Below are 51,306 nucleotides of genomic sequence, written 5' to 3'. Positions count from 1 at the left end.
AAAATCCAACATCATAATAACAATAATCTAATGAAATAATTAAAAAAAGTTAATTACAGAATTATGGGGAATTCCCTAAAAATAGTTTAATTAATTAATGTCTATATTGTAAGATTTCTCTTACAATACCAACCTTAGACATTAATATCTCATCAATTCATTGAGGTTATCCTCGGCGAGGTTAACACTCTTGTGTAATAATTATCGATGATGTTGTATATAAATGTAATTATATTGGAGGTAATCGGTTAGTGTTCTTCTAGGCAAAAAGCCTCGGCGAAAACATTGGTTGGTGTTTTCTAAAAGTCCATCATTGAAATTGATTTTTTCCGATTGCCTCTAATTTTGGAGGTGAATTCTGAGAGATTATGCTCTTAATGTGGCAATCAATAAGATTTCCAATATGGTTTTCACATTAAAAAAATATGTTACCATCAGGAGCATTATCATCTCCAAGGACTTCACCTCCGTTGAATTGATGAGAACGGAGTCATCAAAACATTCATAATGAATGGCAATGATTGGTATGTAATGATTGCTTAAAACAAGTTTAATACATATCACCTCCGTTTGAGGCTTAATTAGAACTTATTTTGTTTAATATACTATTTAAAGCTTGTTGAAGTCATTTAACAAAATTGCAGTCATTTAATCATGATTAATAAATGTTTCGACATATTAATCTTTAATAATTATCTATTTTTTCTAAAAATACCCTTAAATTAACACAGTTAATCATAATAATTAAATAGTATACAACTCAAAAATAATAAATGTCTAGTAAATAATAATTTACTAATTCGAGGTATTAAAATGAAAACTACTGTTAGTGTAATTAAAGCTGATATTGGAAGTGTGTCCGGACACTGTGTCGCACACCCAGAATTAATGGATATCTGTGATGAAGTTTTAAACGAAGCTTTAGAAACCGGTATCTTAAAAGATTACTATATCTCCCGTTGCGGAGACGATATTGACTTAATTATGACCCACGACAAAGGGGAAGAAAACGAAGAAGTACACAAAACCGCATATGATGCATTCATGAAAGCTACTGAAAGAGCACGTGAATTAAAATTATACGGTGCAGGTCAAGACTTATTATCTGATACTTTCTCCGGAAACATCAAAGGTATGGGTCCTGGTGTAGCAGAAATGGAATTCGAAGAAAGACCATCTGATCCTGTTTTAGTATTCTGCTGTGACAAAACTGAACCTGGTGCATTCAACTTACCAGTATTTAGAATGTTTGCAGACCCATTTAACACTGCAGGTCTTGTAATCGACCCATCTTTACACGATGGATTCAAATTTGAAGTATTTGATGTAATCGAACACAAAAAAGTTATCTTAAACTGTCCTGAAGAAATGTACGACTTACTCGCATTAATCGGTTCCACTGGAAGATACGTAATCAAAAGAGTATGGAAGAAAAACGGTGAAATCGCAGCTGCAATAAGTACCGAAAGATTAAACTTAATGGCTGGAGAATACGTCGGTAAAGACGACCCAGCATGTATCGTAAGAGCACAATCCGGTTTCCCTGCAAACGGTGAATGTGTAGATCCATTTGCATTCCCACACATGGTAAGTGGATGGATGAGAGGATCCCACAACGGTCCAATGATGCCTGTTTCAGAAGCAGAAGCAAACCCAATCAGATTCGACGGACCACCTAGAGTAATCGGTTTAGGATTCCAAGTAGCAAACGGTGAATTAATCGGACCAGTCGATTTATTCGATGACCCTGCATTCGACCCAACCCGTGAACAAGCTGCTAAAATCGCAACTTACATCAGAAGACACGGTCCATTCGAACCTCACAGATTACCTGCTGAAGAAATGGAATACACTTCACTTCCTGGTGTAATGAGCAAATTAGAATCCAGATTTGAAGATATGGATTAAGTTTAAGAGATTTTTTATCTCTTCTTTTTTTACTTTTTTTGTAAAATGTTTTAAACAATAATGTTTTTTTTTCCATGATTATTCGATGTGCCGAACAATCATATATAAATAATTATTTTTTGTGTGCAGTAATTATTGTAAAACTGCTTGAATTGACAGTAATTCTGCAATCATCGACTTCTATATAGTAATTTTTTCCCTCTTTTGTAACTCTTGCATTTTCCTGTTTCAATTTGGAAATGCAGTAGCTTACAGGTTCTTCACTAATTTCCAAATTTCTCTGTATTCTTCCGACACCCATTTCAGTTGTATGGATTTTGTCAATATTTTCAATTAAAGTTTCCTTGTGCATTTCAACACCTGATTTTTGCATCTTAATTAATAGTGTAATTAGTTATTTATATATTACTTACCTATTTAGTAATATGTCATTTTTAAAATTCATTGTTAAAAATCCATTCAGGAGAAAGACAAGTGCAATTCTTTCAATTGTCGGAATTGCAATTGGAATAATAGTTATAGTTGCTCTTGGTGGAATCACAGACGGTTTGGTCAACACGTTTGAAGATACGATTCATGCGGGCGGTGCTGATTTTCAGGTTTCAGGAAAGGAAACCGGGGATTCTGCATATGGGACAAATACCATAAACGCTTCATGGACGGACAAGATAGCAAATGTTTCCGGAGTGGAGGAGGCATATCCGATTTATGTTGTTCTGACATCGGTCGGTGATGACTATATGAATACTTTAATCGGAATAGATCCTAACGGAACAACTCTTGCAGATATTTCAATGAAGGAAGGTAGAATTTTTGAGGATAACTCATCAGAAGTTATTTTGGGAGAAATCTATGCCGATGAAAATAATTATTCTGTTGGTGACAATATTGAAATCGACCGAGAAGACTTTGAAGTTGTCGGTATCTATGAAACCGGTGACCAGAATATGGCTGGGGGAGTGTTTACTTCAATTTCCAAAGTCGGAGAGCTGATGGATGATGAGGATTCAATTTCAAACATTTATGTCAAGGTTGAAAAAGGTGCAGACCCTCAGACTGTTGCTGACCGTATTGATGAGAAATACGGAGACAACATTACAACAATAACATCAGTAATGGAAATGTCCCAGATGGCAGACATGCTTAATATGCTTCAGGCTTCAACATGGGCGATTTCACTTCTGGCAATTGTTGTCGGAGGTTTAGGCATTATCAATACAATGCTCATGTCAGTCTTTGAGAGAACTCGTGAAATTGGTGTTCTGAAAGCTGTCGGATGGTCAAACAGAAAAATACTGACAATGATTGTCGGTGAATCTCTGGTAATTACAATAGTCTCAGCAATAATTGGATCACTAATAGGATTTTTGGCATGCACACTTTTGGGTCCGCAGATGGGAATTGAACCTTTATTCACTCCAAAAATCTTCATCCAGGCATTTGCAATAGCTATTGTGGTTGGAATAATCGGCGGAATATATCCTGCAATCAAGGCGATGAAACTGCCTCCGACAGAGGCATTGAGGTATGAGTGAGGTGATAATATGAATGTAGTTGAGATGAAAAACGTTTACAAAAGCTATGAAAATGGAAACATCAAGGCACTGAATGGTATTGACCTCACAATAAAAGACGGTGAATTTGTATCTATCATCGGTCCGTCAGGATCAGGCAAATCAACATTATTGAATATGCTTGGAGCATTGGATGTGCCTGATTCCGGAAGCATTAACGTTGCAGGTCATGATTTAAGCAGTTCCAAAAAACTCAACGAGTTCAGGGCTCAAAAAATAGGATTCATTTTCCAGCTGCACAATTTAATTCCAAACATTTCTGTAGTTGAAAACATTGAAATTCCGATGTTTACTCAAAAAATGTCTTCAAAAGAGATGAGGGCCAATGCATTGAAACTGCTTGATGATGTTGGTTTGAAAGACAAGGCTGACATAATGCCTAACAAGCTGTCCGGTGGTGAACGTCAAAGGGTAGCTATTGCCCGTGCACTTGCAAACAATCCTTCAATAATATTGGCAGATGAACCAACAGGATCACTGGATTCAAAGACAAGTAGCAAAATTCTTAAGCAACTAATCGATTTGCATAAAGATAAGAATGTAACATTGATTATTGTTACTCATGATATGGATGTGGCCAAACTTGCAGACCGAGTTATCGAAGTTTTGGATGGTGAGATAATATCTGCAGGTGATGATTCTTTAATAAACAGTAAAATTGATGTTTGATTTCAATTTTACTTACTCTTTTTTTTTTGTAATGGGATATTTTTGGTGTTATTTGTAAATTAATTTACGAATCACCTGTTTCCCATATGGAAATAACTGTATTTTATTTAACATTAAGTTGTTCGAAAATTTCGAACATCTGTGTTAATTGATTATTTCAGATAAATTGAACTGTCAAATAAATTTTGACAGCTGAATTATGTTCAATTTATTTAAATTTACAAAAGTAGAAAATCAGTTAGATAATTCCGTGAATCATCCTTAATGCATCTAAAAGCCCGTGACTGTATTCAATGCAACCGAATGCAGTCCTCATATCTTCCTTTTCAAGGTAATATTTTGAATCGTTCCAATAATCAATGGCTCGGTCATAAACTTCTTTTTCCTTTCCAACAAACTCAATGTGAGCTACCTGATTCAGGTTTCTTTCCAGTTTTGTAATATCCTTTGCTATTTTTTCGGGACTTTCCAGTTCAGTCATTTTAACTGCCTCCAAACGTGTACTACTCTTTGAGCTACTGTAAAGTATGATAAGATTATTAATATGTAAATAATGTATGTAAAGTAGATATCTCCTGCGAAATATCCTATTATTGCTCCAACCATCAAAATAATCATACGAACTGCTCGCTCTGCAATTCCAATATTGCAGTCAACTCCCTGTGATTCTGCTCTTGACCTTACATAACTAACTGTTATTGCTGAGTGAATTGCAAGAACACCTACAAACCAGTCACAGTAGCCTCCAAATATGATTCCAATGTAGATTATTGCATCAGCAAACCTGTCCATTGTAGAGTCTAGAAATGCGCCGAATTTAGATGACCTTCCATGGTATCTTGCAACAGCACCGTCTACAACATCCAAAAATCCGGATGCCAATATTGCAAGCATTCCTAACAGTAACATCTTATTTGCAAAACCATAAGCTGCAATAAGAGCAACAAATGGGGAAATCACTGTTACAATATTCGGATTGATGTTCAAGTTCTTCGCTAGCGGATTCAAAATTCTTGTTAATAATGGTCTTAAAGATTGAAGCATAATTATATATAAATTTTTATCTAATATAATTGTTAGGTAAGAAAAATGAAAATATTGAAAACTAGCATTGATAAAATTGATGAAGATATCATTAATGAAGCTATAAATGTATTGGCAGATGGTGGGGTGGTATTGTATCCTACTGACACTGTTTATGGTTTGGGAGCCAATATATTTGACAATAAAGCGGTCAGAAGGGTTTTTGATATTAAGGAGAGAAGTTTACTTAAACCGCTTTCAATTCTAGTTTCAGACATCAATGCCATTGACTTGGTTGCTAAAGTTTCTTTAAGCCAGAAAAATACGATTAGGCAGTATCTGCCGGGTCCTTACACATTTATTTTGGATAGAAAAAATATAGTTCCCAGAGCAGTTACAAGCGGATCAAGCTATGTTGGCGTTAGAGTTCCAAAATGTGAAATCGCCTGCAGATTGGCCAGTATATTTCCAATAACAACAACCAGTGCAAATCTTTCAGATGATGAAGTCCTGTCAACTCCTCAGGAGATTCTGGAACAGTTGAATCGAGAGGTTGATTTGGTTATAGATGTGGGAAAGCTGGATTCTAATCATGCTTCAAGAATTGTTGATTTGACTAGAATAAAGCCAAAAATAATAAGAAAATAGAGATTAAAAATTAATCTCTTAAAAATTATCTTTTACGCATTACCACAGCGACAATTGCAATAACTACAATAACTACTACCAAAATGAATATTGGATTTCCCGCTGCTTTCATTATTGTGTCCTGAACGGTAGCATTTTGCGGTGTTTCATTTGTTTTATTGATTATTTTGGTATTGTTCTGGTTAATGATGGTGGTGTTTGTCTCATTAACGATTACTGTTTTTGTTTTGTTGATTATTGTTTTGTTTTTTTCATTGACTGTAGTTTCGCCATTGTTTTCATCGTCTGCAGTTTTAACGTCTTTGGTTTCATTGTTTTGAGTAGGAGTTGTTTCTTCCTCGGAATTATTTTGACTTTGTGGTGTGGTGTCTTTGGAAGTGTCGCCGCTTTCGTTTACGCCTTCACTGTCTGTACTATTTTCGCCTGCAGCAAGGGTGTCCTCAGGTATTATGGTCTGTAATGAAACTTTATAAGCTATGCAATCGGAGCCGTCGTTTGATGATTTTAAAAGCTCAAAATTAAAATTGCCTTCTGTAGTGTTGTTGATTTCAACCAGTGCATTGTCGCCGATAGTTTCACCGGAACTTAAAACCTTCTGGACAATTGAATCGCTTGTATCTTTGGCAACAACTTTTGAAATGATGATTCCCATTTCATTTACTTTGTTTTGTTTGTAACATTCAATAATTGCTAGTTTGACTGCATTCTCATTACTTGTTGTACTTCTGGATGTGAATTTGCTGTCTGCACCTATTTTGGCAGAATCAAGGCAAAATCCAATAAATCCATCGCTAAATTCTATTTTATCTCCATTAATTGAACTGACGGTTATGTAATTTGTCAAATCTTCAATTTCCTCAGTCACTGTAGTGTTGTTGTCTGCTGAAACAAAACTCAGGCAACTGACAGAAATAATTAAAAGTATCAATAAAGGGATTATTTTCCTAGTCATGTTAATCTCTCCTTAAGTTATTTCTTAATATAATTATTCATAGTTATAATAATTTTGTTAAATATATATCATATAAAAATCAAAAGTTAGTATATGAAAGTATTGGCTAACTTTGAAGATAATCAAAAAATTCCATCTAACTCTTCTCTGGATGCTCTTTTAAAGGGAGGATTTGAAAAGGGAGTTATAACTCAAATATTCGGACCGCCTAGTTCAGGTAAAAGCAATATAACATTAACATTGGCGGTAAATGTAGCCAAAACTGGCAAGAAAGTTATTTATATGGATACTGAAGGTGGAATCTCAATTGACAGAATCAAACAGATTTCAGGTTCAGATTTTCAAAATGTGGCCAATAACATAATTGTTTTTGAACCAACCAATTTCCTTGAACAGAATGATAACCTTAAAGCTATTGAAATATGGCTCAGGAAAAATCATGACGATGTTGATTTGATAGTTCTGGACTCAGCAGTCGCACTTTATCGTGTAGATGACATGAAATCCTCTAAACTCAATAAGGAGTTAGGTAAGCAGATGGGAATACTGTCCAAGATTGCAAGGAAATATGATGTGGCCGTTGTGCTTACAAATCAGATTTACAATGCTTTTGATGATGAAGGAAACAATGACATCCGCGCTGTTGGAGGAACTATCCTGCAATACTGGAGCAAGGTAATAATCCAACTGGAACGGGGCGATGAGGTAAATAAGAGAATTGCAACTTTGATTCGTCACAGAAGCCTCCCTGAAGGAAATCAGGCCGTTTTTTCAATTACTTCCAGGGGAATTGTATAAGATAATTTTATTACTTATAAAAAATATATAATTATTTTGGAATTGTTGTGTGATATTATGAGAGATAGTGATTTTGATATTAAACACCCTAAAAAGAAGTTTCAAAAAACTGAAAGGGTGCCTCCAGAAGGATATGACAGTGCAAATGACTTTTTTGAAGATATGTATATGGACGAAGATATGATTTGGATGGGTCAAAATACAAATCATTTACATGACGATACAATCTCCGATGCCATGATTGAAGCGATAAAGGAAAAGACATTCTGTAAATATCCTGCTCCTGAAGGATTCAGTGAACTTAAACAGTTAATTTTAGATGATTTAGGTTTCGAAGATTTGGAAGTGTTATTGACCTCAGGTGCAACAGAATCTTTATATCTGGTTATGCAGGCATTACTTGAGCCTGAAGACAATGTGATTTTATCAGATCCGGGTTACTTTATTATTGGAGACTTTGCAAACAGGTTTGCTAATGAAATAAGATACGTTCCAATTTATTATGAAGAAAACAACTACAAATTGACTCCGGATTTACTTAGAAAAAATATGGATGAAAACACAAGAATGGTTATTCTAATTGATCCTTTAAACCCGTTAGGTTCATCATACACTGAAGACGAACTTAAGGAATTTGCAGAAATTGCAAAGGAAAATGATATTTATCTATTACATGATGTGACTTACAAGGATTTCGCAAGAGAGCATTTCCATGCACAGAATTATGCTCCTGAACAGACATTGACAATCTACAGCTTTTCAAAAATATTCGGAATGGCAGGTTTAAGAATCGGAGGAGTCATATCCACAAAACCGATAATCGACGCCATCAAAAATGCGGTTGTTAATGATTTAGGTGTAAACATCATCTCCCAGTACGGTGCAATTGCAGGTTTAAAATCAAAACCTCAATGGTATGATTCCATGAGAGAAACCTGCTTTGAAAACCAAAGGTTAATCAATGAAATGATTGAACCTATTGAAGGAGTTTTCCTGCCGGTTTATCCGTCAGACGCAAATATGATGGTAATTGACTTGTCAGGTGCAGGAATAGATCCGAAAGTTATGTCAAATTATCTGGTTGAGAAAAAATTGTTCACACGTGAAGGGGAATATACCTCCGAAGACTTTGGAGATAAATACCTTCGTATAAGTTTCTCAATTCCAACAGAAGAAATTAAAATATTCTGTGAAGAGTTCCCTAAAGCCGTTGAGGCTTTAAGAACAAAATAGGTTGCATATGAGATTCAGATATCATCAACCTATTCCTAATTTTTATAAAATTGAAAACCCTCACCATCCCCAAACCACTATATCTGCTGATTTTTTAAATGAATTCAACGAATTAGTCATTGACTATCAATTTGAAGGTTTAAGCTATTCCAAATTAAATGAAGAGTTTAAAAAGGAGTGGGATATTGACTGGGACAATATTATCATTTTAAAATACAGAATGTCTGATGAAATCCTTAAAATGGAACCCTCAAAGGAAAAATGCAAATTAATGGATGAGGAATTTCAGCAAGTGGGTAAAAAGACATTCGAACTTGCGGACATTTTAAGAAAAAACGGTTTTCAGGCCGATTTAATCAATCCATTAGATGACCGTGTAAGCTTACGGGCAATTGCACTTCAGTCAAATGATGCGGTAATTACAAGAAGCAACATGTGCATGTTTAAGGAAGGTTTGAATTTAGGATTTTTCATGATTAAAACATCAATAGAAAATTTGCCGTTCAAAAGTGAAAATGACATGCTGTGGGTTGAGGATTACTGCTCAACATGCGGTGTTTGCATTGACAGGTGCCCTGAAAATGCATTTGATGAGGATGGGAAATTTTTAAGAAAATTATGCACAGCACACCGTGAAGGATGCAGCAGGTGCATTGATTTATGTCCGTTTTATAAAAGAGGTTATGAAAAAGTTAAAAAACGATATTTGAGGATGAAAAAATGAAAGAAAAAATAGCTTTAGTGTCTTGCAGCGGATTAAGTCCATTAGGTTTGGTAGTTCGTGCAGCTACTGTTGAACTTGCTCTTGAAAATGAAAACATTGTTGCGGCATGTATAACCGAATACTCTGCTCAACCGAATAACTGCTCACCTATTCTTGATGATGCAAAAATAGTTACAATAACAGGTTGCAGTGACGACTGTGCGTCAGTAATTTTAAATGATAAAGATGTAAATTCAATAAAAAACATATCTGCAGATGCTGTTGTTAAAACTTATGATTTAAATCCGTTGGATGCGGTTCGTTTGGACAGTGATGGTGAAAAAGCAGTTGATGTGTTAAAAAAATATATTTTAAAAGAATTAGAAAATATCTAATTGTCTAATTCTTTTTTTTGTCATTATTTCATATTTAATCGGATAGGTAATAATATTCTCCTTTTTCTTTTTGTTCACGGTCTTTGTAACTGTCAAGTTTGTTTACTCTTGGCCTTTTTGTTTCCTTATCTCTTCTGAATGTAATGTTCAAGTTTCCTAAAAATTCGTTCATTGCATTTCTAAGATCAGTAGGTTTTGATGCATGACCGTTTAAACCGGGAGTTCCGTTAAATACCATTGCCCTGTCTGAAATGTAGTCGATAAATACGATATCGTGGTCTACAATCAATGATGCTGCATTTCTGCTTTCAACCATCTTGCGTATAACTCTTGCTGCGATAAGTCTTTGTTCAACATCCAGGAATGCAGTAGGTTCGTCGAAAAGATAAATTTCAGCATCTTTTGAAAGTGTTGCTGCAATAGCCAGTCTTTGAAGTTCTCCTCCACTTAAACCTTTAACCGGTTTGTCCAGCATTTCGTTCAAGGATAGGGGATTCATTATTTCGCTTTCAAAGATTTTACTTCCGAAACTTGGTGCATTCATATATAAAAAGTCGCTCACGCTTCCTTCGAAGTTTGTAACGATATATTGTGGTTTGTAAGCTATTGTAACTTCATCGTCAACTTCTCCGTTTGTTGGTTCTTCAACTCCTGCAAGCATTTTTGCAAAGGTGGTTTTACCGATACCGTTTGAACCGAATGCAGTTACAATTTCATCATAAAAGATTTCTCCTTCATCTGCAGTTAGTTTGAATCCGTCGTAGTCTTTGCTTAAGTTTGTATAACTTGCAAGCGCATCTCCTTCATCTTCTGGAGTTGGTGGTCTGATTGCAAATTCGATTGGATTTCTTCTGATTCTAACGTTTTCTTCTGCTAAGAATCCTTTGATGTATGCATTTATTCCTAAACGAACTCCTTTTCTACCTGAAACTACACCATATCCTCCAGGCTGACCATATAATATGTGAATGTTGTCGGATAATGCGTCCAAAGTTGCAAGGTCGTGCTCAATAACAAGTACGCTTTTGCCCTCTTCTGCAAGTGAACGGATTACTTTGACGGCATTTAATCTTTGGGACACATCAAGCCATGATGTAGGTTCGTCGAAGTAGTAGAAATCACCTTCCCTCAATACAGTTGCGGCTATTGCAACTCTTTGAAGTTCTCCACCACTCAGGTTTTCCATTTTCCTGTCCAATACATTTTCAAGTTGCAGTTCTTTTGTAACGTAATCAAGTTTGTCTCTTTCATTCACGGTTGTAAGCAAGTCTTTAACTTTGCCTTTTACAACTTTCGGAAGTTTGTCTACCATTTGGGGCTTTAAGATAGTCTTGATGTTGCCTTCGGACAAATCTTTGAAATATTTTTGAAGTGCTGATCCTTTATAGTATTCTATAACTTCATCCCAGTTTTCAGGCTTGTTTTCATAGTCTCCGAAGTTAGGTATCAGGTTTCCGGATAATATGTTCATTATTGTTGATTTACCGATACCGTTTTGACCTAAAAGACCTAAAACAGTTCCCTCTTCCAGACTTGGAAGTCCAAACAATTCAAACTGGTTTTGTCCAAATCTGTGAATAGGTTCGCCTGCTGCCTCAGGCAAGTTAATAATTGTAATAGCATCAAATGGACATCGGTTAGTACATATACCGCATCCTTCACATAATTCTTCAGATATCAACGGTTTTTTAGTGCTTTCATCGATCACGATTGTATCCTCATCCATTCTGACTCCTGGACAATAGTGTATACAAAGATAATCGCATTTTTTAGGTTGACATCTGTCTTTGTCTAAAATTGAAATACGAGTCATTATAATCTCCTTAAAAAATATAATCATTAATAATTTTGTTATTACTATTTAATTAAATTAACTTATCAAAAACTTTTTAATCATTAATTTTAATATTTAATAATTGATAAAATGAAACAGGTAATGATTGTAAGAACAGATTTAAAAATGAAAAAAGGAAAAATCGCTGCACAGTGTTGCCATGGTGCTATTGGAGCATATAAAAAATCTCCTCAGGATAAAATCAGGAAATGGGAAAATGAAGCTTATGCCAAGGTTGTTTTAAAAGTCAAGACTTTGGAGGAGTTAACTGAGCTTAAAAAATTGGCTGATAAAAAAGGAATTGCTAATTATTTGGTAGTTGATGCTGGAAGGACTCAGATACCTACATCAAGCGTTACAGTTTTGGCACTTGGTCCTGATGAAGATGAAATCCTTGATGAAGTGACTGGTGATTTGAAACTTTTATAGTTTAATTATTATTTAATGAACTCTACTTTTAATTAAATTAGGTCGTGATTATTATCGTGAAACAGGTTGTGAAAATAGGGGGAAGTCTATTTCCAAATTATGCAATTGAACTTGCAAGACAACTGAAAAATACAGATTCAGTTATTATTCTTGGAGGGGGAGAGTTTGCGAATCTGATTAGGAAATATGATGATGAGCAGAGCTTTTCTGAAGAGGTGAATCACTGGACTGCCATTGACTGCATGGATATAATAGCAAAACTTGTTAATGATAAGGTTGACTCTACAAAACTTGCATATTCTATTGATGAGATTAATGAAATTGCTGATGAAGGTTTCACTCCAATATTTGTAGTTTCCGAATTTTTAAAAAAAGAAGATCCGTTTGAATGTTCATGGGATGTGACTTCAGATTCAATTGCAGCTTATGTTTCACACCTTCTAAATGCAAACCTTTTAATAGTAACAAATGTAAATGGTATATATACCCAAGAACCGAAAGAGCCAGGTTCAACATTCATAAGTAAAATTGATGCAAAAACTTTACTAACTTTTCAAGAGTCATCGATTGATGTAATGTTACCGTCTCTTTTATTAGAGTTTGGGACTAATTGTTATGTTGTGAATGGGAAGTGCCCTGAAAGGGTTTTATCTTTAATAGATGATAATATAAATGATTATAACTTCGATTACACACAAATAATAGGTGATTTAAAATGAAAACTGTAGAATGTATTTCATGTAAACAAGAAATTCCATTAACTGGGCCTTTTGTTGAATTTGAATGTCCAGAATGTGGAGCAAAAATATCAAGATGTGAAAAATGCCGTACCTTTGGTCATGCTTACAAATGCGAATGCGGATTTGAAGGACCATAGATTTTAAAATGGAGGAATTAGAATGGGTGAAGTATTAACAACTATGAAAATTATGCCAGATAGTCCTGATGTAGATTTAGAAGCTATTAAAGCAACCATTAAAGATTCAATGCCTGAAGGAGCAAAACTTCATGATATGAAAGAAGAACCAATCGCTTTTGGTTTAGTTGCAATTGTCATAAGCTTCATCACCGATGACGGTGAAGGCGGATCTGAACCTGTTGAAGAAATGGTTTCAGCTATTGAAGGCGTAGCTAGTATTGAAATTACTGGCGTTGGAAGATTAATGGATTAAATTTAATCCTTTCTTTTTTTTAATTTTAGAGTTATTTCGTAACTCTCTTTCTCTATTTTTTATATATTTTTTTCAATTAATTTAGGCATTCCTAAAAATTTAGAAACATTTAAATACTATGAAAACAAACTTTTATACAAGTGACATAAATTTAGGTTCACCTAAATTTCCACTTTAAAACATATTATTAGTTATATAGTATGTCTCCAAAATGAATATTTGTATTAAATTAGTTTTCACAATTTTCTAATTTAATATTTTGCGAAAATTTTCACTGCCAAAAAATTTTCCAAAGCGAATATGATGTTTACAGCCCCCTTAAAATTAAGCATCATTATTTCATTATACTCTCTTTTTGAAAATAGTGGATGTAAATTCACTATTTTTTTTCTCCATATATTTTCCATAAATTCATCAAATTTAGGTATGCCTAAAAAAATAGAAACATTTATATATCTCTTCCAACTACATTAGTAGTAGTGATAAAAATTAGGTCTACCTAAAAATCTAATTTTAATTACTGTCGTATTTTTGGTTTAAAAACCATACTAATACACTCCGATTATACTAAATTAGTTTAAACTCTCTTTTCTAATTTAGTAAAAAAGCATATAACTACTCTCACGAAATTAAATATGTCTATCATATTTAATTTCACCTATCTTTTCACTATTTTTAAGAAATTCTTCATTTTTCCTTAATTCTTTTCATATTTGATAATGTTTAAGTATTATTAATTTTAAAAAATAATATTAACATATTTAATGTGGGTAATATTATGGATAGGACAAGAAAAATTATTGTTGCTATATTGATTATCGTTCTTATTGGTCTTGTAGCAATAATTGCCGGAGCACTGTTCATTGGCCATGACACTGAACTTTCAGAAGGAACTAAAAATATATTGGTGTGCGCTATTGATGAAAGTGAAAACAGGCCTGGAATGGGTGCATGTGACATGTGTTTTATTGTTACATTGAAAAATGGAACTTTAATGAATTATACTGCAGTTTATCCAGGAGGTTTAACTCACCCAACTGCCGCTGAACCCGCTGAAGCACAATCTCAGGGAGCCGGATCAAAATTGTTGCTGCACGATTCATTCTGGGAAGCAGATAATGCAAAATGTATGCAACTTGCAAAAGAGATAGTTGAATACAACACTAAAGTCTCTATTGATTCTGTTGTAGCGGTTAATAGTCAGGCACTTGATGCTGTACTTGCAGCTGCAGGTCCGTTAGACATCAACGGAACAAACACTACTGCCAGCGGTATTGATATAATCCGTGAGGAAGATTGGGGCCAAGGTGTTTCCAGAGGTGAAGCAGTACTTGATGTAGTGAAAGCAGCAGCTAAAGCAGCAAAAGATCCTGAAATAAAATCTGCTATGGTAAATGCAGCTATTGACCAATACTCTAAAGGAAATATTGTAATGGATCAGCAAGGTGCATTCGTAGGTTTACTTGCTTCAAAAGGAATTGAAACCTTCTTCGGTTAATTCCTTTCTTTTTTTTTTTAAATTTTTGGCTCTAATTTTTTCATGAAAACTCCCATAAACATCACAATCATTGGAAATATTGCACCATATAATAACATTAACAAATTTGTTGAAATCAAATCTCCCATAACTGTGGAACTTGCCATCAGCATTATTAAACTGATAACAGGGGCTAAAATTGCAATGAAAGTATAGATTAATATAAACGAATTTAATTTTTGGGAATACTCCTTTAACTTTATCTGCATGTCAAAGGATATGTCCTGTGCGATTATGTCCAAACTGTTTGCAAGATTTCCCCCAACCCGTAATGTACCTATAAGCTGCTGGACTGCTCTTGTAAGACCTTCGGATTTTACTCTTTTTGACATTTCCAAAAGCGAGTCCTCTGTTGACTTTCCATATTTGACCTCTTCCAGAACCCTATTTAATTCATGGGAGAATGTTCCATAATCCGCATCCTTGATTGTCACTAACGTGTCATGAAGTCCTTTCCCTGATTTCAATTCGATTCCCATATGTCTTAAAGCATAGGGTAATTCCTGATTCAAATCAGAGTAGTTTCGCTGATTTTTAATTTGGGGATAATATAAGGTGAATATGTAAACCATAGCAATGACGGTTAGAAATATTCCTGCAATTTCTAACGGTGATGTGATTATCAAAATTGAGGTTAAGGACAGTAACAGAATAACTGTTTGTTTTTTAAACAGTATTTTCAGCAATCTTTCCCTTAGTCTGTCCAATAGTGAATTTTCTTTTTTGGAGGTCTTGTTTTCAGCCTCCAGGTTAATCCGTGAAAATATTTTATTGGTTGTTTGCATGTTCTGATTTTTATTTTTGTCATCGGTTTTTTTTAAGGAAAGACTTCTAATGAAACTGATTGGAGATAATGCCATTTCACCGATAAAAATGAAAAATTTGTCTAACATCAAATCACCTGTTGGAAATAATTCTTTTCAGCACTCCATCACTGTCGTGAGAATACAAATCCAATACCTGCTTGACATCATTGACGGAATGTATATTCTGTTTAATCATATGTTTGAGTACTAATTCCCTTTTCTCGATTTCTTTGTGAAGTTCATTGATTGATTGTCCGCTTAATTTGGCAATTTGTGATAATGTTTTGCTTGAAATGCTTACATTTTCGATTTGGTCAGTTTCAGGATTCCATTGAAATATTTTATTGAGCTGGACAACTCCCTCTTCAATTCCGACAATCTCAACCACTTCACTGATTCTCCTGTAGGACACTCCTGAAGGGGTATAAATTCTGTTTTGCATAATGATAAAATCTATAGCTTGAATCATTATTTCCGGAACACACATTGGTTTATTTGTAAGCCGAGTTATTGTTTCACGGGCATCATTTGCATGAAGTGTTCCGAATCCTGAATGGCCTGTGTTCAATGCGGTAAAAAGAGTTATTGCTTCATCTGACCTCACTTCACCCACGATGATTCTGTCGGGGCGTTGCCTTAAGGAATTTTTAACAAGGTCATTCATTGTCAGTTCCCCTTTATTTTCAACATTTGCAGGTCTTGTTTCCATTCTAATAACGTGTTCATGTGGAAGCTGGAGTTCTAATGTGTCTTCAATTGTTATTATTCTTTCTTTTGGGTTGATGAATGATGATAATGCATTCAATGTTGTTGTTTTTCCGGAACTTGTTCCTCCGGAGATGATTGCATTTGCGGATTTCACTCCAAGCCCGTCGATGCACAGCCATAAAAAAGCGGCAAGCTCAATGGATATTGTTTTTGAATTTATCAAATCGATTATGGTTAATGGGTCTTTTTTGAACTTTCTGATTGTTAATGATGGGCCATCGGGTGATACGGGAGGTATTGTCGCATTGATTCTGGACCCATCAATCAGTCTGCCGTCTAGAATCGGTGATTCCTGATCTATTCTTCTGTTGATTTGTCTTGCAATGGAATCGATTAAATCAGTTAATTTCTTTTCATCATCAAATTCAATGTTTGTTTTCATCATTCCATGTTGTCTGTGATAAACGAATACTGGTTTGTCAATTCCGTTAATCATTATCTCTTCTAGGTTGTCATCCTGGATTAGGGGGTCGATTTCACCGTATCCGATTATGTCTCTGAGTAGCTTGTTTGCAAGATTGTCCAAATATTCATTTGAGATGTGATTATTTTCATTATTTTTATTTAACCTTAAAAATAAGAAACTCTTTATGTCATTTAACATTTTGTTTTCGTTTGGCTGGAAATTTTCACCGGAGGATATGGCTAAATCCACTAAATTTTCACGAAGTTCCCCTAAAAGAATTTTTTCCTCAGCACTGTAATTTTGTCTAACTGTATTATATTGTGGTATTATATCATTATTGCTCATATTTTCACCTTTAAAGAATTATAATGGCATTATAAGATTTGTAATGCTCATTTATAAAGTTTTTATTTGAATCGAAAGCATTATATCTAATTAAAATCAATTCAATATTATAAAAGTAATTTTGAGGTGTTTTGTTATGGATGTGGATGAAAAAATTAAATCACTGAATGAATGTGAAAAATGCAGTGATGTTCAAATTAAAAAGTTTTCTCCGCTAAGGGAGTTAATCAACTTTGAAGATTATGATGGGGAATACATGAGATGTGAATGTGGAAAAAGGCCACTGGATATTGTAATGAGCCATATCTTAAAAATCATGATAGAATCAGAAATAGTTCCTCAAAAAGCAACACTTAGGCGCAATTCACCAGTTCCTTTGTCTGATTTTTATTACAGTAATTTAAATCCTCAATTCATTCAGAAAAATACTTTAATATTATTGCATAATGATTTTACACCTGAAGTTGCTTCAAGATTAATTTCAGAAGTTCCTGAAGTCAAATGCGTATTGAAAGGAAGCCCTCAAAATCTCGCCGGTCAAAAGGATAAGGATTCAACTATTAATCATTTTGAGATACTTGAAGGGGATGACACTCAGATAAATGTGATGAGAACCCTGCTTGGGGATAAGGTAATTTTAGCAAAAAACCAATCAAAACACCATATTGAAGTTGCAATGACTACCGAAGAAAAACTGCTGAGATTGCATAATTATTTAAAGAATAATGGCATTAAAAAAGGCGTAGCTATAGATGCAATGTGCGGTCTTGGGGCTTTGGGTATTTATTTATTGAAATACGGATTTGAAAAAGTTATTTTCAATGATGTCAATCCGGAGATGATAGATGCATTGAAACACAATTTGGAATTGAATGATGTCGTTGATAATTTTGAAATATTCAACGAGGCATTTGAAAATCTGGATGTTGGGCATGTTGATTTGTGTGTTATAGATGCATTTCCTGGTGTAGATATCTCTGAAATTACTAAAAAAGCTGAAAAAATAGCTGATAATGTGGTAATTATCTAGCTATTCTTATTTTTCAATATTTTGATGGCACCAAACATTTTAAATAAACATTTGCATGTAAATAACGATGGCTGGAATAATCAGGATTCCCATCAGATGTGACTTGCCGACGCCCAGATAGTGGGGCAGCATTCCCATGGCAGTTGAGGTAATTAAAGCCAATGTCATGTATCCTATTGGTGCATTGTAATAAAAAATAAAAATGTACAATATCAGAATCTGAAGCAAAATCACTCCAATTGAGAGTTTTTTGTAATCAACACGGCTCATTAATTTTGAAAAGGAATCTCCTAATTTTAAAGATAACACTAATGAAACAGAAACTGCAATCAATGATGCAAAAATGAATATTGCCAAATGGTTCATGTTCATTTGAGAGATTAAATATGACATATAAACGGCTATTCCGCTTCGGGGGTTTCCAATGATGTAGATTGCTATCAGGGAAAACAGGCAATCCGAAACATTCAATCCTGAAGTGGCCAGCAGAAAGTTTACAGTATCGTCATCATTATTGTCACTTGCACCGCTTGCAGCCTGAGCTATGACTGTTCCCTGGGCAGGACCAAAACCTGGAAGAAATCCCAAAATGGCTCCTGTAATGCCTCCTGCAAAAATGCTTTTATATTTATTCCAGTCCAGATTCAGTTCGTAAAAAGGATTCTGATGAGGTATTGTTGAAGATTCATTTAGGCTAAATAATATTGTACTTATTCCGAAAAGGCCTGAAAATGTGCACATTAATGATACTCCTGATGAAATTGGCGTTTGAAAAATTATCCAGCCTAAAATTCCGGATAATATGAAAAGAAGTAATGACCATAGGAAATCTCTTCTGGAATTTGTTAGGCTATATGTCAAATAAATTGATGCAAAAAGCAGAATCATCCATGTAAAAGGTTTTGAAAAATCATGCAGTGCCGGAAGAATGACTGCAAAAACAGGAAGCATTAGAACAGTTACGATGATGCCTCCGAAACCCCCTACTGAAACGATTCTTATCACTTCTTTTGATCTTCCCTGCAATACCATTCTGTGTCCTGGAAGAATTGATGTTGCTGTTCCCTCTTCTGGGACTCCTAAAAGCATTGAAGGTACAAATTCTATTAAAGCATGTGCAATTGACATTGAAACCATTAAAACGCATAAAAACTCCGGAGATAAGAACGTCAGAAGAAATGTTGAGGAAGCAAATAGAATTGCTCCGGCAGTGTTGACATGTATTCCCGGTATCATTCCTGTAGTGGTTCCGATTAATATACCTATAAAACAAGCAATAACTAATTCAATCATACCTATTCATTGATTAAACATCAATATAAATCTTGTTTAAGCTATTCGGCAATATTATTCTTTTTTAGTAAAATTTAATTAATCTGGTAAAATTGTAGTTGGAGGTGGATAGGTGGTTTGAGTGGTGTGATTAAAATTGATTTCTGTTAAATTCCAATGACTTTAGAGATATCTTTGATAATAATTTAAGCAGGTCTTCACGGCTTATGTCCAATTCTTCACAAACCATATGGTCCCATTCTTTTTCTTTTTCTATTAGAAATTCGGAGGTTTCAATTCCTTTTTGTGTGAGAGTGATGTTGTATGATCTTTTGTTGTTTTCATTGATTTCTCTTGTAATCAGTCCTTTTTCTTCAAAATCCTTAAATGCTCTTGAAACACCACTTCTATCCATTAAACAAGCTTTTGCAATATCTGATTGGTTTGTTCCCATTTCATAATATAAAAAAAGTAGCATGTAATATTGGCTAGGTAAAATATCAGTTCCATTTTTAATGTGCTTGTTTATGTAAAAATCATGTGTCTTGCTTAAAGAAATCAAATGATTCACTAAAAATGGGGAATTCTTAATTATGTCATCATATTTAATCATAAATCAACCTCTATAATAATATATTGGGATATATATTTAAATATTATTTGTAACAAATTATTCACAGTGATTATTATGAATCGAAAAATCATCATCATTTTGGCAATTGTTGGATTATGCTTTGTTTTACTCACTCCAACTTTTGCAAAGGAAAAGGTTAATGTAAAAATTTCTACGGATAAATGGTTGAATGGTAAAGGAGTAATTATAATAAAACTTGTTGATAGCCATGGAAGGGATATAAAAAGCAGTGGAAAACTTCACTATACTATAACCGATTCAAATGGGAATTATAAGTGGGCTTATGCACCCTACACTAAGCTTCTGCGTTTGAAATATGATCCTGGACATTATAATGTTAAAGTGAAATTTGATGGGGATAAAAAATACAAATCCGCTTCAAAAACTAAGGATGTTACTGTTAAAACTGCAAGTTCCGGTTTCGATGCTTATACTTATTATGACAATCATCATTGGGGTTTAAACCAGCAGATCGATGATTACATTGAGTATAACTACTGGGATGAAGAAATCTATGATGATGCCGCAACCTACGATGGTGAAGGGCCTTAAAAATAATTTTTTTTTTAAAAAGAGATAATATTGGTGTTTATGTGTTTTGGAGAGTTATAAACACCAATGGTTGATTTTTGGGAAATTTGGCAGATTAAATTTTCCCTGTATTAAATTAGAAAATTGTGGAAAGCTAATTTAATACTAAATATTTATATTTTGGAGATTGTATTATTATTTGACTAATAATATGTTTTGTTTAAGTGAAAATTTAGGTTTACCTAAATTATATCTCACTTGTATTAAAGTTTGTTTTCATAGTATATAAATGTTTCTAAAAATTTAGGCACGCCTAAATTTTTTTACATACTATTGATAAAAAAAATAACTTACGTTATATAACAATAGTTATTTTTAGTATATAAATATTTTCATTTTGAAAATTGAAATGTTGATGTGATGATGGTTTAGGGATTGCAGTTATGGATCTTAATTTCCGTATCCCAGTAATCTTAATATTACGTATAATATTATAATTATTCCCAATATAATAAGGGAAGTTTTCATGGTTAAAAATTTTGTTTTTCTAAATTCCTTATCCTCAACAGTTCCTGTTTTCATAATTCTTTCCTTTTCAAATGAACATTTTTGATATATCTTTTCAATGTCGTTTGGAAGTCTTCCCTTTTCATTTAAAAAGTTGATTGTCTTATTTAGGTATTTGATTGCTTCACTGTCGTTTCCCTGGTTAACACAGCAGTATGCTGCTTTATAATTGAAATTGGTAATCATTTCCAAATCATCTTCAACTACCTTTTCTTTTTGAATGCACATGTCATATGATTTTAATGCTTCTTTATATCTTCGAAGTTCATATAGCGCATCACCTTTGGAGTTGAGGGCCATGAGTGTATCTTCATTCTGCAGTGATTTGTCCAGATAATCAATAGCTTCCTCATTTTTTCCCATTTTTTGAAGTGCAACTCCTTTGTACAGGTCTGATTTTTCATCACCGTTTGTTAAAGTTTCATATTTGTTGAGGTAAGCAAGTGCGTCATCATATTTTTTTGCCTGCATTAACAGTTCAATTTTTCCCATCAACACTTCATTTTTACTGATTCTTGGCTTTTCAATCTTTGAGTATGATTTGTATTTGTCATAGGCTTTATCCATAAGTTCTATTGATTCATCAATCTTGCCTTTGTTGAAGCGGGAAAGGGCTTTGTCACATATTACATTAATTGATCTAGGTTGTTTTTCCAGGTACTGGTTAAAGTATTTTTCACCAAAGTCCCCATTGTCATGATTTTCATCATAATACTGGTAGTAAATCCCTTTTTCCTCAAGAGCCAGAAGATAATCGGCATCAATTAGCAAATCCAGAATTCCAATATATTCTTGAATATCATCTTTTCCATGTCTTTTTCTGGCTAATTTCAGTGCCTGCTTATAGTCTTCTTTTTCAATATACTGTCGGGCTTGTTCAATGGCATTACTCATTATATCAACCTAGTTAATGTTTATAAAAATTACTTTAATATTCTATACTTTTTTTTAATATAAATATTTTATTTTTTCTTTGGTATGCCTAAATATTTAAATAGCATAAAATCAAATATAAAATATGTTTAGGTTAACCTAATTTTTTGTATGGATTAGTAGACTTAAACTAAAAAAATTTTTTTAGTAATTGAATAATATTTAATAAAATGAATATTGTTCTGTAAGTTAATAAAAACGGGAGAATGGTTAATGACAGATTTAATTATTGGATTGGCAGGAAACCCGAATGTGGGTAAAACTACTGTATTCAATAGGTTAACTGGTATGCGCCAACATGTAGGTAACTGGCCAGGTAAAACTGTTGAAAGAGCTGAAGGTAGCTTTTCACATGGCAGTTACAATTATGATGTTGTTGACTTGCCGGGTAACTATGCATTAAGTGCTCATTCTATGGAAGAAATCGTTTCAAGAGATTTCATTGTAGATGATGACTCTGATGTTATTGTTAATGTAGTTGACGCTGCTAATCTGGAACGTAATTTATATTTAACAGTTCAGATGATGGAACTTGGTGCTAATTTAGTAATGGCACTTAACATGAATGATTTTGCAAAGAAAAAAGACCACATCATTGATATTAAATTAATGAGTGAACTTTTAGGATTCCCAGTTATAGAAATTAACGCTAAAACTGGTGACGGATTTGATGAATTATTAACAACTGTTGAAAAGCAATCTTCAAATCCAATAGATTCAAGTGCAAAATTAGCTTATGGTGATGAATTAAGAGAACACTTAGGTGATCTTCAGGCTTTAATAGAAAAAGACAACAATTTACTGGATGTTCCTTCAATTTGGACAGCAATCAAATTATTGGAAAGAGACTCAATTGTTATAGAAAAAGTTCAGGGATCTTCTCAACGTTCTGCAATAATGAAAGAAGTTGACAAGGTTGCAGGCCACCTTCATGACCTTTACGATGAAGGTGCTGAAGAAGTTGTTGCAAATGCAAGATATGCATATATTGGCGGATTAATGGCTGAAGCTGTTAAAAGGCCGGCTGTAGAAAAAGAATCCACTACTGATAAAATCGATAAATATGTAACTAACAGAGTATTAGCTCCAATCATATTTATTGTTATAATGTACTTATTATTCCACTTGACATTTACAATTGCAACTCCGTTCTGTGATTTAATTGACGGAGGATTTGCATGGTTAGGTGAATATTTAGCTGGAGCCGTTGGAAATGAAGTCTTAGGTTCCTTCTTAGAAAAAGGAATCATTGGCGGTGTAGGTGGAGTACTTGTGTTCTTGCCACAAATTATTCTGATGTTCTTATTCTTAAGTATCTTAGAAGACAGTGGTTACTTGGCAAGAGCTGCTTTCACTTTAGATAAAATTATGCATACTGTAGTTGGTCTTCATGGTAAAGCATTCATTCCTATGATTTTAGGATTTGGTTGTGGAGTACCAGCAGTTATGGCAACCAGAACAATGGAAAACGAATCCGACCGTTTACTTGCAATGATGCTTATTCCATTTATGTCATGTAGTGCAAGATTACCAATTTACGGTATTTTTGTAGGAGCATTCTTTGCAGCAAATCAAGGTTTAATCTTATTATCAATATATCTGTTAGGTATTGTAGTCGCACTCATTGTTGCAGGTATTCTTAAAAGAACTATGTTTAAAGGAATGTCCGCTCCATTTGTAATGGAACTTCCTACTTATAAAATCCCATCTGTAAAAGGTGTATTATTACATACCTGGGAGAAAACCAAAGGATTCCTCAGAAAAGCAGGTACTATTATTCTTGGTTCTGCAATAATTATTTGGATTTTAAGTTCCTTACCATTCGGTGTAGAATACGGATCTCAACAAAGTATTCTTGGTATGATTGGTACTGTAATATCTCCAATTTTTGCTCCTCTTGGTTTCGGAACCTGGCAAGCAGGTATCGCTATCCTCACAGGTTTAGTTGCTAAAGAAGTTGTAGTATCTACCTTCGCTACATTAGGTGGACTTGAAGAAGACGATGAAGAAGGAACCATGTCTATGGTTCAAGAAATTTTCACACCATTATCCGCATATGCGTTTATGGCATTCTGTCTGTTGTATGTACCTTGTTTTGCATCTATCGGTGCAATCAAACAAGAAACCAACAGCTGGAGATGGCCGTTAATCATGTCCGGTATTACATTAGTGACTGCATATATCGTTTCCTTCTTAATCTACAATGTAGGTTTATTAGCAGGATTCGGATAGTGATATTGGGATATTGATGGTATTAAAATTAAAAAGATGATGATATTTTTCATCATTTCTTTTTAAATTTTTAGTCATAACTAAATATTTATATATTAGATTTTACAAAGTTATGTATACCTAAAAATTAATTTTAATTATATATCTGGTGATATTATGAAAACATTAAAAGATGTAAAACCTGGCGAAACCGTAACTTTGGTAAAATACCATGAAACCGGTGATGTAGGTTTAAGAAGACACTTATTAGGTAGGGGTTTCATTAAAGGAGCTAAAATTACCGTTAAAAAAGTAGCTACTCTTGGTGATCCTATTGAAATGAGTGTAAAAGGATATGATGTTTGTCTTCGTAAAGAAGAAGCTGGAAATATTGAAGTGGAATAACTTCAATTTTTCATTTATTTTTTTAACTTTTTTTTAACAGGTGTTATAATGAAATGTAGAATGTGCGGTTTTGAATTTGATGAAAATGAATTGGAAAATCGTGGATGTTCCAGTTGTGGAAAGCATGATAACTGCAATCAGGTTCATTGTCCAAACTGCGGATTTGGAAATCATCCTGAACTAGAAGAAGAGTTTGAATTTATTACAAAACTTAAAGATAGATTCAGAAGAAGAAATTCAACAAATTAAACTTTTTTAATTTTTAATATTTCTTCAACTGTTTCGTCAATTCCTATTTTTTCAGTATCTACATTTAATCCGTTTTCTTTTAATTTATACAATATTTCAGTTGTAATTGGTGCTTTTAAATGTGCTTTTTTTAATAATTCTTTATCTGAAAATATCTGATGTTTATCGCCTGAAGCAATAATTTCACCATTATACAGGACAAATATTTTATCTGCGAATTGGTTTACCATTTCAATATCGTGTGATGATATGACAATGCTCATTCCTTCTTTATTGAGGTTATTTAAAATATTCAATACTTTATCAACACCTTCGGGGTCAAGGCCTGCTGTAGGTTCGTCAAGTATCATTATATCTGGTCTCATTGCAATGATTCCGGCTATTGCAACTCTTTTTTGCTGTCCTCCGCTTAAGTGATGAGGTGTTTTATCTTCAAAACCGGACATGCCCACCATATCCAATGCTTCGGTAATTCTGGATTTGACTTCATCATACTCAAGACCCAGGTTCATAGGTCCAAAAGCAACGTCTTCCTTAACTGTCGGTGCGAATAGTTGATCATTTGGGTCCTGAAACACAATTCCTACTTTTTGCCTTACTTTAATCAGCTCTTCTCTTTCAAAAACAATTTTCTCACCATCTATTTCCACATGTCCTGAAGTAGGTTCGGTTAAACCATTGAAATGAGAGAACAATGTTGATTTACCGGCACCATTAGGACCCATAATGGCAATTTTCTCTCCTTTTTTAATTTTAATGTTAACGTTTTTTAAAGCATTGGTTCCGTCAGGATATGTGTAAGATAAATTTTTTGTTTCTAAATGAATTTGTTCCATATTTGCCACCTAATTAATTGCTAAATTTTGACCGAAGTAACCTAGTTGTCCGGAATATCTGAATAGAATAACTTCAATTATTATCACAATGATGACTATTGAAATTAAGTATATGTAATCGCTTTTTTCAGGGGATTTCTTTTCATCAAACATCTCAGAGGCATCTGAAAATCCTCTGCTTACCATACTTTTATGGACTCTTTCCCCTTGTTCGTATGATTTTAGAAACATCATTCCAATAGTATATCCAACCTGTTTGACTCTCCATTTATATGGAGTGTTCTTTGAATGTATATTGAAATTTCGTGATTTTTGTGATCTTCTAATGGCTGCAAGTTCATCAACGAATAAAAATAAAAATCTTACCATGATTGATAAAATCATAGCTAAATCCCTTGGCATTTTCAATTTTCTAAAAGAGCTCGCCATTTCCTGCAGGGGTGTAGTTGATGAATATATGATAATTGCTGTCAGGGATACGATCATACGTGCTAAAAGCAGTATTGCCCAGTTAAGTCCCACGTCAGTAATGTGTAACCATGAATAACTCCAAATTATGTTTCCTGGTTGAATAAATGGTTGAAAAATTATAATGGCTCCTCCGAATGGGAGTAACATCAGCAGTCTCTTTGCCGAATCCCAATAGGATAATGTAGCCAGTTTTAGTATAATAAGTAAGAATATTTCAAGCACTATGGGAATAAATAATTCTTTTGAAATAACACAAGCTAATATTATAAAAATAGTTGAGATTAATTTTATGCGCCCTTCCAAATTGTGTATCGGACTGTCTTTTGATGCCAAATCATCAAATCTCATAATTTGTGTTATGTCTACCATATTATTCCCTAGTATAATATTAAAAATTTATTATATATTATTATTCGGTTATGTCAAATTTAATAAGTTTCAATTATTGTTTAAAAAAAGAAAAAAATATAGAAATTAAAATTTAATTTCTACTTTTTACAACATATGCAACACCAAATGCCAATGCCAATGTAATTATAACGCCTATTGCCAGCGCTACAACTTGTAAACCTTGGTTATCCGGATTGTCTGCAAATGCGTAATCAGGGAATATTGCATCAGGGATGTCTTTGATTTCTTCAATTGAAAAATCTTCTGCGATACCGGAGTCTTCTGCTGATTTTTCTAATCCGTCTGGATTGCCAGATGCTATGAATGGTGAAAGAACACAGATGATAACGCAAATTACAATAGCAACTGCTATTAAAGTCTTATCTCTTTTTTCCATTTTATGCATCTCCTCTATTCCATGCAAGTAGGTCTGGTCTAAATTTATCTAATGCCGCAAGAACAATTACAGTCAATACTGCTTCGATTATTCCAATAAAGAAGTGGTATAATACCATAGATGGGATACCTATGTTTATTGGGAATGTTCCTGCAATGCTCATTTCGATAGCACATGCCAATGCAGCAATTACTGTTGCTAACCATGCTGCTACGCCTGCTGCAGGGTATTTTCCTATAGTTCCGTTCAATCCTTTGAAGGTGTATAATCCAACAAAACCTCCAATGATTGCCATGTTCAATACGTTTGCTCCTAAAACAGTTATTCCGCCGTCTCCGAAAATCAATGCTTGGATAAGTAAAACCACTGTAAATACTAAAACAGCCGCTTCTGGAGCTAAAAATACAATAGCTACTAATGCTCCACCAACCATGTGTCCGCTGGTACCGAATGGAATAGGTATGTTCATTGACATGATTGCAAAAATTCCGGCAGCGAGAACTGCGATAAGAGGGATATGTTTTTCATCTAAATTGGATCTGGCCCATTTTACAGAGAAGTATAATGCAACAATTAAGATTACATAGTATACAAGACATTGTGCAATAGGTATGAATCCGTCAGGTATATGCAAGTTAATTCCTCCATTTTCCAAAAGTAATACTTTTTTTATTTTAATTTATAAATTAAGTATTACTGAAAAGTATTATTTTTTATTTATTTTAGTAATATCAAGTTAATTGGGGAGTGTTATTAAATATAATGGTTAATAAGTCCTTGAATTACTTGATATTTAAAAATTTATCTTATTTTAATATATAAATGTTATTAAAGTAATACTTTTTTGTATTATTTTTTATTTTTCGTATTACTTGAATGTCAAAAATCAGCTTAATTTCTTGATTTTATGATGTTAATTAAGTAAATGAAAATGGCTATTGCAAAGTATAATAAAACCTGTATGTCTAAAATTCCTGTTTCAACACCTAAAATTGAGTATGTTAAAATCAGTGAGTAAATTGCAATATAAAAATAGTTTTTAGTTTTTTGCATTATTTTAAATCCAATACCTAAAATAAATCCCAATAAGGTCATCTCGAGAAGGACTCCGACTTTTCCGAAATCAACTACCATCTGGCCAATCAGGGTGGGGGTGACTGTTACTTCAGTTCTCCATGCAATTAATTTTCCTACCATCATACGTGGGCCTAAATCGCTTCCTGGAATTGAACTGGCTAGCATGCTTCCATGGGTCACGCCGAAGTTTCCTCCGATAAAGTCAAGCAGGTTCAATACGTGGAGTGTAAAATCGGCTCTTGATTGGAGGGTGTATATTGGACTGGTTGAAGATGTTATTGTCAGTTCTCCAAGTGAACGAAAATACCCAATTCCGACTATTGCACCTACACCAATTAGTGCACCTATAACAACTTCCCAAACAGAAACAATATTTCCATAGAAACCTATGATAATTATGATGAGAAATGCTGCAAGTAGTGGTGTCCTGTAACCTAGAAGCAATAAAAATGCACAGTCAATTGCTAGCAAAAATAGGAATCTGAATCTTGCCTGGGATCTGGTAATTTCATTGTCCTGAAAATCTTTTAAATATGCACTTGCAACAAGGCATGTTCCAGGTATGATTAAAAATACAGGCATTGTGAATATTGGTTTTAATAGATATCTTATTGAAGGTTTTAAAAGGGGTATTCCTCCAACAGAAGCAATGCTTACGAAGAAAAATACAATACTTATTAAAATTAAACAAAATCCTATTGAATATATGTCTTTTCTTTTAAATTGAAGAATATTATCTGAATCATTTTTCAAGAAAAATCTTGGAATGATTACGCATCCTATAAAAAATCCTGCAAATGCCAACATTAATGTTATCGCTAAGCTGTTTGAAACTGAGTTAAGTGCCAAAAGCAAGAAAATTGCAAAGACAAAAAGCACTATCAATGGATTGAAAATGTGATTTTTAAGGATTTGATTCTTATTTAAAAAATTTAAAAAGTTTTCGCTTGGATATAATTTTTTAAAAAAGCTGTTCACCCATTGGTCTTCAATGAATCCTAAAATAGCAAATATTACTGTAAATAAAAATGATTTATGAAATTCATCACTAATCTTATTTATTAATGATGTTAAAGTAGAATAAATCACACTCATGCTTCACACAACTTAAAATGTTCGAATATTGGTAACTTCGTAGTTATTTTTTACATTTTCAATATCGCTTGCGCTGCAATTATAAATTCTTATAGAAATTGGATCGGTGATTCCGTTAATGTTTCCTAAAACAGAATTTCCGTCATCCAATGTTTGTTTATCTGCTTTTGAAATAACCAGCTGATAATCTATTTCAGTAGCTAGGGTTTTTATACCTATTCGTTTACTGTGTAGATATAGATTATTTTCAATTTCCTGTATCTTTTCACTGCTGATGGAATCAACGGTTATTGTAGTGGAAATTTCATAATTGCTACCGGTTAGATTTTTCCTTAAATCATTTAATGAAGTGATGTTTTGAGGTTTAATCTTAAATTCAGTTAGATTGTCATAAACGCTTCCGTCAGTCTCAAGGGATATTGTATCTATATAAATGTCTGCATTCTGGACATTTTTATATAATCCTGCCAGGTATGTTTTATTTCCTGATTCAATTAAAACCTTTACGCTGGATCCTTCATCTACCCATTTGACAGTACCGTTTAGAGTAGTTTTTTCTCCATTTGTTGAATTGAAACCATCAACACTGGCTTTAACGATATATCCATCTTTATAATAATTCAAATAAGTTTCAGGTAGTTTGTTAATTGTTGATGCATCAAAAGCAGTTTTTTGAATGTTTGAAGAGTCATCAGTTGTAATGTGTATAAATGCAAAAATCACTGCACATATCACTAAAATAATTATTAAATAGTCAATTAGAGTAAATTTTATTTTCATAATAATCGTTATTCTTCGTATATAGCTCCAACCGGACAAACGTCAACACATTCGCCGCAGTTATCACATTTGTCAGCATCAATGATTATGGTGTAAGCCTTTCTGCTAATGGCCTCTTCCATACACACGTCAATACAATCTTCACAAACTCCACATTCTTCCATATCTATTTTCAATTAATACACCATTTGAATTTTTTTAAAAAAATATAATTAAATATAATAAGTTTAATCTTTATATAGTTTTTTAGTAATAATTTATTAGGTGTTCCTAAACTTTATTATAAAGGAAGTTCTAAAATATTAATGGTGTAAATATGATTTTCAACAAGACTATTTCAATAATCCTATCCGCGCTGTTTTTTATATTTTTGGGTCTTTTATTTTCATCCGTATCAGTCATGTTTTTGAATGGCGGTCTGCTACCGGTTGTAGGGCTTGTAATGTTTTTCATATTTTATTTGATTACCAGAATGTTCTACAATTATTTGAGGAATGATGATTTCTATAAAAACACTCGTGAAAGGTCAAGCGATGTTAAAGGTGAAAAATACTTTACAAAAGGAGAATCAGACCCTAAGAAGTTATTTGTTGTTATTTGGGTGATTGTAATTCTAATTTTAACTTCCGTTTCATTATGGTTATATTCATTCAATAATGGTTTGGTTTGAATTTTGGGAATATACCGTAATGTTTATATACTATGGGGTACAATATCAATATTGTATGCAAGGGTGCCCGAGCGGCCAAAGGGGGAGGACTTAAGATCCTCTGGTATAGGCCTTCGAGGGTTCGAATCCCTTCCCTTGCACTATTTTGTTTTTTTTACTCGATATTGCTTTAGTGGCTCAGCCGGTAGAGCGCCACCTTGGTAAGGTGGAAGTCGGGGGTTCGAATCCCCCCTAAAGCTTAATTATTTTAATGTTTTTTAAAGATTCTATTTTTTCAAAATCCTTATTTAAAAAAAGTAATAATATTTTCAATGTTTTTTTGATACCGTTTTCTGATCTGTTGAACAGATCTTCGCTGTTTAATTCATTAAGATCAGCGTATATGTCGGTGGTTGTAGTTATTTGATATTCATCGGTAAGTATGGTTATTCCGCCTCTGCCCACACCTGCTGTAGTTCTGATAGCTATGTCACAGTCACTTAATTTTTTTACAGATTCCGCCATGATTCTTGAAACTTCCAAATCCCCTTTTTCATCATAAACCTTGATTCCTTTAATTAATGTATTTGGTTGAGGGGGGGTTTTCAACATTCAGTATTTTTTTAACAGCTTCAATTGTTGGAATAAATAAACTGCATGTTACACTAAGAGCAGTATAATCAAAATCCCCATATTTTTTAGGATTTTCAATATATTCGCACCCGAAATTACCTTCATAATCCTGAGCTAGTGCATGCAGTTCCCTTCCGATTTTTCCATGGGTAAAACATTCTGCTGTGGCTATTTTAATCATATGCATCTCTCAACAGTATTAACGCATTTTTAGTTAAAACTTTTGCAACGTCATCCAATACAAACGGAGTTACAGGTTCATTGTCTCTGATTAATTTGTTAGTTGTTAAAACTAAATGATTTTCTGTGATTCCTTGAGCTCTTAACTCTTCAACTGCAGGATTGTTATTGTCATATTTCAAGAATGTATGAAAATATTCAATTAAAACATACTTTAAATGACATTGTTAATTTGGCAGAAGGAAATACAATTGCATTGCATGGAGGAAGGTTCATTTCATGGGTAATAGCTAGTAAATTGGACAAACATGTAGATGAAATTATAATTTCCGATGTTGACAAATGGGTATTGGATAATGCCGTGGAAAACTTACAGGGAGCTTTAGACGCCACCATAATTGGTGAAGTTGATGATAAAAAAGCAGCCAGTGATGCAGACTTTTCAATAGCTTCTTCAACAATGATTCCTATTAAAGAAAACATACTTAAAAAAGTGCCTAATGCACTTACAATAGTATAATTTCTTTTTTTTTATTTTTAATTCTTTTTTAATTACTTTTTTTTAAAATAACTTATGATTATGTAATCTTTTTCAATCAAAAAATTTAAATCATATGTTCATCTTAAACTTTAAATTGGTTAAAAATTATATATTTATTAAATTAGTGTAAGGTGAAAATTATGAATTATAAAAAACTTATATTGGTGGGTTTAATTTCTGCATTTGTTGCAATTTTAACCTCTATTTTAGGTGTAGCTGGTACGGTTATAGGTTCAGTAATCTCATCCGTTCTTTATAACATGCTTTCCGAAGCGCTTGAAAATCCAGTTTCAAATGCCACTTTCAATCATGATTTTGAATGGGAAATTGCATATGTCTTTCCATTGGTGGTAATTGCATTAATTCAGTTATTGTTAATTTTCGCTTTAATTGCTGAGATGGGAATTTTACCGTATGGTTTTGTAAAGTTCTATCTGTCAATTCAGAATTTCGCTAATAATAACCTATATAGAATTTTAGGTATTGCATTACTGTTTATCAGTGCATATCCGTTAGTGCTGAAACCGGAATTTGTTAAAAAAGAGCATGGTTTATTATTAGTGTTTGTGGGATTGGTATTTTTAGCAAGAGGATTTGTAGATTTAGGAAATCCTTTAACTGAGTTATATGGTCCTATATTCAATCATTTTGACTTGCCAATTGCTATTGTAGCATTTTTAATCATTTCATTTGTAATCTTTAGGATTTTAATCCTGTCAAAAGAATCTGAAAATACATCCCAAGCAGTTAATACTGTTCCACCTCAGAAAAAGGTCTATAAAAATACTCAGGAACATTTTCAAAATAAGGAAGATGATTATGTTTATGTAAAGCCTAAAAAACAAAATGTCAGAAGATACCGTCCGAAACGCAATAGGCCTGAGAATCCTCAAAAAGTACAAAATGTCAGGTTTAGAAGGGATGTCCAGAAAAATCAGGGCGCTAATGATAATGCCTATCAGAAAGGTATTAACAAATCATCAGATAAAATTCACTTTGAATCAAATGATTTATTGGATGAATATAAAAAATAGGTGTAATAATGAGTAAAAGGGATAAGACATTAAAGGAGATATTGGATTTGATTCTCTATGAAAATCCGTCCACTCAAGATGAGATTGCAGAAAAATTAGGCATTTCCCGAAGATATGTTACTCAATTATTACAGCCTTTAGTTAAAGACGGAACAATAAAAAGGGCTTATATGATTGATTTAAAGAGCTATGAGAAGTTCACAGAATCATATGAGCAGCACACACCTCCAAAAAATTCTGCAAGTAATGTTTTAATTAATGATATGCTGAACAACATGGCCCGTCATGTTCACTCTCAGCTTGAAGCATCTTTTCAGGCTGTTTTGGAGTATGATGTGGATAAGGCCAATAAAGCTTTGGAAATGGATTATACTACCAACAACCTTGTTGAAAAAATAAGGACTTCTGTTGAGACAATTGTAAGCATAGACCAGCATTCCGAATTTTCAAAATCAATGCTTTATACTGAGATTGCATATGATTTGGAGCGTATAGGAGATTATTGCGGTCATGTTGCAAAATTTGTAATTAATGATGTTTACACTATTGATGATAATGTGCTGAGAAAATTAAAAAAGATGTATAAGACAGCTCAAAAAATGATTAGTTTAGCTATGAAATCTTTCATTGATGCTGAAACTGATTTAAAAGAGGATTTAATGGAATTGGAGGACTCAATTCATATCCTTCAGAGTAAATCCATTAATTTAATTGCAACACAAATGGCTGAAAATTCATTTGATGAAAAAGAACGTTCCAATTATTTTATTTATTTATTTAGGGTTATCAAAGCATTTGAAAGAATTGGCGACATTTCTGTGGAAATGATGGATGTAGCTATTGAATTTCATGATAATATTCCGAGACCTACTACTCCTAGATCATTCAGATAATTTGTTTAAGCTATTAAAAAAAGATGATTGGGTAATGGTTGGTTTTGAAGTCTATTCGTCATATATTTTTGTTGTAGCATGCCTGTCTGCCCAACATTGGATGCAAACTCCAATCGGAAGGCCTGCTGTGTGAGTATGCGCTTTTAGGATTTTAACATCTAGGGTGGTTGTTTTTCCACCCAGTCCCATAGGACCTATTCCTGAGGCATTGATTTCTTCTAAAATTTCTTCTTCTAGTTTAGCAATTACTGGGTCGGGGTTTCTTTCACCAACTTTTCCAAGCAATGCTTTTTTACCTAATTTTAGACATAAATCTGATGTTCCGCCAATACCGACGCCGACCACAGTTGGAGGACATGGTTTGCCTTTTGCTTTGAGGACAGATTCAACTACGAACTCCTTAATGCCTTCAATACCTTCTGCAGGAAGTGCCATTTTCATTGCATTGTTATTTTCTGAACCAAAACCTTTTGGTAAAATGTTAATCTCCAAGTAATCTTCATCAATAAGTTCAATATCGATAGGTGGAATGTAATCTCCAACATTGACATTTGTATTTTCGCGTGTTAATGGATCTACGATATTTGGTCTGATTGGAATTTCTTTAGTGGCTTTTCTGATTCCGTCTTCTATTCCTTCACGTAAGTTTTCAACTTCAACATTGCCTAATTTTACAAAAACAACAGGCAGACCTGTATCTTGGCACATTGGAATTCCTTTTTCTTCAGCAAGTTCAATATTTTTTAATATTGCTTCAATATTTAAACGTGCTAAGTCATGTTCTTCTATTTTAAGCGCATCTTCAAGTGATTTTTTTACATCTTCACCAAGAACGATAACCGCTTGTTTGTAAAGTTCATAAACAGTATCTGTAATAATGTCTTTAGTAATCAAAATAATACCCTTTTAAAATTAATTAATTTTATTTTGAATTTTGAAATATTTAACATTATTGTACGGGTATTCTCAGCTTCTTTTAAAGGGTGAAGTTCAAAGTTTGATAATGTTGATTGGGCATACAGGCACACAATCTCCACATTTAATGCATTTTTCACCATTTATGGTTATGGCTCCGCCAAGAACTTCTATAGCATCTTCGCTGCAAATTTTAATACATGGGGCATCTGATGGTTTGCAATGCATACAAAATAAGATGGGAGTGTCAACATTAGGTATTTGTTGACAACTTCCGCAGGTTGTACAGTTTGTACAATTCCCTGAATTAAACATAATTTTATTATTCTTCTAAAACAAGTCTTGCTCTTGCTTGACTTGTAATTACATGAACAAAGCTACTTTTTGATTTATTAGGTTCATATAATCCTGCCATTTTAGCCAAGAATTTTTCCTGATTTTTGGATTTGACTTTTGCAGGATCAAGAATGCTAATAGCTCTTTTAGTACATGCTTTGATACATGCAGGTCCTTCGTCTCTATCAGCACAGAGGTCACATTTTTCAGCAATGTTTGCTTCAAATGTCATTGCACCAAATGGACAAACCATTACACATAATCCGCATCCGATACATTTTTCAGTATTGACGCCTTCGTCAGTAACTGCTTCGGTTGGACATATGGTTATACATGGTGCACTTTCACAGTGTTGACATACAATGGAATAAAATGAAGAATGGTAGTTTATAATTTTTATCCTACTAGCTTTATGAACGGACGCACACATGTTTTCACAGTTCATACATCCATCACATAAGTTGCTATTTACAGAAATTTTTTCCATTGTACCACCTTTATAATCCTAATTCTTCACACTCTGCATCGACGTATTTTTGGATTTTTTCAATGAGCTCATCATTTAAGTGTCTGAATCTTTTTTGCGGTGCTAAATATTCTCTTACAGGTTTCCTTTCTTCTGGCCTGTAAGTGATATCAAATTTACCGTCCACGATTTCATATAAAATCCAAGATCCAGTTTCAACAGCTAATCTACCCATTTCAATAGTTTTATCGGAACCGAATCCCCAACCTGTTGTACATGGTTGTTGTAAGTGTATGTACGCAGGTCCTTTGGTTTCAGCTGCTTTTTTAACTTTGTTGACATAGTCTTCTGGATAAGCTATTGATGCAGTAGCCACATAAGGAATTCCATGTGCTGCCATAATCATAGGCATATTTTTCTTAGGTTTGTCTTCTCCGAAACTTGCGCTTCCCATCGGTGATGTGGTTGTAGTTGCACCGAACGGAGTTGCTCCACTTCTTTGAATACCTGTATTCATATATGCTTCGTTATCGTAACAGATGTATGTCATGTTGTGTCCTCTTTCCATGGCTCCGGATAATGATTGAAGACCGATATCTACAGTACCTCCGTCACCACCGAAAGCAATAACATTAACATCATCTTTTCCTTGAATTCTTAATGCACTTTCCACACCGGATGCAACAGCACCGGAGTTTTCAAATGCTACGTGAATGAAAGGAACTTCCCATGCTGTTTCTGGGTATGGTGTAGTCATAACTTCAAGACAACCTGTAGCGGAAATAGCTACGGTATTTTCACCTAATGCATTTAAAGCTAATTTAACTGCAATTGATGCACCACATCCAGCACAACCCCTGTGTCCTGGTGCTAATAAGTTTTTATCAGGTATGTCCACCATATTTATTCCTCCTTGAGTCCAATCCATGTGACTTCTTTTTCAGGCACATTTTTGGTTTTTTCATATACTTCTAAGATTGAGTCAGGTGTGATGTCTCTTCCACCTAAACCTGCAATAAATCCGTAAGCTTCTTTGTGGATTTTTGCTTTAATGTCAGTGTATAATGCTCCACCTATTCCGAATGTTACGTTTTTATCGATTACAGCTAATTTATCACAATTTTTAACAGCTTCATCAATAGCTTCAACTGGGAATGGTCTGTAAGCTCTGATTTTAAGTAAACCAACTTTTTCTCCTTTTTCTCTTAACTGGTCTACAATTACTCTGATAGTACTACAAAGTGATCCCATTGCAACAAAGATAATTTCTGCATCTTCTGTTTTATAAGGTTCTACAAGACCATATTTTCTTCCGAAAATTTCTGCAAATTCATCACAAGTTTTTTGGATTACTTCAATAGAGTTTTCCATAGCAACTTGCATGTCATGTCTTGCTTCAAGATAATATTCTGGGTCTGCTAAGTTACCGATGGACATTGGGTCTTTTGGATCAAGGTATGAATGTTCTGGTTTATATGGAGGTAAAAATTTATCCACTGGCTCTTGGTCTGGGATTTCCACAGGCTCAACAGTGTGGGTTAAAATAAATCCATCTAAACATACCATTGATGGGAGTAATACATTTGGATTTTCTGAAATTTTATAAGCCATTAAAGTGGTATCTAATGCTTCTTGTGCATTTTCAACATAAATTTGCAACCATCCTGCATCTCTTTGTGCGATTGAATCTTGTTGGTCGTTCCAAATGTTTAATGGTGCAGATATTGCTCTGTTTGCATCTGCTAAAACAAATGGTGCTCTCATACCAGCTGCAGCAAATAAAATTTCGTGCATTAACATTAATCCTTGTGAGGATGTTGCTGTAAATACTCTTACTCCTGCACAACTAGCTCCAACAGCAGCACTTATTGCACTGTGTTCTGATTCAACTTTAACATATTTAGCATCAATTTTTTCATCTGCAACATATTGTGCTAAGTACTCTGAAATTGTAGTTTGTGGAGTAATTGGATAAACAGGAATAACTTGTGGTTTAGCTAATCTTGCAGCTTCTGCAACTGCTTTGTTTGCGGTCATTACTTCTCTTATCATTAAATCACTCTCTTTATTCTTTTACCATTTCGATTGCATCGGAAGGACATTCATGTGCACAAATTCCGCATCCTTTACAGTAATCGTAATCAATATCGTGTTGTTTGTTTACACTGGAATCCGGACAAAATACAATACAATTGTCACAATCAATACATTTTTCTTTGTCTAAAATAGGTTTGAAAGTTCTCCAACTTCCAGTTTTATTATTTTTACTACTTCCTGGTGTTTTAATTACACATCCTATAGTTACCATTATCTCACCTTATTATCCCATTTCGTAAGCTTTTTTGGTAGCATCTGCATTTAACTCTCCAATTTTTCCAGGGAATGTTTCTTTTATCACTTCAATAAGTGAATCAATACTTACTAGTTGGGTTTTTTTAGCAAAGTATCCTAAAATAATTGTGTTTACGATGTTACGTCCTAACAGGTCAAGTGCAATACCAGTTGCATCAATACTGTGGACCACATGTTCCCCACTACCTTCAAAGTCTTGGGTATTAATAATTACTTCAGTATTGTCTTTAATTCCAGCAAATACGTCCACTACATTTAATAATCCGTCGTCAAGTACTAATACGTAGTCAGGATTATAGATTTGATATCTTAAGTCGATAGGCTTATCATCAATTCTTGTGAAAGCCATTACTGGAGCTCCTCTACGTTCAACTCCAAAAAATGGGAAAGCTTGAACATATTTTCCGTCTTTAAAAGCTGCTTTAGCCAAAATTTCAGCAGCTGTTACAGAACCTTGTCCACCTCTACCATGAAAACGAATTTCAATCATTAATTCTCCTCCATATATTTATCATGTATAATCATTATAAATTACAAAATATATAAATTTTATGTTAAAAATAAGTTTTTAAATAATTTTGTTTAAATTTTTTAATTTTAATCATTTGTTTTTTGTCTATTAATTTAAAAATGATAGTAACAGTCTTATTCTTTTTTTATACACTTTTAAATTCTTTTAGATATGGGGGAATGTTTTAAATGAAAATTAAATTTTGATAACTTTAATATAATACATTAATATAATAATTTAATATAAAAAATTTGGTTGGAAATTTTATGAAGGTTTTAATAATTACTGGTGAGTTAGCGTATCCTTTAATCAAAGAAGTTGTTTCAAATTCAAAAGAAGATATAATTGTTCATATTGCAGATAATACTCAAGTAGCTGCATTTTTAACTCCAAGACAAATTATTAAAGAAGTAAAAACCTGTTTTTCCGATCAACTGGATGAAATTGACATGATTCTTGTTCCGGGCTTAATAAAAAAAGGAACAAAAGAGATTACAAAAGAACTGGGAATTCCAACTTTCAAGGGGTCTACCGATGGAGCCGATCTTGCAATGGTTTTGAACCTGGTTGGAAGCATTGATCTGTCTGAAGACAGGCCTGCAGACAAATTGATAGAAGAGGAAAAACGTAAGGAAGCCTTCAAATTCATTGAAGAATTTGAAAATGATACTGAAAATATTAAAAAACTTCTTGAAAAGCCAAATAATATCCTAATCAGAAATCTTCCTGTCGGTGAGGATTTTCCAATGAGGGTGCTTTCCGAAATCGCTAATGCACCATTCCTGTCAAAAGAGGCATTAATCAATAAATGTAAGTATTTTGTTGATTCGGGAGCCGACATGATTGATATAGGAATGGCCGCAGGTGAAGATTTTTCCGACAAGATTCCTGAATTAATCCAAACATTAAGGCCGATTGTTGGAGATAGGCCATTAAGTATCGATACATTGAATGCCAAGGAAATTAAGGTGGCTGCCGAAAATGGAATTGATTTTGTTTTAAGCCTTGATTTGGGAAACAATTCTGAAGTTCAGGAAATACTGAAGGAAAAAGATATTCCAGCAGTATTGCTGCCGACTAATTTTTCACAGGGAAAATCTCCAAAATCTCCTGCAGAAAGAGTTGAATCAATGCATCAGTTAATCAAGGACACTGAAGGACTAAGATATGTGGCTGACCTGATTTTAGACCCTGTAAACAGTTCAAGTATCGTGGAATCAATTATTGCATGCAATGAATTTCACAAGACCAATCCCGCACCAATGTTTTTCGGAGTAGGTAACGTAACCGAATTGATGGATGCCGATTCAGGCGGTGTTAATGTGCTTTTAGCAGGAATAGGTATGGAGCTGGGAGTCAGTATTTTATTTACTCCTGAGGAAAGTGGTAAAACCAGGGGAAGTGTCTATGAACTGGCCACCGCTTCAAAGATGATGTTTCTTGCAAAACACAGAAAATCCATTCCAAAAGATTTGGGGATCAACCTGGTTGCCTTTAAGGATAAGCATAAAAGAAATGACATTATTTTAAATGAACTTGATGGCGTTGAAGAAACCCGGCAGAAAGCACCATTAAAATTCATAAGGGATAAGGCAGGAAGTTTTAAAATAAATGTAGATTACGGAACTACTGTAGCCGAAAGCAGAATCACTGCCACTCATTTTAAGAAAAACAATGCTGATTTGGTCATTGTAGGTCAATCTGCAAAAGAAGTATATGAAGAAATAATTTCAAAAGAGCTGGTAACTCGAATGGAACATGCAGCATATTTGGGTTCTGAACTTCAAAAAGCTGAAATAGCAATGATTACCGGTAAAGAATATGTTCAGGATTTTGAATTATTCAAAAATCCTGATGAGTTTAAAAATTAGTTTCAGTCAAAATCTGACGGATTTGCTCCTTCGCTTTGTCCGGCCTGTTGACTGGTATCAACACTTCCGGAATCAGTGGAAGTTGCAGGCTGTGCATTATATGAACTGTCAGAACTGTATCCTCCATCGGAACTTGCACTGTCACTACTACTGTAACTGCTTTGACTTGAATCTGGAGCATATATTCCAGTATCTCTAGTAGCGCCTTGAGTGCTGTCTGTTGTGTTAGTATTTGAAGTATTTGTTGTTATGTTTGTCGTATTCACAACAGGGTCCGTTTGATTATTGTGGTTAAATGATATTCCAACACCAGTAATAACAATGTATGCCCCTGCACTTAGTACAATAAGAATTAATAAAATTATAATTATGGCATCGCCTTTATCCATGTTTTACCTCCATACATAATATATGATTTAGATTAATATATAATTAATTACATAAAACTTATATTATATAGAATATAATTAATAGTAATAATTTTTAGGAAGGTTAAATTTTGCAATCAGATAACATATCTATTAAAGACATTGATGAATTACTTTTACAGTCAGAATATGTTTCAAATAATGAAATTTCAACAACTGTATATTTATCATTTTTGCTTGGAAAACCAATGTTAATCGAAGGACCGCCTGGTGTAGGTAAAACAGAGCTTGCAAAAGTAATTGCAAAGGCATTTGAAAGAGATTTTTTCAGGATTCAATGTTATGAAGGAATTACTTTTGAGCAGATTGTCGGTGAATGGAACTATCAAAAGCAACTGCTTCATTTGGAAGCCGCCAGAAATGAGACAGATAGTGAAGAAAAAATATTCGATGAAGAATATTTCATACAAAGGCCTCTTCTCAATGCTTTTTTAAATGAAAATGATTCCGTATTGCTGATAGATGAAATTGATAAGGCCGATGAGGAAGTTGAAAGTTTCTTGCTTCAGGCATTGGGTGAACAGGAGATAACAATTAATGACCTCGGAACATTCCAACTGAAAAATGATTTAATTGTTATATTAACTTCCAACTCACAGAGATCACTTCTTGATGAAACCAAGGACAGATGCTTATTTTTATACATTCCATACCCTACTGTTGAAAGGGAAATTGAAATCGTCAAATCCAAAATACCTGATGCGGATGATGAGGTAGTCTCTACTGTTGTTAAACTGGTTCAGAATATCCGTAACTTAAATCTGATGAAAAAACCGTCCGTAAGAGGTACTGTTGACTGGGTAAAATCAGTCACTAATCTCGGAACAAAAAATCTAGATGAATCACTTGAAAGCAGTATTGGCGTAGCTATTAAGACAGAAAGCGATAAGAAAAGAGTCATTAAGGATGTCTTGAACAAACGATAAAATGATTACTAAAATTGCAAATTTATCCGCACAGTTAAGGGATGAAGGCCTGCCCGTAAGTATTAGAAGTACTCAATCTGCGGTTCAAATCTATCAGGACTTGGGTTCTGATGACAGGCAACTTTTAAAAACTGCTTTAATGGCGGTTTATGTCAAGGACAGATATGATATTCCTAAATTCAACAAGATTTTTGAAAAGATTTTCAAAGAAAAGGTAGAGCAAAAGGCATCTGACCCGCTGGAACACAGTAAAGCTTACAGAGGAGCAGGTCCAAAATCAAATAAATATGTAATTAAAAAGCAAAATACTGCCTTTAAAAATGTTCAAAAAGAAAAAATCAACAATGAAAAGTTAAAAATGTTATCCGGCCAGCCTATTCTGGAAGAAGTCAAACAGCTTGAAAGGGATGGGGAGCTGATGAACAAGGACTTAACTAAACTCAACAGATTTGATCCGAGGATGCTGGAAATTTGTCAAAGACTGGGAAAAAGAATAGCCAATAAGCGTTCAAGGCGAAAAGTCAAATCCAGTTCCAATAAAATTGACATGAGAAAAACAATACGTGCAAATCTCAAATATGGTGGAGTCCCTGTAGAGCTTGTTAATGCAAAACCAAGGCCACACAAGAACGAACATCTCTTCCTGAATGATATCAGCGGGTCCTGTGAGTGGATAAGTAGCTGGTTTTTCATGCTGATGTTTTCAGCACAGACTGCATTCAAACGCTCCAGAACTTTTGAGTTTGACAATAAGGTAATTGAAACTACAAAAGCATTAAAAGAGGAATATCTGATTGATTCTTTTGTTAAAGTAAGGGATATGAGAGTTAAGAATATGATGGTTCATGGAACATCAGACATGTATTCAGCCTTTACCAAGTTTCAGGAAATGGCAAATATAAATAATAAATCTTATGTGATTATACTATCCGATTGCAGGGATTGGTCCGGACCTAAGGTAAACGGCATTCCTGCCAGTGTGGGAGTTTTGGAAGAGATTGTAAGGGATTCTAAAAAAGTTGTAATATTGAATCCTGAAGACAAAAACAAATGGGATGTTGTTGACAGTTGTGTATCATTATATGAAGAGGCGGGAGCCCATGTATTCGAAGTAAATACTTTAAACCAACTGGCAAAATTTGTAGAACAGATGTAGGTAGTAAATATGCAGTGTAGTAAATGTGGTAATCCTAAAGTCATTATTAAAAAAGAGCAATCCGGCCAGATACTGTGCAAGGACTGTTTTATTGAATCTATTGAAAAAAAGGTAATTCAAACAATTAAAAAAGAAAAGTTGTTGGATAAGGGGGATAAGGTTTTGGTTGCACTTTCAGGAGGTAAGGACAGTGTAACTACCCTGGAAATATTGAACAGTTATCGTGAAAGGAACATTATAGATATTTGTGCCGTTACAGTTGATGAAGGCATTGCCAATTACAGGCAGGCAGGTGTGGATATAGCGATACGCCATGCCGAAAGATTAGGCATTGAACATAAAGTTGTTTCTTTAAAGGAAAATTACGGCATCAGTCTGGATGAAATAATGCAGAGAGAAAACCATAAGGGGTCATGCACCTACTGCGGAGTATTCAGAAGAACCATCATTAATAAGGCAGCCCGTGAAATGGGAGCCACCAAGATTGCAACAGGCCATAACCTTGATGATGAAGTTCAGGCAATCATGATGAATTACCTTGAGGGAAATACAGACAATCTCACTAAACTCGGAGCAAAAACAGAATCAAAGGCTGAGGAATTTACTCCAAAAATCAAACCGCTTAGGGAAATTCCGGAACGTGAAATCGGATTGTATGTTGTTGCAAAGGACCTGGAAGTTCATTTTGACAGCTGTCCATATGCCATGCAATCATTCAGGGGTGAAGTTTCAGAGCTTATAAACCAGCTGAATGAAAAACATCCAACCATCAAATACTCCACTTTAAGGGGTTATGATAAAATAAAAAACATACTGAAAGACGAACTTAAAAAGGAATATGCTCATGGAAGATGCGTCAGATGCGGAGAGCCATCATCCAATGAATTATGTAAGGCATGTTCATTTTTAGAAGAATTCGGATTGTGATATTTATGTCATTTACATTAATATATAAAAATTTAAATGAAAAACGTGAAATACCAAATGAAAATTATTCCATTAAGGATTTACTTAACGATTTGGAATTATCCGCTCAGACAATTGTATCTAAACAAAACGGTGAACTGGTGATTGAAGATACAATTATTGAAGAAGATGATGAGATACAGTTAGTTCAAATAATATATGGTGGTTAAGTGAAGATTAGTTATGAATGCGGCCCATGTTTTTTAAGGCAGGCACGTGAAGCAATGGATTTGTCCACTGATGATGAAATGCTTAAAATGGAAATAATGGAAGACATCTTTAAATTTTTAAGTGAAAACTTTAAGGTAGGAACCAATTCAAACAGCACAGGTTCAACCATGCATAAGATGATTAAGCAAAAAACAGGGTGTGCTGATCCATACTACAGGGAAAAGATTGAAGGAAATGAAATTGCCTTGAAGTACTTGCCGGATGTAAAAAAGATACTGGAAGAGGACGACAGTCTGGAAAACTATGTTAAAATAGCTATTATTGGAAATATCCTTGATTTTGGAGCATTCACATTGGATGATGATATAGAAAGTGTAATCAAATGTTCACTGAAGAAGGATTTGGTTATTAAGGATATTGAAGAATTTGAAGAATCCCTTAAAGCTAATGATAAAGTATTGTACTTGGTGGACAATACCGGAGAGATAGTATTTGACAAGTTACTTCTATCAAAAATTAGTGAATACGGATTAAAGATTACTATAGCAGTCAAATCCGAACCTATTCTAAACGATGCATGCATGGCCGAGGCATTGGATGCAGGTCTTGACGAATTTGGAGAGATCGTTGAGATAGGTGCCGGAACAGTGGGTTATGTCGACAGTGAAATTTCAGATGAATTCAGGGAAATTTTCAACAGCCATAAATTCATAATATCAAAGGGAATGGGCAATTACGAAGGATTGACTGAAATAGATTTGTCCGATAAGGAAATTTACTTTTTGTTATGTGCAAAATGCAATACCATTTCAAGAGATATCGGCGTTAATTTACATGATATGTTGCTTTTTAAGAAATAATAATGTGGTTAAATGATTATAGGATTTGTAGGTTTTGGCAAAGTTTCTAAAAGTCTTTTAAGGAGAATAAAATCCCCTGATGTTAAGTTCATAACCTCCCATGAAAACAGGTCTCGTGAAACTTTGAATCAAATTAAAAATGAAAATATCCAGGTCTTAGATACTTTCAGGGAGGTAGCTATCAAATCAGATATTCTGATTTCTGCAAATTCACCTAAATCTGCATTGGATGTTGCTAAAAAATACGGCAGGTACTGTGAGGGCATTTACCTGGATTTAAATAACATATCTCCAGATACAACCTTGGCAATCGATAAACATGTAAAAAATCTAGTCGATGGAGCCATCATAGGAAAAATTGACTCTGAAAACCCTATTTTATATATTGCAGGTAAAAGAGCCGACGAATTGATGTTTCTGGATGAGTATATTTCAACTAAAAAAATCAGTGAAAATGTAGGTGATGTTGCTACTTTGAAATTGCTTAGAAGTTCATATACTAAAACATTATCCGCTCTTTTAATAGAATCCTATGAAATTTCCAAAATCCGCAATCTCGAAGCTGAATTTTTTGAAATCTTGGCATTGACTGAAGGTGATGATTTTAAGGAAAAGTCCATGTCAAGAATTTACAATACCCTAAACAATTCTAAAAGAAAATCCGAGGAATTGGAAGAAATAATTAATTATTTTGATGAAAATGATTTGGTAATGGTTAAAGCTGCATTAAGGAAAATCAGCCAATAACCACATTAACCTTAAAACCTTTTTTAGCTTTTTTTATGCTTCCGCTAACCGGAATGAAATGAGAATCCATAATGTATCTTAAGTATGTAACTTCAACTGCAGGAAGTCTAAGATTTGTTTTAATCTTTTTACCTTCACTTTTGAACTGAACAGATATTTTGCCGTTCTTGTCAACATACAAATCGGTATTGAGACCTTCTTTTGTAATTTTTGTTTCAAATTTTGTTAAGTTAAGTCCCGCTTCAAGGGTCAATGGTGCATTTACCTCGATATTCTGGCTTCTGAATGTTTCATTAGCTTCCCGTGCACTTTTACCGCTGCTTGCCACGTACCATGCTCTGTCAATTACCTTTTGAACTTTTTGATTGTCCGGAATTACTCCCTGTGCTTCATAGCTTTTCATCAAATCCATTACTTCTCTTTTACTGACGTCCATTTCAATTGCGCTGATGGCCAGTCTTGTCATCACAGGGCCGTAATCTGATCTTCTGAATACCGCCCAAATGGATTCGGGGTCTCTGTAAACTCTTCTTTTAATGATTTCGTTTATTGTAGTTCCGTTGAGGTAAGCTATTTTTTCAAGATTCCCCCGTGAATATGTGTTCATTCTTTTGTATATGTCTTTCCAGTTTCTCTCGCCGGGAACCCTGCCTGCATCAATTTCCCTTTCAAGAATTTCAACGGTAGTTTTAGGGAGTAATTTTTTAACATCCTGTGATATTACCATGTCGTTGTCAATAATTGATTGCCTGATTATTCTTCCGGAATATTTGTCTTTGTTGAATTCTTTTATGACATGATACTTTAGCTTTGAGCCTAAAAATTCATTTATTGCATACCATCTGATTTCATTTCTATTTTTGTAGCTTTTGGGCATTCCAACAAAATTGCCTTCGTCAATAAACGGTTGTGCCTTTTGTTTTATTTCATCCAGGGTGATGCTTGCAGAGGTTATATAATCTGTCACCCCATCATCAATCATTTGTTTAAGTCTTATTGGGACACTATATGATAAAACCAGTCTGTGATGAAGGCCTTCAAATGATTTCACTTCATCTGCACCTAAAGACAGCGCCATTTCACTACGCGCATCAAAATCAACAAAAAATGGGGCATGGTTTGCACTAAAACCCTTATTCAAATACACGACAACTTTTTTATTTTCCCTATCAGCTAACTTTCTAGCTTCCTTAATTAATTTTTCATGACCTTTATGTACGGGGTCAAAATCTGCACTAATTCCAATCAATATTAACACCAAAAAAAGAAAAAGGATAATATTTAATTATCCAATAAGTTTAAAACACCACTAATCACTAACCATATTCCTATTAATGCACCTAGGATTATTGGGTTTGAAAGATAAGTTCCAATTACTATGTACAACAATCCAAGAACAATTCCGGCAATTCCAATATAAAATCCGTATCTGGAATTTCGGTTATTGATTAGGGATACCAATGCTACAACAATCAACATTATTCCTGCAATGTACATTGTGATTTCAGTTAAAAATCCTAGAAGCATAGGATTGAATATCAAACCGAAACTCACAAATAACAGTATCAATGCCATTATCAAATTGAGTATTGCTCCTGATGTATTGTAATCAATGATTGATACTCCAACAACAAACAGGTATATTGACATTAACAATACTGACAGGCCGATTAAAGATCCAACTCCAATCAGTCCCATTGTCGGAAATATAATAATGATTAATCCGAAAATTATAGCTAGTAAACTAATAAATTTAGTTTTCATAATTGCCTCCTAATAATATTATGTTATATGTTATTTAATATAATGGGATATGTTTTATCTCAACAGTTGATGAATTCATATCTGAGTTATTAACTTCAGCTAACCATTCTCCTTTGCATTCACAGTCATATTCAATTTTGCTTTGTGTTAAATTGTTAGCTATAATCATATGTTTCAAATCTTTATTACATTTTTTACAGTTATAAGGTCCTCTTCTGGAACCGAATCCTGAAGTATCCATGAGTGCAGGTATGTCCAGCTCATCGCGTACGGTATTGATGATTTCAATACATGACCAGATCCATGGAGGCTGATATGCTCCTTTTCTCCAAAATCTTTCAATAACGGTTCCTCCATGTATGGTGGCGGGACAGAATGATAATCTGTTAACTCCTACTGAATCGCAGTATCTGGCTGTTTGAATCGCTTCATCAATTGCCTGGGATTCTGAAACTAAAATAGGTTTAACAAAAATGTATGCCTTTGATTTCAAGTTATATCCTTTTGTGTCCTTTAGGTTTTGCATAAGTTTAACTGCATTTTCAAAATCATCACGTGTGAATCCCTTATTGATTTTTTTAAGTCGGGTATAATCATTTGAAGTTTCAAGACCTATACTTACTTCAAACAGTGTATCACCGATTATTTCGAAAATTTCATCTAGGATTTCCTCTTTTACATACTCAGGTCGGGATTCAACAATAATCTCTGTGATATTTCCCAATTCCATCAGGGTCTTTAAAATTTCGTCACGGGCATCCTTTGGAAGCTCATAAGGATTTAAGAAACTTCCTGATGCAAATAATTTTACAGAAATCTTGTCCTCTTCAGCTATGGGGTGCCTGGATAAATGATCGTTAAATATTTTTAAAATAGTGGGTGTATCGATAGGCTCCAATGTACAATCGGAAACATAACTGCACATTGTACATCCTCCGCTGTCTCCAACTGCCCAGGCACAACCTGGAGTTGGCAGGATTATGAATAATGTTTTCGCAACACCGTCATAGGTTAAATCATCATTGTACCAGCTTGCTCCAACCTGTTCTGGAGTTTTTGGATCTTTTCGCTCAAAAGCTCTCTGCCGAATTTCTTTAGTTAAATTTTCAATTTCCATTATAATACCTGCAATATAATAAATGTAATATTATATTATTAGGATTTTTTTATAATTAAAAATTATTGTTAAAAACTGGAAATCACATCTTCGAATAATTTTATAGATTCGTTCTGTTGCCTGCCAAATGGTGCACTAACAATGAACTGTGTTACACCACTTTCTTTTAAGGTATCAATTTTTGGAATAATCTCTTTTGAAGTTCCGGCAACTGAAAATATGTCTATTAAATCATCCTCAATGAATCTAAGTGCATTTCCGATATTTCCCCGACTTAATGAGAGGTATATGTTGTCCCTAACTTCCTGGGGAATGTCATGTCTTTCAAGTAGTGGCGGAGCACATCCTGCTATTATGAATGCAACAACAATTTTGGATGCATTTTTAGCTATTTCAATATCATTGTCAATGGATGTCGGTGTGTAAGCGGCTATGTCAAAATCTTTCATATCTTTTTTTGAATGGTCAATTCCCTTTTGGATGTGGGGAAGCAATTCTTCATAATCTTTGGGATGTGATGCATTTACAATGCAGCCGTCTGAAATTTCTCCGGATATCCTCAGCAGTTTAGGACTTTGAGCTCCGATATATATTGGTATATTTGATTTTTTCTTTTCAAAGGATTCATGAAGTTTTTGAACATATTCTTTAAGTGTAGATACAGGATTGGACCATTGCCTGTTCAATTCTTTCATAATTTTTCTGTTTCCAGGTCCAATTCCAAATACTGTCCTTTTGTTAGATAAGTTATTGAGATGAATCATTTCATATAAGAAGTTTTCTACATTTTTAATATATGGATTTGTAACGCCAGGACCAATTTTTATTGTTTCGGTTTCAAGGGTAATGGCTTTTAAAAGCTGATACATATTCATATCTGATTTATGTGAAATCCATGCATATTCAAATCCGACATCTTCAGCTAGTTTAATTAGTTCAATGTTTTCATCTAAGTTATCTTGTGGAATAATTCCTATGCCGAATTTCATAGTCTTCATAGTAATATTATATAAAAAGTAGTTTTAAAAGTTAATGAATGAATTTAGTATTAAAAAAAAGAAAAAAAGAAAAGAGTAAGCAAGTTTAGAAACTTGCGATTACGTCTCCTAATAATTTAATGGATTCTTCTACGTTTTTACCAACAGGGGATCCTGCTACGTATTGAGTTACACCCATTTCAGCTAAGCCTTCAATTTTTGGAATGAACTCATCAGGAGTACCACATACGGAAAATGCGTCAAGTGCTTCATCGGTTACAGCACCAATAGCTCCACCGAAGTCACCTTTAGCTAAGAAAGCACCCATTTGTTCGTTGAATCCTTCAGGTAATCCGTGTCTTTCGATAACTGGAGCAGGGGAACCTGCTGCAATGAAAGCAACAACGATTTTTGCAGCGTTTTTAGCTGCCTCAGAGTCAGCACCAATGGAAGTTGCAGTGTATGCACCTACGTCAAATGCTTTGTCTCCACCAGCTGCTTCGATACCTTTTTTGATCATAGGCATAGCTGCTTCGTAATCTTTAGGGTTGGAAGCGTTAATTAATACACCATCTGCGATTTCTCCAGCGGTTTCTAACATTTTAGGTCCTTGAGCACCCATGTAAATAGGGATGTGTTCTTGAACAGCTTTTGCTCCACCTAATGCTGCACCAGCTTCGGTTTTTCCACCGGATAATAAAGTGTTAATGTCAGCGATTGCTGCTTTAATTGTGGATACTGGTTTTTCCCAAGCGATTCCTAAAGCATCGAAAGTTGCTTTGTCACCAGGACCAATACCGAAGGTTGCTCTTCCTTCTGAGATTTCGTCAATGGTTGCGATTGCAGAAGCGGAAATTGCAGGGCTTCTTACGTATGGGTTGGTTACACCAGGACCCATTTTAATGGTTTCAGTTTCATTTGCAATTAATGCTAAGGTTTCGTATACGTTTTTGTTGTTGTAGTGATCTGTGATCCATGCGTATTCAAAACCGACGTCTTCTGCTAATTTTACTAAACTTACTAATTCATCTAATGGTATTTGTGGTACGAATTCTATACCGAACTTCATATTTTATCACCAATATTATTTTAGTTGCCCTATATATAAAGTAATTATTATTTGAATTAGATAGAAAGTTTTAAATATAATTTGTTTAATTGTGCAGGCGAGGTTATAATATAATTAATTGTATTACTTAAAATATTTTTTGTAATACTTTCTTTGTTTGTAGTTCCTCTAATAAAATTTCTAAAAATCGCATATCATTTAGTATATTATAATAGTTTATATTAAATAAACTTTAATAATTATTTTTATTTACATTTTTTAACTATTTTAAATAAATTATTTTATATTTGAATTAATATTGCAATGTTTTTTAATTGATTTTGTTAGTACTATTTGTCTCTTTATTAGTTGTGCTATATGTTTTATATGGCGTTGGTCTAAGTTTTATTGTATTGGCAATTATGACAATGATGACTATATTTCCGCATATAGCTATAAATTATCATATTTATTATATTATTATTTAATATCATGAATGTGCTTTGTGAGTACTCGAGCTTTTCGGGTATGATGTAAGTTTTGTAGATGTGGTGAAATTTGATTATAGAATCTTTTATATCAAATTTTATAGTGTATTACACTCGTCTATTTTTTAGCGTACTTCATAATACTTATTATATTATGTCTGTTATGTGTTCAATTCTGTTTGATCCTGGCAGATGCTAC

At 33.9% G+C, this 51,306-nt stretch carries 61 protein-coding genes, 2 tRNA genes and 1 pseudogene; 31 read left to right on the top strand and 33 right to left on the bottom strand.

Going from position 1 to position 51,306, the window contains the following annotated elements:
* The first annotated feature begins 813 nt into the window (after positions 1-813).
* Positions 814-1,908 (top strand): fructose-1,6-bisphosphate aldolase/phosphatase, encoded by a 1,095-nt coding sequence (gene fbp, locus E7Z81_RS09320; RefSeq protein ID WP_292746762.1) that lies wholly within the window; start codon positions 814-816, stop codon positions 1,906-1,908.
* 112 nt (positions 1,909-2,020) lie between these two features.
* Here the strand turns inward: fbp and E7Z81_RS09315 are convergent, their stop codons facing one another.
* Entirely contained in the window at positions 2,021-2,260 is a 240-nt protein-coding gene (locus E7Z81_RS09315; RefSeq protein WP_292746759.1) for a DUF3781 domain-containing protein, read from the bottom strand.
* A gap of 73 nt (positions 2,261-2,333) precedes the next feature.
* Here E7Z81_RS09315 and E7Z81_RS09310 point away from each other — a divergent pair, with 73 nt between their 5' ends.
* Both E7Z81_RS09310 and E7Z81_RS09305 read left to right on the top strand, forming a co-directional pair.
* A complete protein-coding gene (locus tag E7Z81_RS09310; protein WP_292746756.1) occupies positions 2,334-3,443 on the top strand; it encodes an ABC transporter permease in 1,110 nt (369 codons plus the stop codon).
* A gap of 9 nt (positions 3,444-3,452) precedes the next feature.
* Positions 3,453-4,151 (top strand): ABC transporter ATP-binding protein, encoded by a 699-nt coding sequence (locus E7Z81_RS09305; protein ID WP_292746753.1) that lies wholly within the window; start codon positions 3,453-3,455, stop codon positions 4,149-4,151.
* Between the two features lie 238 nt (positions 4,152-4,389).
* On the opposite strand, the gene E7Z81_RS09300 is transcribed toward E7Z81_RS09305, so the two are convergent.
* Positions 4,390-4,632, bottom strand: coding sequence for a DUF357 domain-containing protein (locus E7Z81_RS09300; protein WP_292746750.1), 243 nt, complete (start codon positions 4,630-4,632; stop codon positions 4,390-4,392).
* On the bottom strand, positions 4,629-5,195 hold the full coding sequence (gene pgsA, locus E7Z81_RS09295) for an archaetidylinositol phosphate synthase (protein ID WP_292746748.1): 567 nt from the start codon (positions 5,193-5,195) through the stop codon (positions 4,629-4,631). Before pgsA ends, E7Z81_RS09300 begins: the two co-directional genes overlap by 4 nt.
* 45 nt (positions 5,196-5,240) lie before the next feature.
* Here pgsA and E7Z81_RS09290 point away from each other — a divergent pair, with 45 nt between their 5' ends.
* Complete coding sequence (locus E7Z81_RS09290; RefSeq protein WP_292746745.1) at positions 5,241-5,822, top strand: L-threonylcarbamoyladenylate synthase; 582 nt, start codon at positions 5,241-5,243, stop codon at positions 5,820-5,822.
* Positions 5,823-5,847: 25 nt separating this feature from the next.
* On the opposite strand, the gene E7Z81_RS09285 is transcribed toward E7Z81_RS09290, so the two are convergent.
* Positions 5,848-6,774: a hypothetical protein gene (locus tag E7Z81_RS09285; RefSeq protein ID WP_292746742.1), complete on the bottom strand. Its 927-nt coding sequence runs from the start codon at positions 6,772-6,774 to the stop codon at positions 5,848-5,850.
* Positions 6,775-6,867: 93 nt separating this feature from the next.
* Here E7Z81_RS09285 and radB point away from each other — a divergent pair, with 93 nt between their 5' ends.
* The 4 genes from radB to E7Z81_RS09265 are packed head-to-tail and all read left to right on the top strand — an operon-like array spanning position 6,868 to position 9,903.
* Positions 6,868-7,572: a DNA repair and recombination protein RadB gene (gene radB / locus E7Z81_RS09280; RefSeq protein WP_292746739.1), complete on the top strand. Its 705-nt coding sequence runs from the start codon at positions 6,868-6,870 to the stop codon at positions 7,570-7,572.
* A 57-nt stretch (positions 7,573-7,629) separates the two neighbouring features.
* Entirely contained in the window at positions 7,630-8,805 is a 1,176-nt protein-coding gene (locus tag E7Z81_RS09275) for a pyridoxal phosphate-dependent aminotransferase (protein ID WP_292746736.1), read from the top strand.
* 7 nt (positions 8,806-8,812) lie between these two features.
* A complete protein-coding gene (locus E7Z81_RS09270; protein ID WP_292746733.1) occupies positions 8,813-9,529 on the top strand; it encodes a DUF362 domain-containing protein in 717 nt (238 codons plus the stop codon).
* Entirely contained in the window at positions 9,526-9,903 is a 378-nt protein-coding gene (locus tag E7Z81_RS09265) for a putative zinc-binding protein (protein WP_292746731.1), read from the top strand. Before E7Z81_RS09270 ends, E7Z81_RS09265 begins: the two co-directional genes overlap by 4 nt.
* Positions 9,904-9,937: 34 nt before the next feature.
* Here the strand turns inward: E7Z81_RS09265 and E7Z81_RS09260 are convergent, their stop codons facing one another.
* Complete coding sequence (locus E7Z81_RS09260) at positions 9,938-11,716, bottom strand: ribosome biogenesis/translation initiation ATPase RLI (protein ID WP_292746728.1); 1,779 nt, start codon at positions 11,714-11,716, stop codon at positions 9,938-9,940.
* Positions 11,717-11,827: 111 nt separating this feature from the next.
* On the opposite strand from E7Z81_RS09260, the gene pth2 reads away from it, so the two are divergent.
* Genes pth2 through E7Z81_RS09240 form a run of 4 tightly spaced genes read left to right on the top strand, consistent with a single transcriptional unit; the run spans position 11,828 to position 13,338 of the window.
* Positions 11,828-12,166, top strand: coding sequence for an aminoacyl-tRNA hydrolase (gene pth2, locus E7Z81_RS09255; RefSeq protein WP_292746725.1), 339 nt, complete (start codon positions 11,828-11,830; stop codon positions 12,164-12,166).
* A 56-nt stretch (positions 12,167-12,222) separates the two neighbouring features.
* A complete protein-coding gene (locus tag E7Z81_RS09250) occupies positions 12,223-12,885 on the top strand; it encodes a delta 1-pyrroline-5-carboxylate synthetase (RefSeq protein WP_292746723.1) in 663 nt (220 codons plus the stop codon).
* Positions 12,882-13,043: a zinc finger domain-containing protein gene (locus tag E7Z81_RS09245; RefSeq protein ID WP_292740784.1), complete on the top strand. Its 162-nt coding sequence runs from the start codon at positions 12,882-12,884 to the stop codon at positions 13,041-13,043. The genes E7Z81_RS09250 and E7Z81_RS09245 overlap by 4 nt, the downstream gene beginning before the upstream one ends.
* Positions 13,044-13,065: 22 nt before the next feature.
* Positions 13,066-13,338 carry an elongation factor 1-beta gene (locus E7Z81_RS09240; RefSeq protein WP_292746720.1) on the top strand — a complete coding sequence of 91 codons (273 nt, stop codon included), beginning with the start codon at positions 13,066-13,068 and terminating at the stop codon, positions 13,336-13,338.
* 251 nt (positions 13,339-13,589) lie between these two features.
* On the opposite strand, the gene E7Z81_RS09235 is transcribed toward E7Z81_RS09240, so the two are convergent.
* Entirely contained in the window at positions 13,590-13,745 is a 156-nt protein-coding gene (locus E7Z81_RS09235) for a hypothetical protein (RefSeq protein WP_292746718.1), read from the bottom strand.
* A 371-nt stretch (positions 13,746-14,116) separates the two neighbouring features.
* On the opposite strand from E7Z81_RS09235, the gene E7Z81_RS09230 reads away from it, so the two are divergent.
* Positions 14,117-14,836, top strand: a complete 720-nt coding sequence (locus tag E7Z81_RS09230; RefSeq protein WP_292746715.1) for a DUF4012 domain-containing protein — start codon at positions 14,117-14,119, stop codon at positions 14,834-14,836.
* Positions 14,837-14,853: 17 nt separating this feature from the next.
* Here E7Z81_RS09230 and E7Z81_RS09225 read toward each other — a convergent pair whose 3' ends face one another.
* Complete coding sequence (locus tag E7Z81_RS09225) at positions 14,854-15,768, bottom strand: type II secretion system F family protein (protein WP_292746713.1); 915 nt, start codon at positions 15,766-15,768, stop codon at positions 14,854-14,856.
* A 4-nt stretch (positions 15,769-15,772) separates the two neighbouring features.
* Positions 15,773-17,200, bottom strand: coding sequence for a CpaF family protein (locus E7Z81_RS09220; protein WP_292746710.1), 1,428 nt, complete (start codon positions 17,198-17,200; stop codon positions 15,773-15,775).
* Between the two features lie 136 nt (positions 17,201-17,336).
* On the opposite strand from E7Z81_RS09220, the gene E7Z81_RS09215 reads away from it, so the two are divergent.
* Entirely contained in the window at positions 17,337-18,230 is an 894-nt protein-coding gene (locus E7Z81_RS09215) for a 50S ribosomal protein L11 methyltransferase (protein WP_292746708.1), read from the top strand.
* A gap of 39 nt (positions 18,231-18,269) precedes the next feature.
* Here the strand turns inward: E7Z81_RS09215 and E7Z81_RS09210 are convergent, their stop codons facing one another.
* Together E7Z81_RS09210 and E7Z81_RS09205 are read right to left on the bottom strand one after the other, a co-directional pair.
* A complete protein-coding gene (locus tag E7Z81_RS09210) occupies positions 18,270-19,523 on the bottom strand; it encodes a tripartite tricarboxylate transporter permease (RefSeq protein WP_292746706.1) in 1,254 nt (417 codons plus the stop codon).
* Between the two features lie 130 nt (positions 19,524-19,653).
* Positions 19,654-20,115 carry a MarR family transcriptional regulator gene (locus E7Z81_RS09205; RefSeq protein WP_292746703.1) on the bottom strand — a complete coding sequence of 154 codons (462 nt, stop codon included), beginning with the start codon at positions 20,113-20,115 and terminating at the stop codon, positions 19,654-19,656.
* A gap of 75 nt (positions 20,116-20,190) precedes the next feature.
* Here E7Z81_RS09205 and E7Z81_RS09200 point away from each other — a divergent pair, with 75 nt between their 5' ends.
* A complete protein-coding gene (locus E7Z81_RS09200; protein WP_292746699.1) occupies positions 20,191-20,688 on the top strand; it encodes a hypothetical protein in 498 nt (165 codons plus the stop codon).
* A gap of 429 nt (positions 20,689-21,117) precedes the next feature.
* Here the strand turns inward: E7Z81_RS09200 and E7Z81_RS09195 are convergent, their stop codons facing one another.
* Positions 21,118-22,128 carry a tetratricopeptide repeat protein gene (locus tag E7Z81_RS09195; RefSeq protein WP_292746696.1) on the bottom strand — a complete coding sequence of 337 codons (1,011 nt, stop codon included), beginning with the start codon at positions 22,126-22,128 and terminating at the stop codon, positions 21,118-21,120.
* Positions 22,129-22,380: 252 nt separating this feature from the next.
* Here E7Z81_RS09195 and feoB point away from each other — a divergent pair, with 252 nt between their 5' ends.
* From feoB to E7Z81_RS09180, 3 genes are all read left to right on the top strand, one after another.
* On the top strand, positions 22,381-24,399 hold the full coding sequence (gene feoB / locus E7Z81_RS09190) for a ferrous iron transport protein B (RefSeq protein WP_292746692.1): 2,019 nt from the start codon (positions 22,381-22,383) through the stop codon (positions 24,397-24,399).
* Between the two features lie 153 nt (positions 24,400-24,552).
* The gene (locus E7Z81_RS09185) at positions 24,553-24,783 is read left to right on the top strand and encodes a ferrous iron transport protein A (protein ID WP_367263204.1); all 231 of its coding nucleotides are present in this window, start codon (positions 24,553-24,555) and stop codon (positions 24,781-24,783) included.
* 48 nt (positions 24,784-24,831) lie between these two features.
* The gene (locus E7Z81_RS09180) at positions 24,832-25,032 is read left to right on the top strand and encodes a hypothetical protein (RefSeq protein ID WP_292746686.1); all 201 of its coding nucleotides are present in this window, start codon (positions 24,832-24,834) and stop codon (positions 25,030-25,032) included.
* Here the strand turns inward: E7Z81_RS09180 and E7Z81_RS09175 are convergent.
* The 7 genes from E7Z81_RS09175 to E7Z81_RS09145 form a co-directional block, all read right to left on the bottom strand.
* Positions 25,029-25,868, bottom strand: coding sequence for an ATP-binding cassette domain-containing protein (locus E7Z81_RS09175; protein WP_292746683.1), 840 nt, complete (start codon positions 25,866-25,868; stop codon positions 25,029-25,031). The two genes, E7Z81_RS09180 and E7Z81_RS09175, sit on opposite strands and share 4 nt — an antisense overlap.
* A gap of 9 nt (positions 25,869-25,877) precedes the next feature.
* Positions 25,878-26,708: a cobalt ECF transporter T component CbiQ gene (cbiQ, locus tag E7Z81_RS09170; RefSeq protein WP_292746679.1), complete on the bottom strand. Its 831-nt coding sequence runs from the start codon at positions 26,706-26,708 to the stop codon at positions 25,878-25,880.
* Positions 26,709-26,820: 112 nt separating this feature from the next.
* Positions 26,821-27,126 (bottom strand): PDGLE domain-containing protein, encoded by a 306-nt coding sequence (locus tag E7Z81_RS09165; RefSeq protein WP_292746677.1) that lies wholly within the window; start codon positions 27,124-27,126, stop codon positions 26,821-26,823.
* A gap of 1 nt (position 27,127) precedes the next feature.
* Positions 27,128-27,760, bottom strand: a complete 633-nt coding sequence (gene cbiM / locus E7Z81_RS09160; protein ID WP_292746766.1) for a cobalt transporter CbiM — start codon at positions 27,758-27,760, stop codon at positions 27,128-27,130.
* A gap of 257 nt (positions 27,761-28,017) precedes the next feature.
* Positions 28,018-29,298, bottom strand: a complete 1,281-nt coding sequence (locus E7Z81_RS09155; RefSeq protein WP_292746674.1) for an oligosaccharide repeat unit polymerase family protein — start codon at positions 29,296-29,298, stop codon at positions 28,018-28,020.
* A gap of 12 nt (positions 29,299-29,310) precedes the next feature.
* On the bottom strand, positions 29,311-30,033 hold the full coding sequence (locus E7Z81_RS09150; RefSeq protein ID WP_292746671.1) for an adhesin: 723 nt from the start codon (positions 30,031-30,033) through the stop codon (positions 29,311-29,313).
* A 53-nt stretch (positions 30,034-30,086) separates the two neighbouring features.
* Positions 30,087-30,254, bottom strand: coding sequence for a 4Fe-4S binding protein (locus E7Z81_RS09145; protein ID WP_292746668.1), 168 nt, complete (start codon positions 30,252-30,254; stop codon positions 30,087-30,089).
* A 140-nt stretch (positions 30,255-30,394) separates the two neighbouring features.
* On the opposite strand from E7Z81_RS09145, the gene E7Z81_RS09140 reads away from it, so the two are divergent.
* The 3 genes from E7Z81_RS09140 (at position 30,395) to E7Z81_RS09130 (ending at position 30,987) form a co-directional block, all read left to right on the top strand.
* Complete coding sequence (locus tag E7Z81_RS09140) at positions 30,395-30,748, top strand: hypothetical protein (RefSeq protein WP_292746665.1); 354 nt, start codon at positions 30,395-30,397, stop codon at positions 30,746-30,748.
* Between the two features lie 57 nt (positions 30,749-30,805).
* Positions 30,806-30,888 (top strand) — tRNA-Leu (locus tag E7Z81_RS09135).
* 26 nt (positions 30,889-30,914) lie between these two features.
* Positions 30,915-30,987, top strand: a tRNA-Thr gene (locus tag E7Z81_RS09130).
* On the opposite strand, the pseudogene E7Z81_RS12075 reads toward E7Z81_RS09130, so the two are convergent.
* Positions 30,980-31,541 (bottom strand): annotated as a pseudogene (locus E7Z81_RS12075) (UPF0254 family protein). The gene E7Z81_RS09130 and the pseudogene E7Z81_RS12075 overlap by 8 nt on opposite strands.
* Positions 31,534-31,722: a hypothetical protein gene (locus E7Z81_RS09115; protein ID WP_292746656.1), complete on the bottom strand. Its 189-nt coding sequence runs from the start codon at positions 31,720-31,722 to the stop codon at positions 31,534-31,536. Before E7Z81_RS09115 ends, E7Z81_RS12075 begins: the two are co-directional and overlap by 8 nt.
* Positions 31,723-31,724: 2 nt before the next feature.
* Here E7Z81_RS09115 and hmdC point away from each other — a divergent pair, with 2 nt between their 5' ends.
* From hmdC to E7Z81_RS09100, 3 genes are all read left to right on the top strand, one after another.
* Positions 31,725-32,060: a FeGP cofactor biosynthesis family protein gene (gene hmdC, locus E7Z81_RS09110; protein ID WP_292746653.1), complete on the top strand. Its 336-nt coding sequence runs from the start codon at positions 31,725-31,727 to the stop codon at positions 32,058-32,060.
* 161 nt (positions 32,061-32,221) lie between these two features.
* Complete coding sequence (locus tag E7Z81_RS09105; protein WP_292746650.1) at positions 32,222-33,115, top strand: hypothetical protein; 894 nt, start codon at positions 32,222-32,224, stop codon at positions 33,113-33,115.
* A gap of 8 nt (positions 33,116-33,123) precedes the next feature.
* Positions 33,124-34,008, top strand: coding sequence for a PhoU domain-containing protein (locus E7Z81_RS09100; RefSeq protein WP_292746647.1), 885 nt, complete (start codon positions 33,124-33,126; stop codon positions 34,006-34,008).
* 51 nt (positions 34,009-34,059) lie between these two features.
* On the opposite strand, the gene E7Z81_RS09095 is transcribed toward E7Z81_RS09100, so the two are convergent.
* The 7 genes from E7Z81_RS09095 to E7Z81_RS09065 all read right to left on the bottom strand — a co-directional run bounded on the left by E7Z81_RS09095 (position 34,060) and on the right by E7Z81_RS09065 (position 38,567).
* Positions 34,060-34,902 (bottom strand): fumarate hydratase, encoded by an 843-nt coding sequence (locus E7Z81_RS09095; protein WP_292746645.1) that lies wholly within the window; start codon positions 34,900-34,902, stop codon positions 34,060-34,062.
* A gap of 96 nt (positions 34,903-34,998) precedes the next feature.
* Positions 34,999-35,238: a 4Fe-4S dicluster domain-containing protein gene (locus E7Z81_RS09090; protein ID WP_292746642.1), complete on the bottom strand. Its 240-nt coding sequence runs from the start codon at positions 35,236-35,238 to the stop codon at positions 34,999-35,001.
* A 7-nt stretch (positions 35,239-35,245) separates the two neighbouring features.
* Complete coding sequence (locus E7Z81_RS09085) at positions 35,246-35,746, bottom strand: 4Fe-4S dicluster domain-containing protein (protein WP_292746639.1); 501 nt, start codon at positions 35,744-35,746, stop codon at positions 35,246-35,248.
* A 10-nt stretch (positions 35,747-35,756) separates the two neighbouring features.
* Positions 35,757-36,623 carry a pyruvate synthase subunit PorB gene (porB, locus tag E7Z81_RS09080; RefSeq protein WP_292746765.1) on the bottom strand — a complete coding sequence of 289 codons (867 nt, stop codon included), beginning with the start codon at positions 36,621-36,623 and terminating at the stop codon, positions 35,757-35,759.
* Positions 36,624-36,628: 5 nt separating this feature from the next.
* A complete protein-coding gene (gene porA, locus E7Z81_RS09075) occupies positions 36,629-37,777 on the bottom strand; it encodes a pyruvate synthase subunit PorA (protein WP_292746636.1) in 1,149 nt (382 codons plus the stop codon).
* A 13-nt stretch (positions 37,778-37,790) separates the two neighbouring features.
* Positions 37,791-38,033 (bottom strand): pyruvate synthase subunit PorD, encoded by a 243-nt coding sequence (gene porD / locus E7Z81_RS09070; protein ID WP_292746633.1) that lies wholly within the window; start codon positions 38,031-38,033, stop codon positions 37,791-37,793.
* Positions 38,034-38,045: 12 nt separating this feature from the next.
* Entirely contained in the window at positions 38,046-38,567 is a 522-nt protein-coding gene (locus E7Z81_RS09065) for a pyruvate ferredoxin oxidoreductase subunit gamma (protein ID WP_292746631.1), read from the bottom strand.
* A 287-nt stretch (positions 38,568-38,854) separates the two neighbouring features.
* On the opposite strand from E7Z81_RS09065, the gene E7Z81_RS09060 reads away from it, so the two are divergent.
* A complete protein-coding gene (locus tag E7Z81_RS09060) occupies positions 38,855-40,459 on the top strand; it encodes a dihydropteroate synthase-like protein (RefSeq protein WP_292746627.1) in 1,605 nt (534 codons plus the stop codon).
* Between the two features lie 2 nt (positions 40,460-40,461).
* Here E7Z81_RS09060 and E7Z81_RS09055 read toward each other — a convergent pair whose 3' ends face one another.
* Positions 40,462-40,848: a hypothetical protein gene (locus tag E7Z81_RS09055; RefSeq protein ID WP_292746624.1), complete on the bottom strand. Its 387-nt coding sequence runs from the start codon at positions 40,846-40,848 to the stop codon at positions 40,462-40,464.
* Between the two features lie 110 nt (positions 40,849-40,958).
* Here E7Z81_RS09055 and E7Z81_RS09050 point away from each other — a divergent pair, with 110 nt between their 5' ends.
* From E7Z81_RS09050 to E7Z81_RS09025, 6 genes are read left to right on the top strand one after another with little or no spacing between them, the layout of a single operon-like run.
* A complete protein-coding gene (locus E7Z81_RS09050) occupies positions 40,959-41,813 on the top strand; it encodes a MoxR family ATPase (protein ID WP_292746620.1) in 855 nt (284 codons plus the stop codon).
* Position 41,814: 1 nt separating this feature from the next.
* Positions 41,815-42,969 (top strand): VWA domain-containing protein, encoded by a 1,155-nt coding sequence (locus tag E7Z81_RS09045; protein WP_292746617.1) that lies wholly within the window; start codon positions 41,815-41,817, stop codon positions 42,967-42,969.
* Positions 42,970-42,978: 9 nt separating this feature from the next.
* Positions 42,979-43,896: a TIGR00269 family protein gene (locus tag E7Z81_RS09040; RefSeq protein ID WP_292746614.1), complete on the top strand. Its 918-nt coding sequence runs from the start codon at positions 42,979-42,981 to the stop codon at positions 43,894-43,896.
* A gap of 5 nt (positions 43,897-43,901) precedes the next feature.
* Positions 43,902-44,105: a MoaD/ThiS family protein gene (locus E7Z81_RS09035; protein WP_292746611.1), complete on the top strand. Its 204-nt coding sequence runs from the start codon at positions 43,902-43,904 to the stop codon at positions 44,103-44,105.
* Positions 44,106-44,966, top strand: coding sequence for a DUF89 domain-containing protein (locus E7Z81_RS09030; RefSeq protein WP_292746608.1), 861 nt, complete (start codon positions 44,106-44,108; stop codon positions 44,964-44,966).
* Positions 44,967-44,978: 12 nt separating this feature from the next.
* On the top strand, positions 44,979-45,713 hold the full coding sequence (locus E7Z81_RS09025) for an NAD(P)-binding domain-containing protein (RefSeq protein WP_292746606.1): 735 nt from the start codon (positions 44,979-44,981) through the stop codon (positions 45,711-45,713).
* On the opposite strand, the gene E7Z81_RS09020 is transcribed toward E7Z81_RS09025, so the two are convergent.
* The 5 genes from E7Z81_RS09020 to mer form a co-directional block, all read right to left on the bottom strand.
* Positions 45,703-46,971, bottom strand: coding sequence for a nucleotidyltransferase family protein (locus tag E7Z81_RS09020; protein ID WP_292746604.1), 1,269 nt, complete (start codon positions 46,969-46,971; stop codon positions 45,703-45,705). The genes E7Z81_RS09025 and E7Z81_RS09020 overlap by 11 nt on opposite strands.
* Before the next feature lie 23 nt (positions 46,972-46,994).
* Entirely contained in the window at positions 46,995-47,477 is a 483-nt protein-coding gene (locus tag E7Z81_RS09015) for a DUF308 domain-containing protein (RefSeq protein WP_292746601.1), read from the bottom strand.
* Positions 47,478-47,511: 34 nt separating this feature from the next.
* Positions 47,512-48,594, bottom strand: coding sequence for an archaeosine biosynthesis radical SAM protein RaSEA (locus E7Z81_RS09010; RefSeq protein WP_292746598.1), 1,083 nt, complete (start codon positions 48,592-48,594; stop codon positions 47,512-47,514).
* Positions 48,595-48,662: 68 nt separating this feature from the next.
* Positions 48,663-49,592, bottom strand: a complete 930-nt coding sequence (locus E7Z81_RS09005; protein ID WP_292746595.1) for a 5,10-methylenetetrahydromethanopterin reductase — start codon at positions 49,590-49,592, stop codon at positions 48,663-48,665.
* 85 nt (positions 49,593-49,677) lie between these two features.
* On the bottom strand, positions 49,678-50,640 hold the full coding sequence (gene mer, locus E7Z81_RS09000; protein ID WP_292746593.1) for a 5,10-methylenetetrahydromethanopterin reductase: 963 nt from the start codon (positions 50,638-50,640) through the stop codon (positions 49,678-49,680).
* Positions 50,641-51,306 lie beyond the last annotated feature (666 nt).

Source organism: Methanobrevibacter sp. (assembly GCF_015062935.1).
Lineage (GTDB): Archaea > Methanobacteriota > Methanobacteria > Methanobacteriales > Methanobacteriaceae > Methanocatella.
The sequence above is the reverse complement of the archived record's forward strand: the minus strand, read 5'-3'. Positions and strand labels throughout refer to the sequence as shown.

What these genes read in the sequence shown, in the direction of transcription:
- fbp (WP_292746762.1), top strand. Translation starts at nt 814, where the DNA reads ATGAAAACTACTGTTAGTGTAATTAAAGCTGATATTGGAAGTGTGTCC.
- E7Z81_RS09315 (WP_292746759.1), bottom strand. Translation starts at nt 2,260, where the DNA reads ATGCACAAGGAAACTTTAATTGAAAATATTGACAAAATCCATACAACT.
- E7Z81_RS09310 (WP_292746756.1), top strand. Translation starts at nt 2,334, where the DNA reads ATGTCATTTTTAAAATTCATTGTTAAAAATCCATTCAGGAGAAAGACA.
- E7Z81_RS09305 (WP_292746753.1), top strand. Translation starts at nt 3,453, where the DNA reads ATGAATGTAGTTGAGATGAAAAACGTTTACAAAAGCTATGAAAATGGA.
- E7Z81_RS09300 (WP_292746750.1), bottom strand. Translation starts at nt 4,632, where the DNA reads ATGACTGAACTGGAAAGTCCCGAAAAAATAGCAAAGGATATTACAAAA.
- pgsA (WP_292746748.1), bottom strand. Translation starts at nt 5,195, where the DNA reads ATGCTTCAATCTTTAAGACCATTATTAACAAGAATTTTGAATCCGCTA.
- E7Z81_RS09290 (WP_292746745.1), top strand. Translation starts at nt 5,241, where the DNA reads ATGAAAATATTGAAAACTAGCATTGATAAAATTGATGAAGATATCATT.
- E7Z81_RS09285 (WP_292746742.1), bottom strand. Translation starts at nt 6,774, where the DNA reads ATGACTAGGAAAATAATCCCTTTATTGATACTTTTAATTATTTCTGTC.
- radB (WP_292746739.1), top strand. Translation starts at nt 6,868, where the DNA reads ATGAAAGTATTGGCTAACTTTGAAGATAATCAAAAAATTCCATCTAAC.
- E7Z81_RS09275 (WP_292746736.1), top strand. Translation starts at nt 7,630, where the DNA reads ATGAGAGATAGTGATTTTGATATTAAACACCCTAAAAAGAAGTTTCAA.
- E7Z81_RS09270 (WP_292746733.1), top strand. Translation starts at nt 8,813, where the DNA reads ATGAGATTCAGATATCATCAACCTATTCCTAATTTTTATAAAATTGAA.
- E7Z81_RS09265 (WP_292746731.1), top strand. Translation starts at nt 9,526, where the DNA reads ATGAAAGAAAAAATAGCTTTAGTGTCTTGCAGCGGATTAAGTCCATTA.
- E7Z81_RS09260 (WP_292746728.1), bottom strand. Translation starts at nt 11,716, where the DNA reads ATGACTCGTATTTCAATTTTAGACAAAGACAGATGTCAACCTAAAAAA.
- pth2 (WP_292746725.1), top strand. Translation starts at nt 11,828, where the DNA reads ATGAAACAGGTAATGATTGTAAGAACAGATTTAAAAATGAAAAAAGGA.
- E7Z81_RS09245 (WP_292740784.1), top strand. Translation starts at nt 12,882, where the DNA reads ATGAAAACTGTAGAATGTATTTCATGTAAACAAGAAATTCCATTAACT.
- E7Z81_RS09240 (WP_292746720.1), top strand. Translation starts at nt 13,066, where the DNA reads ATGGGTGAAGTATTAACAACTATGAAAATTATGCCAGATAGTCCTGAT.
- E7Z81_RS09235 (WP_292746718.1), bottom strand. Translation starts at nt 13,745, where the DNA reads ATGGAAAATATATGGAGAAAAAAAATAGTGAATTTACATCCACTATTT.
- E7Z81_RS09230 (WP_292746715.1), top strand. Translation starts at nt 14,117, where the DNA reads ATGGATAGGACAAGAAAAATTATTGTTGCTATATTGATTATCGTTCTT.
- E7Z81_RS09225 (WP_292746713.1), bottom strand. Translation starts at nt 15,768, where the DNA reads ATGTTAGACAAATTTTTCATTTTTATCGGTGAAATGGCATTATCTCCA.
- E7Z81_RS09220 (WP_292746710.1), bottom strand. Translation starts at nt 17,200, where the DNA reads ATGAGCAATAATGATATAATACCACAATATAATACAGTTAGACAAAAT.
- E7Z81_RS09215 (WP_292746708.1), top strand. Translation starts at nt 17,337, where the DNA reads ATGGATGTGGATGAAAAAATTAAATCACTGAATGAATGTGAAAAATGC.
- E7Z81_RS09210 (WP_292746706.1), bottom strand. Translation starts at nt 19,523, where the DNA reads ATGATTGAATTAGTTATTGCTTGTTTTATAGGTATATTAATCGGAACC.
- E7Z81_RS09205 (WP_292746703.1), bottom strand. Translation starts at nt 20,115, where the DNA reads ATGATTAAATATGATGACATAATTAAGAATTCCCCATTTTTAGTGAAT.
- E7Z81_RS09200 (WP_292746699.1), top strand. Translation starts at nt 20,191, where the DNA reads ATGAATCGAAAAATCATCATCATTTTGGCAATTGTTGGATTATGCTTT.
- E7Z81_RS09195 (WP_292746696.1), bottom strand. Translation starts at nt 22,128, where the DNA reads ATGAGTAATGCCATTGAACAAGCCCGACAGTATATTGAAAAAGAAGAC.
- feoB (WP_292746692.1), top strand. Translation starts at nt 22,381, where the DNA reads ATGACAGATTTAATTATTGGATTGGCAGGAAACCCGAATGTGGGTAAA.
- E7Z81_RS09180 (WP_292746686.1), top strand. Translation starts at nt 24,832, where the DNA reads ATGAAATGTAGAATGTGCGGTTTTGAATTTGATGAAAATGAATTGGAA.
- E7Z81_RS09175 (WP_292746683.1), bottom strand. Translation starts at nt 25,868, where the DNA reads ATGGAACAAATTCATTTAGAAACAAAAAATTTATCTTACACATATCCT.
- cbiQ (WP_292746679.1), bottom strand. Translation starts at nt 26,708, where the DNA reads ATGGTAGACATAACACAAATTATGAGATTTGATGATTTGGCATCAAAA.
- E7Z81_RS09165 (WP_292746677.1), bottom strand. Translation starts at nt 27,126, where the DNA reads ATGGAAAAAAGAGATAAGACTTTAATAGCAGTTGCTATTGTAATTTGC.
- E7Z81_RS09155 (WP_292746674.1), bottom strand. Translation starts at nt 29,298, where the DNA reads ATGAGTGTGATTTATTCTACTTTAACATCATTAATAAATAAGATTAGT.
- E7Z81_RS09140 (WP_292746665.1), top strand. Translation starts at nt 30,395, where the DNA reads ATGATTTTCAACAAGACTATTTCAATAATCCTATCCGCGCTGTTTTTT.
- hmdC (WP_292746653.1), top strand. Translation starts at nt 31,725, where the DNA reads ATGTATGAAAATATTCAATTAAAACATACTTTAAATGACATTGTTAAT.
- E7Z81_RS09105 (WP_292746650.1), top strand. Translation starts at nt 32,222, where the DNA reads ATGAATTATAAAAAACTTATATTGGTGGGTTTAATTTCTGCATTTGTT.
- E7Z81_RS09100 (WP_292746647.1), top strand. Translation starts at nt 33,124, where the DNA reads ATGAGTAAAAGGGATAAGACATTAAAGGAGATATTGGATTTGATTCTC.
- E7Z81_RS09090 (WP_292746642.1), bottom strand. Translation starts at nt 35,238, where the DNA reads ATGTTTAATTCAGGGAATTGTACAAACTGTACAACCTGCGGAAGTTGT.
- E7Z81_RS09085 (WP_292746639.1), bottom strand. Translation starts at nt 35,746, where the DNA reads ATGGAAAAAATTTCTGTAAATAGCAACTTATGTGATGGATGTATGAAC.
- porA (WP_292746636.1), bottom strand. Translation starts at nt 37,777, where the DNA reads ATGATAAGAGAAGTAATGACCGCAAACAAAGCAGTTGCAGAAGCTGCA.
- porD (WP_292746633.1), bottom strand. Translation starts at nt 38,033, where the DNA reads ATGGTAACTATAGGATGTGTAATTAAAACACCAGGAAGTAGTAAAAAT.
- E7Z81_RS09065 (WP_292746631.1), bottom strand. Translation starts at nt 38,567, where the DNA reads ATGATTGAAATTCGTTTTCATGGTAGAGGTGGACAAGGTTCTGTAACA.
- E7Z81_RS09060 (WP_292746627.1), top strand. Translation starts at nt 38,855, where the DNA reads ATGAAGGTTTTAATAATTACTGGTGAGTTAGCGTATCCTTTAATCAAA.
- E7Z81_RS09055 (WP_292746624.1), bottom strand. Translation starts at nt 40,848, where the DNA reads ATGGATAAAGGCGATGCCATAATTATAATTTTATTAATTCTTATTGTA.
- E7Z81_RS09045 (WP_292746617.1), top strand. Translation starts at nt 41,815, where the DNA reads ATGATTACTAAAATTGCAAATTTATCCGCACAGTTAAGGGATGAAGGC.
- E7Z81_RS09040 (WP_292746614.1), top strand. Translation starts at nt 42,979, where the DNA reads ATGCAGTGTAGTAAATGTGGTAATCCTAAAGTCATTATTAAAAAAGAG.
- E7Z81_RS09035 (WP_292746611.1), top strand. Translation starts at nt 43,902, where the DNA reads ATGTCATTTACATTAATATATAAAAATTTAAATGAAAAACGTGAAATA.
- E7Z81_RS09025 (WP_292746606.1), top strand. Translation starts at nt 44,979, where the DNA reads ATGATTATAGGATTTGTAGGTTTTGGCAAAGTTTCTAAAAGTCTTTTA.
- E7Z81_RS09015 (WP_292746601.1), bottom strand. Translation starts at nt 47,477, where the DNA reads ATGAAAACTAAATTTATTAGTTTACTAGCTATAATTTTCGGATTAATC.
- E7Z81_RS09010 (WP_292746598.1), bottom strand. Translation starts at nt 48,594, where the DNA reads ATGGAAATTGAAAATTTAACTAAAGAAATTCGGCAGAGAGCTTTTGAG.
- E7Z81_RS09005 (WP_292746595.1), bottom strand. Translation starts at nt 49,592, where the DNA reads ATGAAGACTATGAAATTCGGCATAGGAATTATTCCACAAGATAACTTA.
- mer (WP_292746593.1), bottom strand. Translation starts at nt 50,640, where the DNA reads ATGAAGTTCGGTATAGAATTCGTACCACAAATACCATTAGATGAATTA.